At 60.8% G+C, this 57,671-nt stretch carries 47 protein-coding genes and 4 pseudogenes (1 of these 51 running past the window's edge); 27 read left to right on the forward strand and 24 right to left on the reverse strand.

Going from position 1 to position 57,671, the window contains the following annotated elements; genetic code table 11:
- Positions 1-221 precede the first annotated feature (221 nt).
- The 4 genes and pseudogenes from XH98_RS06375 to XH98_RS06390 all read right to left on the reverse strand — a co-directional run bounded on the left by XH98_RS06375 (position 222) and on the right by XH98_RS06390 (position 2,131).
- Complete coding sequence (locus XH98_RS06375; protein ID WP_271618116.1) at positions 222-446, reverse strand: hypothetical protein; 225 nt, start codon at positions 444-446, stop codon at positions 222-224.
- 109 nt (positions 447-555) lie between these two features.
- Complete coding sequence (locus XH98_RS06380; RefSeq protein WP_271618117.1) at positions 556-1,278, reverse strand: SOS response-associated peptidase; 723 nt, start codon at positions 1,276-1,278, stop codon at positions 556-558.
- A 19-nt stretch (positions 1,279-1,297) separates the two neighbouring features.
- Positions 1,298-1,714: pseudogene (locus tag XH98_RS06385) on the reverse strand (hypothetical protein); the annotation flags it as partial.
- A gap of 19 nt (positions 1,715-1,733) precedes the next feature.
- Positions 1,734-2,131: pseudogene (locus tag XH98_RS06390) on the reverse strand (hypothetical protein).
- An 85-nt stretch (positions 2,132-2,216) separates the two neighbouring features.
- Here XH98_RS06390 and XH98_RS06395 point away from each other — a divergent pair.
- The 3 genes from XH98_RS06395 to XH98_RS06405 all read left to right on the forward strand — a co-directional run bounded on the left by XH98_RS06395 (position 2,217) and on the right by XH98_RS06405 (position 4,232).
- Positions 2,217-2,540, forward strand: coding sequence for a type II toxin-antitoxin system RelE/ParE family toxin (locus XH98_RS06395; protein ID WP_442868552.1), 324 nt, complete (start codon positions 2,217-2,219; stop codon positions 2,538-2,540).
- Between the two features lies 1 nt (position 2,541).
- Positions 2,542-2,904 (forward strand): addiction module antidote protein, encoded by a 363-nt coding sequence (locus XH98_RS06400; RefSeq protein WP_271618118.1) that lies wholly within the window; start codon positions 2,542-2,544, stop codon positions 2,902-2,904.
- 503 nt (positions 2,905-3,407) lie between these two features.
- Positions 3,408-4,232, forward strand: coding sequence for a ribonuclease HII (locus tag XH98_RS06405; protein ID WP_271618119.1), 825 nt, complete (start codon positions 3,408-3,410; stop codon positions 4,230-4,232).
- Between the two features lie 6 nt (positions 4,233-4,238).
- Here XH98_RS06405 and ligD (XH98_RS06410) read toward each other — a convergent pair.
- Together ligD (XH98_RS06410) and XH98_RS06415 are read right to left on the reverse strand one after the other, a co-directional pair.
- Positions 4,239-5,186, reverse strand: a pseudogene (gene ligD, locus XH98_RS06410) (non-homologous end-joining DNA ligase).
- A 287-nt stretch (positions 5,187-5,473) separates the two neighbouring features.
- Positions 5,474-7,153 carry a DNA polymerase/3'-5' exonuclease PolX gene (locus XH98_RS06415; protein ID WP_271618120.1) on the reverse strand — a complete coding sequence of 560 codons (1,680 nt, stop codon included), beginning with the start codon at positions 7,151-7,153 and terminating at the stop codon, positions 5,474-5,476.
- A 515-nt stretch (positions 7,154-7,668) separates the two neighbouring features.
- Here XH98_RS06415 and ligD (XH98_RS06420) point away from each other — a divergent pair.
- The 5 genes from ligD (XH98_RS06420) to XH98_RS06440 all read left to right on the forward strand — a co-directional run bounded on the left by ligD (XH98_RS06420) (position 7,669) and on the right by XH98_RS06440 (position 9,492).
- On the forward strand, positions 7,669-8,559 hold the full coding sequence (ligD, locus tag XH98_RS06420) for a non-homologous end-joining DNA ligase (protein ID WP_271618121.1): 891 nt from the start codon (positions 7,669-7,671) through the stop codon (positions 8,557-8,559).
- Between the two features lie 115 nt (positions 8,560-8,674).
- Positions 8,675-8,866: a hypothetical protein gene (locus XH98_RS06425; RefSeq protein WP_271618122.1), complete on the forward strand. Its 192-nt coding sequence runs from the start codon at positions 8,675-8,677 to the stop codon at positions 8,864-8,866.
- On the forward strand, positions 8,866-9,033 hold the full coding sequence (locus XH98_RS06430; RefSeq protein WP_271618171.1) for a hypothetical protein: 168 nt from the start codon (positions 8,866-8,868) through the stop codon (positions 9,031-9,033). The genes XH98_RS06425 and XH98_RS06430 overlap by 1 nt, the downstream gene beginning before the upstream one ends.
- A complete protein-coding gene (locus XH98_RS06435; RefSeq protein WP_271618123.1) occupies positions 9,030-9,230 on the forward strand; it encodes a hypothetical protein in 201 nt (66 codons plus the stop codon). The genes XH98_RS06430 and XH98_RS06435 overlap by 4 nt, the downstream gene beginning before the upstream one ends.
- Positions 9,231-9,306: 76 nt before the next feature.
- Positions 9,307-9,492 carry a DUF3606 domain-containing protein gene (locus tag XH98_RS06440; RefSeq protein WP_271618124.1) on the forward strand — a complete coding sequence of 62 codons (186 nt, stop codon included), beginning with the start codon at positions 9,307-9,309 and terminating at the stop codon, positions 9,490-9,492.
- A 24-nt stretch (positions 9,493-9,516) separates the two neighbouring features.
- Here the strand turns inward: XH98_RS06440 and XH98_RS06445 are convergent.
- From XH98_RS06445 to XH98_RS06465, 5 genes and pseudogenes are all read right to left on the reverse strand, one after another.
- A pseudogene (locus XH98_RS06445) lies at positions 9,517-9,737 on the reverse strand (hypothetical protein); the annotation flags it as partial.
- 169 nt (positions 9,738-9,906) lie between these two features.
- Positions 9,907-10,914, reverse strand: coding sequence for an ABC transporter permease (locus XH98_RS06450; RefSeq protein ID WP_271618125.1), 1,008 nt, complete (start codon positions 10,912-10,914; stop codon positions 9,907-9,909).
- Positions 10,911-11,915 carry an ABC transporter permease gene (locus XH98_RS06455; RefSeq protein ID WP_271597908.1) on the reverse strand — a complete coding sequence of 335 codons (1,005 nt, stop codon included), beginning with the start codon at positions 11,913-11,915 and terminating at the stop codon, positions 10,911-10,913. The genes XH98_RS06450 and XH98_RS06455 overlap by 4 nt, the downstream gene beginning before the upstream one ends.
- Positions 11,908-13,392 (reverse strand): sugar ABC transporter ATP-binding protein, encoded by a 1,485-nt coding sequence (locus tag XH98_RS06460; RefSeq protein ID WP_271618126.1) that lies wholly within the window; start codon positions 13,390-13,392, stop codon positions 11,908-11,910. The genes XH98_RS06455 and XH98_RS06460 overlap by 8 nt, the downstream gene beginning before the upstream one ends.
- 107 nt (positions 13,393-13,499) lie before the next feature.
- Complete coding sequence (locus tag XH98_RS06465) at positions 13,500-14,501, reverse strand: autoinducer 2 ABC transporter substrate-binding protein (RefSeq protein WP_271597875.1); 1,002 nt, start codon at positions 14,499-14,501, stop codon at positions 13,500-13,502.
- A gap of 447 nt (positions 14,502-14,948) precedes the next feature.
- On the opposite strand from XH98_RS06465, the gene XH98_RS06470 reads away from it, so the two are divergent.
- Positions 14,949-15,974 carry an aldo/keto reductase gene (locus tag XH98_RS06470; RefSeq protein WP_271597874.1) on the forward strand — a complete coding sequence of 342 codons (1,026 nt, stop codon included), beginning with the start codon at positions 14,949-14,951 and terminating at the stop codon, positions 15,972-15,974.
- Between the two features lie 52 nt (positions 15,975-16,026).
- Here the strand turns inward: XH98_RS06470 and XH98_RS06475 are convergent, their stop codons facing one another.
- Genes XH98_RS06475 through XH98_RS06485 form a run of 3 tightly spaced genes read right to left on the reverse strand, consistent with a single transcriptional unit; the run spans position 16,027 to position 19,395 of the window.
- A complete protein-coding gene (locus XH98_RS06475; protein WP_442868553.1) occupies positions 16,027-16,899 on the reverse strand; it encodes an ABC transporter permease in 873 nt (290 codons plus the stop codon).
- On the reverse strand, positions 16,896-17,837 hold the full coding sequence (locus XH98_RS06480) for an ABC transporter permease (protein ID WP_271618127.1): 942 nt from the start codon (positions 17,835-17,837) through the stop codon (positions 16,896-16,898). Before XH98_RS06480 ends, XH98_RS06475 begins: the two co-directional genes overlap by 4 nt.
- Before the next feature lie 46 nt (positions 17,838-17,883).
- A complete protein-coding gene (locus XH98_RS06485; RefSeq protein WP_271618128.1) occupies positions 17,884-19,395 on the reverse strand; it encodes an ABC transporter substrate-binding protein in 1,512 nt (503 codons plus the stop codon).
- Between the two features lie 293 nt (positions 19,396-19,688).
- Here XH98_RS06485 and XH98_RS06490 point away from each other — a divergent pair, with 293 nt between their 5' ends.
- Genes XH98_RS06490 through XH98_RS06505 form a run of 4 tightly spaced genes read left to right on the forward strand, consistent with a single transcriptional unit; the run spans position 19,689 to position 25,386 of the window.
- A complete protein-coding gene (locus XH98_RS06490) occupies positions 19,689-20,831 on the forward strand; it encodes an ROK family transcriptional regulator (RefSeq protein ID WP_271618129.1) in 1,143 nt (380 codons plus the stop codon).
- Positions 20,832-20,868: 37 nt separating this feature from the next.
- Positions 20,869-22,464 carry a gamma-glutamyltransferase gene (ggt, locus tag XH98_RS06495; protein WP_271597870.1) on the forward strand — a complete coding sequence of 532 codons (1,596 nt, stop codon included), beginning with the start codon at positions 20,869-20,871 and terminating at the stop codon, positions 22,462-22,464.
- A 38-nt stretch (positions 22,465-22,502) separates the two neighbouring features.
- A complete protein-coding gene (locus tag XH98_RS06500) occupies positions 22,503-24,155 on the forward strand; it encodes an ABC transporter ATP-binding protein (RefSeq protein WP_271618130.1) in 1,653 nt (550 codons plus the stop codon).
- A 1-nt stretch (position 24,156) separates the two neighbouring features.
- On the forward strand, positions 24,157-25,386 hold the full coding sequence (locus XH98_RS06505) for a Gfo/Idh/MocA family protein (protein ID WP_271597868.1): 1,230 nt from the start codon (positions 24,157-24,159) through the stop codon (positions 25,384-25,386).
- Positions 25,387-26,280: 894 nt separating this feature from the next.
- Here XH98_RS06505 and XH98_RS06510 read toward each other — a convergent pair.
- The 5 genes from XH98_RS06510 to XH98_RS06530 form a co-directional block, all read right to left on the reverse strand.
- On the reverse strand, positions 26,281-27,243 hold the full coding sequence (locus XH98_RS06510; RefSeq protein ID WP_271618131.1) for a phosphotransferase enzyme family protein: 963 nt from the start codon (positions 27,241-27,243) through the stop codon (positions 26,281-26,283).
- Positions 27,244-28,098: 855 nt separating this feature from the next.
- The gene (locus tag XH98_RS06515) at positions 28,099-28,884 is read right to left on the reverse strand and encodes a hypothetical protein (RefSeq protein WP_271618132.1); all 786 of its coding nucleotides are present in this window, start codon (positions 28,882-28,884) and stop codon (positions 28,099-28,101) included.
- Positions 28,885-29,182: 298 nt separating this feature from the next.
- A complete protein-coding gene (locus XH98_RS06520) occupies positions 29,183-29,875 on the reverse strand; it encodes a DUF2865 domain-containing protein (RefSeq protein ID WP_442868554.1) in 693 nt (230 codons plus the stop codon).
- A 308-nt stretch (positions 29,876-30,183) separates the two neighbouring features.
- Positions 30,184-31,359 (reverse strand): dihydrodipicolinate synthase family protein, encoded by a 1,176-nt coding sequence (locus XH98_RS06525; protein WP_271618133.1) that lies wholly within the window; start codon positions 31,357-31,359, stop codon positions 30,184-30,186.
- Between the two features lie 157 nt (positions 31,360-31,516).
- Complete coding sequence (locus tag XH98_RS06530; protein WP_271618134.1) at positions 31,517-32,494, reverse strand: 3-ketoacyl-ACP reductase; 978 nt, start codon at positions 32,492-32,494, stop codon at positions 31,517-31,519.
- Here XH98_RS06530 and XH98_RS06535 point away from each other — a divergent pair.
- From XH98_RS06535 to XH98_RS06580, 10 genes are all read left to right on the forward strand, one after another.
- Positions 32,448-33,494, forward strand: coding sequence for a LacI family DNA-binding transcriptional regulator (locus tag XH98_RS06535; RefSeq protein WP_271597861.1), 1,047 nt, complete (start codon positions 32,448-32,450; stop codon positions 33,492-33,494). The two genes, XH98_RS06530 and XH98_RS06535, sit on opposite strands and share 47 nt — an antisense overlap.
- Positions 33,495-33,499: 5 nt before the next feature.
- On the forward strand, positions 33,500-34,495 hold the full coding sequence (locus tag XH98_RS06540) for a Gfo/Idh/MocA family protein (protein WP_271618169.1): 996 nt from the start codon (positions 33,500-33,502) through the stop codon (positions 34,493-34,495).
- Positions 34,496-34,502: 7 nt separating this feature from the next.
- Positions 34,503-36,092: an acyl CoA:acetate/3-ketoacid CoA transferase gene (locus XH98_RS06545; RefSeq protein WP_271618135.1), complete on the forward strand. Its 1,590-nt coding sequence runs from the start codon at positions 34,503-34,505 to the stop codon at positions 36,090-36,092.
- A complete protein-coding gene (locus XH98_RS06550; RefSeq protein ID WP_271597859.1) occupies positions 36,089-36,862 on the forward strand; it encodes an enoyl-CoA hydratase/isomerase family protein in 774 nt (257 codons plus the stop codon). The genes XH98_RS06545 and XH98_RS06550 overlap by 4 nt, the downstream gene beginning before the upstream one ends.
- 152 nt (positions 36,863-37,014) lie before the next feature.
- Positions 37,015-38,280: an ABC transporter substrate-binding protein gene (locus tag XH98_RS06555; RefSeq protein ID WP_271597858.1), complete on the forward strand. Its 1,266-nt coding sequence runs from the start codon at positions 37,015-37,017 to the stop codon at positions 38,278-38,280.
- A 147-nt stretch (positions 38,281-38,427) separates the two neighbouring features.
- Complete coding sequence (locus XH98_RS06560; protein WP_271597904.1) at positions 38,428-39,375, forward strand: carbohydrate ABC transporter permease; 948 nt, start codon at positions 38,428-38,430, stop codon at positions 39,373-39,375.
- Complete coding sequence (locus XH98_RS06565) at positions 39,372-40,319, forward strand: carbohydrate ABC transporter permease (protein WP_271618136.1); 948 nt, start codon at positions 39,372-39,374, stop codon at positions 40,317-40,319. The genes XH98_RS06560 and XH98_RS06565 overlap by 4 nt, the downstream gene beginning before the upstream one ends.
- Positions 40,320-40,323: 4 nt before the next feature.
- The gene (locus XH98_RS06570; RefSeq protein WP_271597856.1) at positions 40,324-41,436 is read left to right on the forward strand and encodes an ABC transporter ATP-binding protein; all 1,113 of its coding nucleotides are present in this window, start codon (positions 40,324-40,326) and stop codon (positions 41,434-41,436) included.
- 27 nt (positions 41,437-41,463) lie between these two features.
- Complete coding sequence (locus XH98_RS06575; protein WP_271618137.1) at positions 41,464-42,981, forward strand: GMC oxidoreductase; 1,518 nt, start codon at positions 41,464-41,466, stop codon at positions 42,979-42,981.
- Entirely contained in the window at positions 42,978-44,639 is a 1,662-nt protein-coding gene (locus XH98_RS06580; protein WP_271597854.1) for a GMC family oxidoreductase, read from the forward strand. The genes XH98_RS06575 and XH98_RS06580 overlap by 4 nt, the downstream gene beginning before the upstream one ends.
- Before the next feature lie 154 nt (positions 44,640-44,793).
- Here the strand turns inward: XH98_RS06580 and XH98_RS06585 are convergent, their stop codons facing one another.
- Together XH98_RS06585 and XH98_RS06590 are read right to left on the reverse strand one after the other, a co-directional pair.
- Positions 44,794-46,107 (reverse strand): adenylate/guanylate cyclase domain-containing protein, encoded by a 1,314-nt coding sequence (locus tag XH98_RS06585; RefSeq protein WP_271597853.1) that lies wholly within the window; start codon positions 46,105-46,107, stop codon positions 44,794-44,796.
- Between the two features lie 434 nt (positions 46,108-46,541).
- A complete protein-coding gene (locus XH98_RS06590; RefSeq protein WP_271618138.1) occupies positions 46,542-48,107 on the reverse strand; it encodes a winged helix-turn-helix domain-containing tetratricopeptide repeat protein in 1,566 nt (521 codons plus the stop codon).
- Positions 48,108-48,711: 604 nt separating this feature from the next.
- On the opposite strand from XH98_RS06590, the gene XH98_RS06595 reads away from it, so the two are divergent.
- Genes XH98_RS06595 through XH98_RS06605 form a run of 3 tightly spaced genes read left to right on the forward strand, consistent with a single transcriptional unit; the run spans position 48,712 to position 51,487 of the window.
- Entirely contained in the window at positions 48,712-48,942 is a 231-nt protein-coding gene (locus XH98_RS06595) for a hypothetical protein (protein ID WP_271618139.1), read from the forward strand.
- 11 nt (positions 48,943-48,953) lie between these two features.
- Complete coding sequence (locus XH98_RS06600) at positions 48,954-49,664, forward strand: ABC transporter substrate-binding protein (RefSeq protein WP_271618140.1); 711 nt, start codon at positions 48,954-48,956, stop codon at positions 49,662-49,664.
- Positions 49,661-51,487, forward strand: a complete 1,827-nt coding sequence (locus XH98_RS06605; protein WP_271618141.1) for an adenylate/guanylate cyclase domain-containing protein — start codon at positions 49,661-49,663, stop codon at positions 51,485-51,487. The genes XH98_RS06600 and XH98_RS06605 overlap by 4 nt, the downstream gene beginning before the upstream one ends.
- 770 nt (positions 51,488-52,257) lie before the next feature.
- Here XH98_RS06605 and XH98_RS06610 read toward each other — a convergent pair.
- The 3 genes from XH98_RS06610 to XH98_RS06620 are packed head-to-tail and all read right to left on the reverse strand — an operon-like array spanning position 52,258 to position 55,972.
- Positions 52,258-54,459, reverse strand: coding sequence for a xanthine dehydrogenase family protein molybdopterin-binding subunit (locus tag XH98_RS06610; protein ID WP_271618142.1), 2,202 nt, complete (start codon positions 54,457-54,459; stop codon positions 52,258-52,260).
- 8 nt (positions 54,460-54,467) lie between these two features.
- Complete coding sequence (locus XH98_RS06615; RefSeq protein ID WP_271597848.1) at positions 54,468-55,484, reverse strand: FAD binding domain-containing protein; 1,017 nt, start codon at positions 55,482-55,484, stop codon at positions 54,468-54,470.
- A complete protein-coding gene (locus XH98_RS06620; RefSeq protein WP_271597903.1) occupies positions 55,481-55,972 on the reverse strand; it encodes a (2Fe-2S)-binding protein in 492 nt (163 codons plus the stop codon). Before XH98_RS06620 ends, XH98_RS06615 begins: the two co-directional genes overlap by 4 nt.
- Before the next feature lie 497 nt (positions 55,973-56,469).
- On the opposite strand from XH98_RS06620, the gene XH98_RS06625 reads away from it, so the two are divergent.
- Positions 56,470-57,671, forward strand: the 5' portion of a protein-coding gene (locus XH98_RS06625; RefSeq protein WP_271597847.1) for a glutathione-independent formaldehyde dehydrogenase. It continues 28 nt past the right edge of the window; the window shows 1,202 of its 1,230 coding nt (coding positions 1-1,202); the start codon lies at positions 56,470-56,472; its stop codon lies off the right edge, out of view.

Genomic DNA, 57,671 nt, shown 5'->3' on the forward strand with positions numbered 1-57,671 from the left:
CGCCGCGGAGAGGATCACGCGCCACAATGGAAAGCCTAGCGTAGGCAGATCTCATCGGGGTTGCTCGCGGTGATGCGACTGGATGCGGCGAACAAGATAATCGAGGACTATGTGCTGTTGCCTCCCCCAATGCGGGCAGGGCGCTACGTCTGGCTCTCATCCGATTCCTCCACCGTCACCTTGGGACGCTTTACGCCGGAAAGGACGCGTGTTCGTAGCGATCAAAAGGAAGTTGGCCAGATCCATCCATGCCGCGCCAGCCAGCTCAGCGCCGCTGACCAAGCGAAGGAAGCCAAGCCGGCCCAAAACCAAGGGCTCCGGCGCGCGGTACCGACAGTGCGGAGGTAGAGAATTGCTCCGATGAAAGTGCCGTAATTCCTTCGGAAGTCGCCGTTCAGCTTCGCGATCTTGGAAAGTTCGGAGGAAGTCTCGACGTCTTTTGCCATCGGGCTGGCTCCTGCTAGGACCAGCGCCTTATGAACCACTGTTTTGCCCGACGGAGCAAGTGATTAATTCGTGTTATCAGAATATCGTCGCAATCGTAGGTGCTACTGGTCATGTCGCCGGCCCCGGGTCTTCCTTGACGCCGCGGGCCACGATTTTCAGCGCGCCGGTCGGCAGCGGGCGCTGTAGCTTTAGAGCCTTCTCCGCCGGCGCGGTCATCCAAGTCTCGACCTCGTGGGGCGTCGTCAAGATCACCGGCATCGCCTTCGGGTGGATGGCGAAGACCTCGGCGTTGGCCTCCGTCGTCAAGAATGCATAGAGATCGTTGGTCGTCTCGCCTTCCTTGACCTTCCGGACGGACGTCCAGTTAGTCCAGATGCCGGCGAAGCAGGCGAGTGGGCGGGTCTCGTCGAGCGCGAACCAGATGTCGCCGCCTTCGGCCTTGTTGAACTCGCTGAACGAGTTGAACGGCACCACGCAGCGCTGCTCCGGGCCCAGCCAGCGCGTCCAGTGCTTGCTCTTCACGTTGCGGATGTTGGTGGTGCCGCTGTCCGGCTCCATCCGGAGCAGCTCCTTGAAGTCGACCGTCTGGCCTTTCGCCTGGAGTTTCTCGGCGCGTTTTTTTGTTGCCTGGAGGAGGGCTTGGCTCGAGGACGGCATGCCCCACCGTGCGGTCGCGAGCTCGCGGCCATTAGCGCCATTGCGCACGATTGGCGCCTTGTAGTCGGGGAAGACGCCCGGCATTGGCGCGAGATTGCCGACGTAGCGGTTAACGACACGGAATAGCGCATTGATGGCAGCCTGGTTGGTGGTGATCGAATACAGATTGCACATCGTTAGGTCTCAGAGGGGAGCGGGGCCGGTGCGCGAGTTGCAGCAGCGTTGCGGAAGGGCGACAACCCGCCTTAGCACATTTGTTGCAGCGGAGCCTGCCGGCCAGGTCGTGCACAAAAGTTGTCGTAGGGGGCGGCAATTCAGCAAGATCAACATCCCGTCGGGTGTTGCAGCGGGAGCACTGGATCTCAATGCCGTTGATTGCCTGATCGACCGAGGGCGAGGGATCGATGGGCTCGCCGTTCGCCCACATGCGCTCATTCCAGCTTTCGCAGAGGAGGCGATCGGCTTGCTTGATCAATGCTTCGCCTTCAGCGCGAGCCGCTGCGGACTGCGCTGCCAGAATGGTGGTCATCGCGCGTGCTTTGCCGAGCTCCTTCCCTAAAGCCTTTCGGTCGCCACCGGAGAGCGGCGTCGGGTGATGCTTCGCAGTCAAACCGAACGCGAGCCATCAATCAGACAGGCTCGAAGGCCGGCCAGCAGCCGTCCTCCTCATACCGGCCAGTCCGATTTTGGCAGGTGTTGTTCAGCAGCCGCTGCCCGACCTCCTTCCAGATCGCGTGCTGTCCGGGCGGACGGCATCGGCCTTCTGAATCTCAACAATGCGCTCGCACCTGCGGCAGGAAACGCGCAGGACGTGCTGCGGGAACTCGGATAGCTGGAGCCCCGCGGCCCGTCCCACCGGTTCGGCGTCGGCCGGGAGATCGTCGAGGATGGAGCGCCAATATTCCTCCGGAATAGCGTCCTGCGGGCCAGGGGCGTTTTCCCTCGTGGGCCGGTTACCCATTGACCTAGCTAGCTTTTCCATTTGCTTCGGGGTGGGCATCCGCCAACTCGCAGGTCGCTCGCTCATCGCGCAATTAGAACATAAGTAGAACAAATGTCGAGTCCGACCAAGGAGGTCCGCTAAATTTGAGGGCGGAGATGTCGCCGGATTTGTGTTTCTCGTTCGATCCGAGTCTGCCTGTCGGAGCAGGGCAGACATTTCAAACGGCGATTTCCGCTGCCATCGGAGTCAATGCTGGTTCCAGCGGAGTCGATTGGCGATTACGCTTCCGTTAGGGTCCCTTGGCGCGGATGCTATGGGCGATGTGAAACCGGTTAGCGAAGCCGTCAGCGAGCTGCGGATCGACTACGGGCCAGGGTATCGCATTTACTTCATTCAGCAGGGCAATACCGCGGTGATCCTGCTTTGCGGCGGGGACAAGCGGACCCAGAACGAGGACATCAGGACCGCCAAGCGGATGGCGAAGGAGGTTTGATATGCCACTTAAGACAACCAAGTTCGACGTTCAGGGCTACCTGAAGACGCCGGATGAGCAGGTAGCCTATCTAGAGGCAGCGCTTGATAGCGATGATCCTTCGTTCATTGCAGTCGCTATCGGAGATCTAGCTAAGGCTCGGGGAGTTTCAAAATTCTCTCGCGAAACTGGATTGAGCCGCGAAGCAATCTACAAGACGTTTCGCGTGGGCGGCAATCCAACGCTCGATACGCTGAGCAAGGCGACGGTCGTTCTTGGCTACAAGCTAGCTCTTGTACCGAGAAGTCGGACCGTTGGCTCGTCGGCAAATAGCCGCCCGAGCGATAAGCGCGCTACTGGCGCCAAGGCAAAAAAGCTTGCTTGAGGCGCGGTCCCGACCTAGCGGGATGCGGCTGATGAGAGGAAGCCTTGATCCGGTCGTCAGCCTGGCCGCCAGGAAGCGCTCCAGTCATCTCCAGGAGCTTGCAGAGTCGGCGCGGGGCGCGACGGCAGGACCGCCTTGTGTACCCGCGGCCACCGCAGGTGCGATAGACTCCGATTGAAGCAGAAAGACTCAGATCGAACGGCAAACGACAGGATTGCCGTATCCGCTTATCCTATTGCTGATCTGCCGCAGCATGGGCCTGTTCCTCGGAAGTACCCCGGGGATCGAGGCTCCGCTCCTTCTAAAGGGAGACACCAATTGGTTCCCTCTGAGGTCGGTGGACGCGATGCCGGTGGCAGCGCAAAATCGGACCGCAACTGGGAGCCGGCCAGTTCCTTTCGAAAAGGCGCTACGTGGCCGAAGAGGCTGTCTAGCTACTTCAGACAATCGCCACAAAGATCGCTGACACGCTCTTTACCAGTCAGTCTTTCACGAAGGCCGTTATGTCTCAGTATTCACTCGATGTATTGCGTCAGCGCTATGTCGTCGAGAAAAGGCCGCTTGAGGCCAGCGTCGAGCAGATCTTGCGGGCCGACACCCGCGCCGGAGCGCGTGCCATCCTGGCTTCAATCGATAAACGCCGCTTCGAAAACAGGTCCGAAGGGCAGCGCCTCCGCAAGATGCTCCGCTTCGAGACCTCTCTCTGGGAAAGCGGCCAGTATGCCGTGGCAGGCGTGGACGAGGCCGGAATGAGCCCTCTCGCGGGTCCGGTCTCGGCTGGCGCCGTGATCCTGAAGCCCGGCACGCGAATAGTCGGGATCGACGATTCGAAAAAACTCGACGCTGCAGCTCGCGAAGAACTCGCGAAGGAGATCAAGGAAAAGGCAGAGAGTTGGTGTGTGGCATTCGTCGAGGTCGAGGAGATCGACGCGATCAATATCTATTGGGCGGGCATCCAAGCTATGAAGCGTGCGGTCCGGGGGCTCGGGTTGCCGCCGCAGCACTTGCTGATCGATGCGAAGCCGCTAAAGGAAATCGACATCCCTCAGCAGGCCATCATCAAAGGCGACGCCAAGTCCGCCAGCATCGCCGCCGCCTCCATCCTCGCGAAAGTCGAGCGCGACAAAATGATGCGGACGCTCGACGTGCGTCACCCCGGCTACGGATTCGCGGATCACAAGGGCTACCCGGTTCCGGCTCATTATGAGGCGCTCGCCCGGCTGGGTGCATGCGCAGCTCACCGCAGGTCTTTCGGCCCAGTACGCAAGGCTCTCGGGTTACCGCCCCTGCCGCCCTGGCCTTCGGCATCAGAGCGGGCCGCAGGCTGACTGGCATCATTTTCGCGACCAATTCTTTTCGCGAACGACGTCCTTCGCGTATTTGTCGGAGCGCAGGCCGAGATAGACTGGCTGGCGCAGCTCGCCCTTGCTGGTCCACTCCGCGAACTTCACTTCCGCGACCAACACAGGACCCACCCAGGTCGTGACCTGCTCATCCTTCACCTTGGCAGGGAACGGCGACTTTGCGGTTTTGAGCTTGATGAGCTTGCCGTGAAGCTCTTTGAGGACCTGGTGGCTGAATCCGGTGCCGACGTGGCCGATGTACCGCCATGCGTCCCCTTCGCGTACCGCCAGCACGAGCGCGCCGAAGAAGGGCCGGGTTCGCTTGGGCGCCGTGAACCCGGCGATCACGACCTCCTGCCGCTGCGCGGTCTTCACCTTCAGCCAGTCGGCGGTCCGGCGTCCGGACGCGTACGGGCTATCGGCGCGCTTGGCCATGATGCCTTCGAGGTGTCTCCGCTCGGCATCTGCGAAGAACTTCGTTCCCTTGCCTTTGCGATGGTTGCTGAACGCGATGAGCTTGTGGCGTGGCACGATGGCCTTGAGCCGCTTCTTGCGCTCGAGGAGCGGCAGCGCGCGCAGGTCCTCGCCGTCTGCGAACATGAGGTCAAATACACAGTACAAAAGCTTAGCCTCGTGGCGCAGGGCGTTTTGAAGCAGCTGGAAATGGGATACGCCGTCTTTGCCGATCGCGACGAGCTCGCCATCGATCACGGCGTCCTCCTAAACGCCCTCAAGGGCTTTCGCGACCTCGACATAGGAGTGGCTGATGATTTTCCCGTTGCGGCTGTAGAGCGCGACCCGACCACGCCGGATTTCCGCGACCATGCGGAAACCATCGAATTTGTCCTCGAAGACCCAATTGGGATCGTCGAACGGTGAATCGGTTAGCGTGGCCAGCATGGGCTGCAGGCGATTAGGCAGAGTTGATTTTCGGGCCATGGCCGTACGATGGACGAAAGGGTGGTAACGAGTAGAATGCGTCGTGAGTTCCGCCTGCCGGGAGAAGGCTTTTGGTTCGAGCGGATTGGCTAGACCAGCGATGCGATAGAATTGTCCGTCGTGCCACGCACTGGCGTATGGAAGTTTTCATGGCGGCGGGTCAGCAGGAGGCGAGCCTCGGCCGAGAAGGTGTCGGTGCGGAGGAATTTGTGTCCTACTACTGATTGCGCCGGAGCAGGCAACCGCAACCACACTTCGCTCGAGCGAAAGATCGTGCGCGTGCGACATCAGGCAGCGCGGGCGAGCGAGCGCCGCTTCTGGCGGAGGTAGCGCGTGATCTCGGGAAGAGTCATCGCGTTCAGGACCCGATCGGCGGGGACGCCGCCCTTGCGGGCCATTTCGACACCCCAGTGCATGTGGTCGAGCTCGGGGATCGAATGCGCATCTGGATTGATGCTCAGCATGCAGCCGAATTCGAGCGCCGCCTGGTGCCAGCGCCAATCAAGGTCGAGACGCCACGGATGCGCATTGATCTCGACGACGACGTCGTGCTTCGCGCAGGCCCGCAGCACCTTCTCGATATCGATTTCGTAGCCCGGCCGACGCTGCAGTTGTCGTCCTGTCATGTGGCCTATAATGCTGGTGCGGGGATGGGAGATCGCTCGAAGCAAGCGTTGCGTTTGCGCCTTTCGGTCCAGCCTGAAGCGGCCGTGGATGCTGGCGACGACGAAGTCCAAACATTCAAGCACCTCGTCGTCGTAGTCGAGCGAGCCGTCGCCTAGAATGTCGGACTCGATGCCCTTGAGGATCCGGAAATCCCTGCCGAAGCGCTTGTTCAACCGGTCGGCTTCCCGGTGCTGCTGCGCGATCTCCTCTACAGTGAGACCACCGGCATAGTGCGCGGACTTGGAATGGTCGGCGACCCCGAAGTATTCGAATCCGCGCTGGCGCGTCGCTTTCGCCATCGTCTCCAGGGTCTCTGTCCCATCGGAAGCATCGGTGTGGCAGTGCAGAATTCCGCGCAGGTCCTTGTCGGTGACGAGCTTCGGCAACTTACCTTTCCGGGCCAGCTCGACCTCGCCGCGGCCCTCTCGGAGCTCGGGATCGATGAAGGGCAGTCCGAGCGCGCGATAGATGTTGTCTTCGTCACCGGCCACCAGTGTGCGGCCCTTGCGCAGGCCGTCAGCGTCCAATCGCATGTCTTTCTCGGCGGCCAGGGCTTGGAGCTGCTCGATGTGAGCGGCGGAGCCGGTGGCGAAGAGAAGGGCGGCACCGAAATGCTTGCGGTCGGACACGCGGACTTGCAATCCTTCGGCCGATGGCATCGGCTTCTTGTCCGACTTCGCAGCCTCCGCGACGATTGCGAGATCGCTGACGAGTTCGCAGCCTCGACGGAAATCGCCTGCAATCGTCACGCGCTTAAGGTCAGGCCGAGCCTTCCGGATAGAGTCCTTTGCGTGCGCGAGCAGGGCGGCGGCACGGTGCAGGTGGAGGCGGCCTTCTCCGCTTTTTGCGATTGCGAGATTCTGCAGGATCTTGGTTTGCAGCGCAGCGCCGAGTCCTTTGGCCTTCTTGATGCGGTCCTCCTTGGCAGCCGCCTCCAATTCCGCGAGCGAGGTGATGCCAAGGTCCTGATAGAGCCGCAGCACTTTCTCCGGCCGCAGACCCGGCACGGCCAGCATCTCGAGCACGCCGGCTGGTATTTCCTTCCGCAGCTTTTCCAGGCTCGGGTGAGTACCCGTCTGGTGAAGCTTGGTGACAATGTCGGCGATCGCATCGCCGACGCCCGGGATCTCCGTCAGACGATCTTCGGCGATGAGCACGTCCAGAGAAACGACAAGAGCGGCCAGGCTGTCGGCGGCCCGAGAGTAGGCTTTCGCCCGGTAGGGATTGCCGCCTCGCAAGGCGGTGCGCTGCGCATACTCTCGCAGGAGGCTTGCTACGCCGCGAGCGTTCAGCGAAGGCATTCAGCGAGCCTCCCGGTCGGCGCTTTGCGGCGCTGCCGGAGCAAGGCGACCACCCGGGCTGTCAGTTGGCAGGCGATCGAGAGAGCTCTCGAGCTTCTGGGCTGCGCGAAAGTCCTCAAGGTGCTGGATGTTGGGTCCGTAGGCGGCCTCCTTCTTCAGGAGATTGTAGATCCGACCGGCTACTAGCTGAAGATGCTTCATCGTGCCCCGCGGCATCGATCTCGCTCTGCGGAGGGCCTGGACGGCGTAGGCGCGGAAGTAGTCGAATGCGTCTGACATGATGTCGGTAAACGCCGGCCTCCGCCGGGAGTTCGATGTGCTACGCTGTTCGGGTCCGCATTAGGAACCGGTGGGCCGCCGGAACTCCTCGCTGCCTGCGAAGTTGCGGGACTCGTTGAGGAAGGTAGGTAAACCGTCCGCCGTCGGTCCCGACCCGGCGGCGGGTTTTTTGTGAGTTGCGTAGCGTGGCCAAGCGTACGAAAGCGCCTCAAGCCGAAGAGCCGGAGGTCCCGATAATGCCGGCGTTCATCGCCCCTCAATTGGCGACCCTGAAGATGAAGGCACCTTCGGGTTCTCGCTGGATTCACGAAGTCAAATATGACGGCTACCGCATTCAACTGCGGATCGACGGTGACGATCACCGGGCCTATACCCGCAACGGCTACAATTGGACCAGCAAGTTCTCAAGAATTGCGGCCGCCTTCGATATCGAAGGTCAGGCCATCATCGACGGCGAGGTCGTCGTCATCCATGAGGGCCGCACCAATTTCTCCGAGCTGCAGGCAGACCTCGGAAGAGGCGATCAGGACCGCCTGATCTACTTCGCTTTCGATCTGTTGTGGCTGGACGGCAAAGATTTGCGCAAGGAGCCGCAGATCGAACGGAAGAGACTGCTCAAGGAGCTGATCGAGGAGCACCGGCTCGAGGATCCAATCTTCTTCAGCGAGCATCACGAAGGGGACGGGCAAGCCCTCTTCGTTGCCGCCGGGAAGCTGAACTATGAGGGCATCGTCTCCAAGCGCGTGGATGCGCCATACCGATCGGAGCGGGTCGAAGCCTGGCAGAAGATCAAGGTCGTCCAAAAGGACAAGTTTCCCGTGGTTGGCTTCATCAAGGATCCATCCGGCGTCGCCGCGTTGTATCTGGGCAAGAGGGAAGGCAAGGATCTTGTGTACATTGGGAAGGTCGGCACAGGGTGGAATCGAACCACCTCGGCGCAGATCCGCAAGGCGCTCGACACCGTGGTGAGCCCGAAGCAGAAGCTCACCAAGTCCATCAGAAAGCCGAAGGCCACGTGGGTCGAAACCACGTTCTACGCTGAGATAGAGTATCGCGACATCACCTCCGAAGGTCTGCTGCGGGCCAGCTCGTTTAAGGGCCTGAGCAAAGGAACGCGCCGTTCATAGGGGCGTTTTCCTGTGAATAGGATGAGTACCGGTCATCAGAGGCGCAGGGCATTCTGGCCCGGTATGTCGAGCCCGGTCCTAGGGATTGCAAGCAGACCAAAACCAGCTGCTGGACGTGCTCGATGACGAGCCCGTCGTTCAGGCCGTGAAGGGATTGAAAATGGAAAAGCCCACAGCGGAACAACTCGCCGAGCTCAAGAGGCTGAGCGCGATCGCACGGGTGCCGGATGAATCCGAGATCGTCACCTCGAAGGAGGAAGCCGAGATCCGGATCCGCGACCTCAAAGACAAGGCTCGGATGGAATGATGCCCGAGAAGCCGATCAACGGCGTGGAGCCTGGACGGTCCGAGGATGATATCCAGCGCGAAGAGATCGGACCTCGCGGTGTCCCTGGAAAGGAAAGCCCTGCGAAGATGACGCCACAGCGGGAGAAGAAAACGCCAAAGGACGTTGATCCCGGGCATACGGCATGAACTCCATGGACACATTCGATCCCGATACGCCGTGCCACGTTCACGACGGCCTCAACGACCAGATTATCGAATGGAGCCCTCAATGGGCTTCGATGTACCGCGAGCACGTGTCGAACTGGGATGAGGGTGTCATAGCCTGGGACGGGCTTTTGCTCGACGGATGGGCGCCCATCATTCATACGTCTTGCGGCCACTGAATGTGCGGGCGGAGCTGGGAACCCACGATTCCTTGCGGCGTTGCATCGTCATCATTAACCCCAAGAGGAGGAGCTGATGGCCGCAGCGAAGAAGCAGACCGCGCGTGGACGCAAGCAGGACCGTGACCGGGTAGCCAAGGGACAGGACTACGAAGTCCGGTATGAAGCGAAGAAGACCGGTCGCTCGGCGTCAGCCGTGAAGAAGGCCGTCAAGAAGGTCGGCAACAGCCGCAAGCGGGTTGAGAAGCGACTCGGCCGCTGAGAAAGAGACGGGTTGGCGTCGTGCCTAGCGCCGACCCTCCTCGTGAGCGGGACATTCTGGGCAGGTATCACCAATCGAGTCCAGCACGTCGCGAACCGCCGCCTCCGCGGCATCAGTGGAGATGTAGATGTCGACGGGCGATACCGAAGGCTCGCTCTTGCGCATGCGGATCGGCGCGGTGCTGCATCCAACCGTGCTCCTCACACGGCGCCGACTTCCTGGAGAACGTTGGTCGCCCAACCCGCAGCGTTGTCCGCCTTAGGCGAGGTACGAACCCTGAGTCATCGGCACATTAGGGATCGCATGTGCCTCGAGCGGCCACCCCTCCTCACTGGCCACTAGCAGCTTGAGACTTGTCTTGCCAATGTCGAGAACCGCTATGTTGGTCGAGACGACAGGGCCCATCATCGTTCGCTATCGCAGCACTTTACCGGCGAAATGAGGAACCGCCGCGACGACAATCAAAATACCCCCCCAGATCGCCAGCGTAAGGAATTGGCTGAGGTTCAGAAGGTTGAATGCCGAGGAGATCACCTGAAGGATGATCAGCGCGAGCATTAGCCCACCGACTTTGCCGAAGCCACCAAACGGATCGATCCCACCGAGGACGGCCGCGAGTATAGTGACCAGAAGATAGCTCTCGCCGTATGCTGCGTTGGCCGAGTTGAAGCGTGCCAACATGACCACCGCTGCCACGCCCGCGAGTAGGCTGGATAAGACATAGAGTCTGAGGAGGACGGCGCGGGTGTTGACGCCGGAGTAGCGAGTCGCCTTCTCGTTCGAGCCGATCATGTAGACCTTTGCCCCGAACGGAGTCGCGTTTAGCATGAGCGCGACGGGGAAGGCGCAGAGAGCAAGTATGATCAGAGCAAATGGTACCCCGAAAACCGTTCCATTTCCGATAAATACGACGGGCTCCGGAAATCCGGAGACGACGTTACCACGCGACAGGCCGATCGCGATGCCCTTGCAGAGCGTCATCGTGCCGAGCGTGGCCAGGATCGGCGAAACGCCGAGATACGCGATGACAAAACCATTGAGGAGGCCAACCAATGCGGCCACTGCAAATCCTGCGGCGATCGCCAGCACCTGAATGCCGGCCCAGGCAATACCCTGACTCCCAGGGATGTAGCGCGTCAGCAGGAAGGCAATCGTCAGTCCGGACAGATTGGCCGTTGCGATGATGGAAAGGTTGAGTCCTCCCGACAGCAAGGCCAGCATCATTGCAAGTGAAAGGATGCCGAGTTCCGGCATCTGGAAAGCCATGGATTGCAGCGTGTTGGCCGAGAAGAACCGGTCGCCAATCGTGATCGCGAACACCACCCAGAGCGCGAGTAATAGCAAGAGGAGGGTGCCGACCGTACCGCTACCAGCGAGGCCGACCATACGCCGGCGAAGTGAGAAGGTAGTCGCGTTGCTCATGCGCGCGCACTCCGGGTTCGCCGCTCTCGCTGCGACCAGGCGGTCGCTGAGACCGAGATAAGAATAACCAAACCGACGAAAAACGGTGACCAGTACGACGAAACGCCCAGCAAGATGATTCCATTTTGCAGCACTGCGAGCAGCGTCAGGCCCAAGAACGTGCCAAGCACGGTGCCGACGCCGCCCATCAAGCTGGCGCCGCCGAGCACCACGGCGGCGACGACATCGAGTTCCTTGCCTACCAGCACTGTCGGGGCAACGGACTGGGCGAGTTGTGCCTGGATCAGAGAGGCGATTCCTGCCATGACACCCATGTAGCAATAGACCAGCATGTTGAGGCCGAAAATGTGGAAGCCGAGCCGCTGCGCGGCATCGGCATTGCCTCCCATGGCATAGATCTGCCGGCCGATATTGGTTCGGTTTAGCAGGAGCCAGGTGACGAGAAACGCCAGCGCCAGCGCGAGGATCTGCAGGTTGACACCGTAGGAGCTATCCTTGCCCCATTCGAATTCGAACCAGAATATTCCGGCCGCGAACCAGTCGGGCAACGAATAGATATATTTGCCGCCGGTGAAGAAAATCAGAAGCCCGTAAAATATGTTCAGCGTTGCGATCGAAACAATGATCGATGGAATGCGAAGTTTCTGGATGAAGACCGCGTTGAGGGCGCCGAGCGCACCTCCAATCCCAATCGCGATAGCGAAGACGCTGATCCAGTTCCCTCCGTACGCATTGGCGAGCGAGAGGGTAACATATTGCGCGACCGAGGCGGTCGCGGTGAATGAGATGTCAATTCCGCCGGCGATCAGCACGACCAGCAGCCCCAGCGCCAGGATGCCGACGAATGCGTAGGAGGTCAGCAGATCAAAGAGATTTTGAAGGGTCAGGAATTGCGCATTCGCAAAGCCCAAGCCGGCGCAGAGCCCGAGGATTACCAATAGCAGCCAGAATTCGTGGCTGCGACGAAACCTGCCGAATGATGCAATGTGCGCTTTAGGCATTGACGGCCTGCCGAAGCGCATCCTCGGAAGTGGCTGCGGCAGCCACGTCCGTTGTCAAACGACCTTCCCGCATCACCAGAACGCGATGACTATGATAAAGGACCTCGGGAATTTCGTCCGATATCATCAGCACCGCTACGCCGTCGCGGGCTAACCGCCGGATGATTTCGTAAATTCCGTCCTTCGCGCTGATGTCGACGCCCACCGTGGGGCTATCGAGGATAAGCACTCGCGGGTTTGTTGCCATCCATTTGGCGAGCACGACCCGCTGCTGATTGCCTCCGGAGAGCGTCTTCACCGCGTTGGCCGGGTTGGAGACCTTGATCCCGAGTTCAGCGACCCAGCGAGCGACATGGGTCCGTCGCGCGCGTGCTGCAATCAGGCCGAATGCGCCAGCCAGACGTTCCAGTACCGTTAGCGTGATGTTCGCCGTGACGGACTGATTCGGGATGAGACCAAGGGCGAGCCTATCCTCGGATACATAGGCGATGCCTCGATCGATCGCCTCTGCATTTGTACGGAGCGCGACCGGACGGCCATCGAGCGCGATGGTGCCGCGATCGGGCGGTTTCATGCCAAACAGCGACAGTGCGAGTTCGGTGCGGCCTGAGCCGAGGAGACCGGTCAGACCCGCCACTTCCCCTGCGCGCAACTGCAAGCTGACATCCTCGTACTCACCTTCGCGTCCCAGGCCCTTAACTTCCAGGACGATCGGGCCGGCGGCAAGCTCAGGCGCCTGTACCTGATACTCGAATGACTTACCGGTCATCAGCTGGCTGAGTTTCCGCCCGTTAATTGTGTCTGCTGCAAAAGTACCGACTTTGGCGCCGTCCCGCAGTACGGTCACGCGTTCGGCGATTTCAAGTACCTCATCAAGACGGTGGCTGACGAAAACGACGCAAATGCCAGCACGCTTCAACTCGCTCACGAGCTTGATCAGGGTGTTCACCTCGTGGCGGGTCAACGACGCCGTCGGCTCGTCCATGATCAGGAGTTTGGCGTCCGCAGCCAGGGCTCGGCATATCGCTACCAGCTGGCGTCCGGCAATGCTGAGCTCTGCGACTTTTGCGTCCGGATCGAACTCAACGCCGATCTTTGCCATTGTCGCCTTCGCGGTAGCGCGAATTGAGACCCAGTCGACCGAATGAAGGCCGCCAAGATGATGCGCCATCGCAATATTCTCGGCGACGGTGAGGTTGGGAAACAGCGAAAGATCCTGGTAGATGACCTGAATGCCGCAATGCGTAGAGTAGACCGGGTTTAGATGGGGATATTCCTTCCCACAAATTGCAATTCGGCCGCCAGGCTCCGCTGCCTCGACGCCCGAAATAATCTTGATCAGAGTGGACTTGCCCGAGCCGTTTTCACCGACTAGGCAATGCACCTCGCCAGCCTCCAGAGTCAGATCGACGTTGCGGAGCGCGTGAACGCCGCCGAAACGTTTCGATATGCCGGACATTTCCAGAAAGGTCGACAAGATTCGCCTGCAAAGGACTTCGATCGTACGATCACCCGACAAGGACCGCATTCCCGGCCGGAAGGGCCGGGAATGCAGCGCGCGATGAGGAGGCTAAGTCGGTGTACCTAGAGTCCGCCGGCGATCAGCCCGTCGATGGTTTCTTTGTTGATCCGCATGATCTTGTCGACCTTGATCTGTTTTCCGGCGACGTCGACGGCTGCCTTGCCAAGGCCGGGTACCTCGACGCCATCCGTGATGGGCTTGCCATCGAGCACGAGTTTGGCCACCGCGACCATGGCGTAACCCGCATCCGTGGGATTCCAAAGGAAACCTTCGCGGATCGTATCATCCGCAATGAGCGACTTCGCCTGGCTCGGCAGCACGGTGCCGACTATAGCGATCTTCTTGGCGAGTCGTTGCTGACGCACGGCATTTCCGGCGCCGATCGGTCCATTCGAGCCAAAGCCGAGAATGCCACGCAGGTTCGGATAAGCCTTGATCACGTCGAGCGTCGTGCGTTGGCTCGTGTCGATCTCGTCGGCGCCGGGAAAGCGGTCAGCGACGAGCTTCATCTTCGGAAAATTCTTTTGTTGGTAGGCAATCGCTGCATCGGCCCATTTATTGTGAAGCGGCGTCGTAAGAGTTCCGACATAGACGACATAATCGCCTTCGCCGCCCATGTCCTTGGCGAGACGTTCCATCTGCACCTCGCCAAAGCGAACCGAGTCGATCAATTCCACATTCCAGTCGCGGCCTTCCTGCTCCGGGCCCTCATGCGTGATGACCTTGATTCCGGCGGCCTGAGCGCGTTTCAGCACCGGTTCGCAGACTTTCACGTCAAGCGGCACCAAGCCGATCACGTTGACCTTCTTGGCAATCAGATCCTCAAGGAGCTTTACTTGCTGTGCCGGATCGACATTCGCTGGGCCAACCATCGTGGCATTGATGCTGAAGTCCTTCGCGCCCTTCTGGATTCCCTTTTCAAGTGCATTGAACCAAGGAATTCCCGCAATCTTTACGACCGTGACCATTTCCTGTTGGGCTTGCGCAAAGGCAAAGCCCGGAAAACCGGCACCGGCCAATGCGGCCGTACCACCGATCAGCTTGAGAGTTTGGCGTCTGTCCATTGTTCCCTCCCAGGAAATTATCTGATTCCGCACCCTGGTCCTCGCCGGGGGGAAGCAGTCGAGCCTGTCTGTTATTGCTTGCCTGACAGAAAGTTCTGCCAGTCCAGCCGCAGGACCTTGAGGGAGATTAGAAACCAGCGCTCCAGAGCGTGTCAAGCAAGTGACATGTTCGCAGCCACCATCGCAGTGCGGTACCTGATCTTGCCTTCCAGACGCGTCTAAGTGCGGATCAGGCGTGGCCTAGAGGCATAATTCCTTATCTTTGTTGTAAGTCGCAGCTGCACAGTCGTTTACGACATTGTTTGCATAGCGATCGTGGCAGCTGAGCTTCTTTGCGCAGCGGGCTCGTCCTTCGCGTTGACACGTCGCGGCAAATACATAGGCTGCGCATTACCACTTACGAGACCAGCGCGTCATTGAGACCGCAGAGAAGGGCAGCAATCCATCATGGTTTCGCGATCGGCTTTACCGCGTCGCACCCTTGGCCGGACCGGACTTGAAGTTTCCATCCTCGGATTCGGAACCGCGCCATTGGGCGACCTCTTTCTTGAGCTCGACGACCAGACCGCGATTGCTGCAGCAAGCCGCGCCTTCGAGCTCGGCATCAATTTGCTCGATACTTCGCCCCACTATGGCAATGGCCTGTCGGAACATCGCTGTGGAACGGCGCTCCGGCGTGTGCAACGCAACGATGTGGTGCTTTGCACCAAGACCGGTCGGTGGATGGATCCGTTTCACCAGCCGGAGACAAGGTCCGGGTTTGTCGGCGGACAGCCGCACCGCGCCGTCGTCGACTATTCCTACGACGGCACCATGCGCTCGGTCGAGCAATCGCTGTTGCGGCTTGGCACCGACCGTATCGACCTGTTGCTGATCCATGATGTCGATGTGTGGACCCACGGTGAGAACGCGATTGAAGACCGCTTTCGCGAAGCGATGTCCGGGGCCTATCTGGCGCTCGACAAGCTTCGTTCCGAGGGCGTGGTCGCGGGCATCGGGATCGGTGTCAATGAAGCTGAAATGTGCGTGCGCTTTGCGAAAGCTGGGTCCTTCGATGTGATGCTGCTCGCCGGACGCTATTCGCTGCTGGAGCAGCCCGCACTCGAGGAGTTCATGCCGCTGGCGCTAAAGCAGGGCATCGCGGTGCTGCTTGGCGGAGTGTTTAATTCCGGTATTCTGGCGACGGGCGCCATCAAGGGCGCCAAGTACAATTATCAGGATGCGCCGCCGCATATCCTTTCGAAGGTCGTCGAAATCCAGCGTATCTGCACAGCTCATGGAGTACCGTTGGCGACGGCCGCTCTACATTTCGCCCTTGGTCATCCGGCTGTCGCTAGCGTTGTGCTCGGGGCGCATGATGCACAGGAGGTCGAGCGCAATGTAGCTGCGCTGACCGCCTCAGTGCCAACCGCACTCTGGGGCGATCTCAAGGCGGCGCGCTTGCTGGACGCAGAAGCGCCCGTTCCGGGATAGAGCGGGCGACCTGAGAGAGGCGGCTCCGGAACTCGCCTATATAAATTCGGATCTAGTGCCTGGGATTCAGCGCACTATTGAGGCCATCGCCGATCAGGTTGAAGCCGATGACGAGAGCGATGATTGCGAGACCGGGGAAGAGTGCCATCCACGGCGCCTCGCCGAGAAATTGCCGAGCCACATCGAGCATAGCGCCCCAGGAGGGAGCCGGAGGCAATTGACCAAGACCAAGAAAGGCGAGGCTCGCCTCCGCGAGGACTGCAATCGCCATAGTGAGAGTCGCTTGGACGATGGTCGGTGCAAGCACGTTCGGCAGCACTTGGTCGGTCAGGATCGCCAAATGACCAAGCCCTTGAGCGCGCGCTGCCGCAATGTAGTCCTCGGTACAGACAACCAGCGTCTCGGCACGTGCAACTCGGACGAAGACTGGAATCGCGGAAATGCCGATCGCGATCATTGCATTCTGGAGGCTGGGTCCCAGGAACGCGGCAAGCGCGATCGCGAGGACGAGAAACGGGCAGGCGAGGAGAGCATCCGCAATACGAGAGATCACCATGTCGGTGGCCCCACCGAAATAACCGGCAATAAGACCGAACGGCAGGCCGATCAGCACCGCAACGGTCACGGACACCAGGCCGGCCGCCAGCGACGCCTGAGTTCCGAAGATGACCCGAGACAGCACATCGCGGCCGAGATCATCTGTGCCAAACCAATGGGCTGCATTGGGTGCGGTACGAATCGCCATCCAGTCCGGCATGTTCGGATCATACGGCGAGATCCACGTCGCGAACACGGCCAGCACGACAAAGAACAAGATGATGGTGCCACCGATCACCGCGGACGGCTCGCGCAACAGGCGGCGAATTTCGGAGCGCCCGCCTGCACGCATCTGAGCGGGCGCCGGAGCGGCCTCGATCGTGCTCATGACCTCAGCCTCGGATTGAGCAGCCCATAGGCCACGTCGGCAACGAGGCTCATCAGCAGAAATATAGCCGCCGTACAGAGCACGACCGCCTGAACAACGGCATAATCGCGGCTGAACACGCCATCGACGACCATTTTGCCGAAGCCAGGGATTGAAAAGACCTGCTCGGTCAGCACCGCGCCCGCCAGTAGCTCGCCAAATTGCAACGTGCCCAGCGTCACCACCGGGATAAGTGCGTTCGGTAGAGCGTGGCGCAGCACTATGGTACGTTCGCCAACGCCCTTCGCGCGGGCGGTGCGGACATAGTCCTGCTTCATCGCCTCAATCATCGCGCCGCGGACATGGCGCATCATGATCGCAGCTGTGCCGGTCCCCAGCACCAAAGCAGGCATCAGCATGGAGATCAGGTTGCGGCCGATACTTTCAGTTGGTGGAACGAAGCCACCGGCCGGCAGCCAGCCGAGGTTCACTGAAAACAGAAGAATCAACATGATCCCCAGCCAGAAATGCGGAATGGAAAGTCCGGCAAGTCCGAAAAGACTTGCACCATAGTCGAGTGGCGTCCCACGCCCCAGGGCCGCGAGGATTCCGATCGGCAACCCGACAAGCAGCGCGACTAGCATCGATAGGCTCGCGAGCTCAATCGTCACCGGAAGTTTTTCTGCCAGCATGGTGCCGATCGGCAGCCTGGTGCGGACCGAGGTGCCGAAATCACCATGCACCACCGCCTTGAGCCAGATGCCGTATTGCACCGGAATCGGCTCATTGAAGCGATATTTCTGCCGAAGATACTCGATGACCTCGGGATTGCGCTCCTCGCCGGCGAGCGCCAGCGCCGGATCCCCGGGCAGCAGCTTCTGCAGACCGAACACCATCATCGACACCAGCAACAGGGTCGGGAGCAGGACGGCAAGACGGCGCAGAAGCAGGGTCTTCATTGCAACAGACGGGTCCTCACCTGAGGAGTGCGCGACACGTTGCGCCTCAATTCGCTGGTTTGACACCCACGAGGCGTAGCAGCCCGTCCGGCACCATAACGATGCCGCCGACGGATTTGCGAGCGGCAAAGAACCAGTTGGGGTGATAGAGCGGAATCGACGAGAGCGCGGTCAGGTAAGTATCGGTTGCTTTCGCGTAGAGGGCCTTGCGCTTGGCTTCGTCGGCCTCGCCGCGCGCCTGAGTCAGGATCGCATCGAGATCCTTGTTGCAATATTTGTTGACGTTCTGGGAACCTGCGCAACTGAAGAATGCAACCAGTGTGGGGTCCGGATCGGCACGGCCGCTCCAGTTGCCGATATAGGCTTCGAAATTGCCGTTCAGATACCGCTCGATGGCAGTGGTCGTTTCCATCGGCAGCAGCTTCACGTCGAAGCCGGCCTCGGCCGCCATTGACTGGATGATCTGTGCGACCCGGGCGTCGCCGGCCGAGTTTTCGTACGAAATTTCGACCGGAACACGAGTCATTCCCGCTGCTGCAATCAGCGCCTTGGCTTTGGCAACGTCGCGGGTCGGCGCCTTGTGAGCCGAATCGTAGAACGGAGACGACGGCGGAATCATCTGGTTATCCGCCAGGAACTCGCCGTTGAAGGCAACGCGATTGATGACATTGCGATCGATCGCGAGTTCAAACGCCTGCCGCAGCGTCGCGTTCTTGCCGAGTGGCGTATCGGCTTTCGCGCCTGCGCCGACATTGAACATCAAATGCGAGACCGCAAGTCCCTGGCCGGAATGGAGCGTGAGGTTGGGGTCATCACGCACGGTCTTGAGATCGGTTGGCGCTACGCGTTCCGCGAGCTCGAGATCGCCCGCTCGCACCCGCGACAATCTCACAGTCGAGTCGGGCACGTAGTAATAGACGACCTCGTCGTAGCCGACGGCCCCTGCGTTCCAGTAGCCAGGGTACTTCTTGAGCCGAATGAGGTCGCGCGACTTGCGCTCGACAAATTGAAACGGACCCGCACAGACCGGCGCAGCTGAGAATTCGCCGGCTTTCTCCGCGGCGGCCTTTGGCGATACCATCATGCCGGCACGATCGCTGAGATTGGCAAGCAGCGGCACGAAAGGTTCAGACAAGTTGAACTTGACCTTGTCCGCGGCGAGGGCTTCGACGCTCACGATCGGCGCGAGCTCGGCCTTGCGCTTCGAATCCGGCATCGTCTTCATGCGCTCGATATTGAATTTGACCGCCGCCGCATCAAAAGCGGTGCCGTCGTGGAACGTGACGTTCTTGCGCAGGGTAAAGGTTACCGACTTGCCGTCTGCTGCCCAATCCCAGGCCTCCGCCAACTGTGGCACGATCTTGAGATCGGGGGAGATATCGACAAGCTTGTCGCAGAGAGCCGCAAACACGAACCGGCCGGAATAAGTGCCGCTGAGTGCGGGGTCGAGCGCATCAGGATCGTCCTGAATGGCGACCCGCAGTGTTGCCGCACTGGCCGACACAAGGCCGGATCCGATCATCAGAATTGCCGCCAACGCTGTGCCGATCCGCTTCATGCGAATTCCTTTCATCCCCAGGGCTTGTCTGCCGAGGCTCCGCCGCCGAAGCACAAGACAAGCACGTCGAACCGAATTTGTAAACGATCAGAACAAATCGACTTATGGACTAGAAGATAGGCGTACGATAGTACCTTTATCCGGGAAAAATGCGTCAGACAGTGCCTCTTGACGGCTGACCTAAGTCGGCATTAGTTCGGACTGCTGACGAAATGGATTGAGCCTCTATGCCAGATGCCCCCTCGTTGCCTATCCCGCGACAGCAATCCGTGCGCCTCGTCGTCGAGCGCCTGTTGCGTGATCGAGCAGTCTCGCGCGCCGAGCTCGCTCGCAGCACGGGCCTGTCCAAGCAAACAATTTCCGAAGTCATGCGCGACCTCGAACGCGACGGCTGGGTCCGCGAGGACGGACAAATCCAGGGCAGCGTGGGCAGGAGTGCGGTCACCTACGCGTTGCGGCCGGACGCAGCTTTCGTGCTGGGCGTCGATCTGGGCGGCACGAAACTGCACGTTGCGCTTGCCGATTTGCAGGGGGAGATCGTCGCCGAGAGCATCGAGCCGACAACCGGCGACGGTGGTGCTGCCGTGGTCGCTCAGATCGGACGCATGCAGGAGGCTTTGCTTCTGCAAGCATCTGTACCAGTCCAACGTCTGCGCGGCGGCGTGATGGGAAGCCCTGGTATCATCGATCCGGCCTCGGGCAGCATCGTCATCGCGCCCAACATTCCCGGATTGGATAGTCTGGATGTGCGGGCCGCATTGCGCGAGCGACTCGGGATCGATATCGCGATCGAGAACGATGTCAATCTTGCCGCGATTGGGGAGCACTGGCGCGGCAACAGCCGCAAAGCACGCAGCTTCGCCTTCATCGCCCTCGGCACCGGTATCGGCATGGGCATCTTTTCGGACGGCTATCTCGTGCGCGGCGCGCGTGGCGCAGCCGGCGAGATCGCCTATTTGCCACTTGGCGGCGATCCCTACGATACGCGCGGTCTTCGCTTGGGGACGCTGGAAACCGCCGTCGGCAGCGCGGGGATTGTCGAGCGCTATCTCGGACTTGGTGGAATTTCTGGCAGCACGGTGCGTGATGTCTTTGATCGGCTGGATAGCGATGAGGCGGCAAGAATAGCAATCGACGAAGTCAGCCGGATCCTTGCGAGTGCGATTCTGGCCGTGCACAGCGTCCTCGATTCAGAGATCATCATCATGGGCGGCAGCATCGGCGCGCGCCCCGAACTGAAGCTGCGGGTCGACGAGTATCTCGGGCGATGCATGCGCCAGCCTGTTCGGATCGAGCGCAGCGCGCTCGGCAATCGCGCCACGCTGATCGGTGCGGTCGGTAGCGCGATCGATCTTGTGCATCGCTCCCTGTTCGGCATCGGCAGGGAGGCGGGCCCGCTGGCCCTTCCCGCCGTGGCGGCGGATGTTGCGGCATGAAAATCCACCGGGCTCACACCAACGATCGGAGAAGGGCATGAGCTGGGGACAGCGCGATTTCATGCTGCCAGGACGCTCCCTGGCGGTCGGCGACCGGGGCATGGTCGCAACCTCTCACCCCGCCGTCACGCTGGCTGCGGTCGAAATCCTTCGCAGCGGCGGCAACGCCGTCGACGCCGCGATTGCTGCCATCGCGCTTCAGGGTGTCATCGATCCGCACATGACCGGCGTCGGTGGCGACTGCTTTGCGATTTATGCTCCCGCTTCAGGCAATCCCGTCGCCATAAATGGCTCGGGTCGCGCGCCGGCGAAGGCAGAGCCGGGCTGGTTTCGGCGGTGCGGATTGACGTCGATCCCGGATGACTCGCCCCATGCCGTTACAATTCCGGGGGCGGTCGATGCCTGGTGCCGGCTCTCCGCTGATTATGGTTCAAAGGGCCTGGACGAAGTTTTGGCGCCTGCGATCAAGGCGGCCGAGAACGGGTTCGTGGTGACGCCGCGCGCCGCCCTGGACTGGGCGCGCTATGCCAATCGTATCGAGCGCCATGAGACCGGGATGGCGGTGTATCTGCCCGGTGGCGCTGCGCCCGTCGTCGGCGGCAAGCTCAGTCATCCGGCACTCGGCGCCACGTTGCGCCGGATCGCACGTGAGGGACGGACTGCGTTCTACGAAGGATCCGTTGCCGATGAAATCGTCTCGATCTTGAAGGCGCTGGGCGGCCTGATGGAGGCCGAGGATCTGGCGACCGCGAGATCGGACTACGTAACGCCGATCAGTGCCGACTACCGTGATCATCAAATCTGGCAATGTCCGCCGAACGGACAGGGCGTGGCAGCGCTGCTGATCGCGCGAATCCTTTCCGGCTTCGATATGGCCGATCTCGCGCTCGGTGAGGCAGATCGCATCCATCTCCTGGCCGAGGCGACCAAAGCGGCTTACCGGCAGCGCGATGCGCTCGTTGCGGATCCCTCATTCCGCCCCTTCGATATCGACGCATTGCTCTCGGAGGGATCAGTCGCGACATTGCGCTCTCGCATCAGGCGGGAGCGTGCGAGCGCGCCGATGGATTTCGACATGCCCGTTCATCGTGACACTGCCTATGTCGCGGTCGCCGATCGCAACGGCAACATGGTGTCTCTGATCAATTCGCTGTTCTTCGCTTTCGGAAGTGGCATCTACGCGCCCCGCTCGGGCGTGTTGCTTCAGAATCGGGGTTCGGGATTCTCACTCATTGACGGGCACCCCAACGTCATCGCGCCGGGAAAGCGTCCATTCCACACTATCATTCCGGGCCTGCTGGCCAGGCACGGCAAGCCAGTCATGGCCTTTGGCGTGATGGGTGGTCAGTATCAGGCGACAGGACATATGCAGATCCTGAGCGGCATGCTCGACCGCGGTTGGGACATTCAGCAGTCCTCGGATGCGCCGCGCAGCTTTGCATTCGACGGCGTGTTGACGCTCGAACCGACAATTTCCTCCCAGGTCGCTGATGATTTGACCGGTCGCGGCCATCGTGTGATCCGGGCCGACGAACCGCTGGGAGGTTTCCAGGCCGTGCATATCGATCTGTCACGGGGCGTCATGTTCGGAGCATCGGATCATCGCAAGGACGGCATCGCGCTGGCGGCGTGACTGGGTCGAGGGAGAAACGCGATGTTGGATCGGACAAAATGAACGACATCGTCGAACCGATCCTGTCCATTGAGCAGCTGACGCTGGCACTCCCTGCCGGCGCCGATCGCACCTTCGCTGTCGAAGACGTCTCGCTTGCTTTGCACGCGCGGGAGATCCTTTGCGTTGTCGGAGAATCCGGTTCCGGCAAATCGGTCTGCGCCTCTGCCGCGATGGGCCTGCTGCCGCACGCTATTCGTCCAGTTGCTGGAGCCATTCGGTTCGAAGGGCGCGATTTGCTGAGGCTGGCGCCGGCCGAATGGCGGACATTGCGCGGGCGGCGTATCGCAATGATCTTCCAGGAGCCGATGACGGCGCTCAATCCTGTGATCAGGATCGGCGGTCAAATCATGGAGTCGTTCGAGGCGCACGAGCAGCTGACGCCGCCCGAACGGCAGGAACGAGTCCGCGCGCTGCTTGAGGAAGTGGGCTTGCGTGACCCCGAGCGGATCATTCACAGCTATTCGCATCAGCTGTCGGGCGGCCAACGTCAGCGCGCCATGATCGCAATGGCACTGGCGCTCGAGCCATCGGTTCTGGTAGCAGACGAGCCGACCACGGCGCTTGACGTCACCACGCAAGCGCAAATTCTTCGGCTCATCCGCGACATCCAGCAGCGGCGCGGCATGGCGGTGCTTTTCATTACTCATGATTTCGGCGTCGTCGCCGACATCGCGGACCGCGTCGCGGTCATGGAAAAGGGCCGGGTTGTCGAACAGGGGCCGGTCGAAGATGTTCTCACGCGCCCACGCGATCCCTATACGCGCCGGCTTTTGGCCGCCGTGCCGGGTGGAGTTCCGCCACAGCGGACGCCAGTCAAGGACGAGCCGATTGCCTGTGCCACGATCGGACTTGCAAAGACTTATCGAGGCAGCGGATGGTTCGGAGCGCAGACCGACGTCGCAGCCGTCAAGGATGTCAGCTTCGAAATCCGGCGCGGCGAGACGCTCGGCCTAGTCGGAGAGTCGGGCTCCGGCAAGAGCACGATTGGGCGATTGGTGATGCGTCTCACCGACGCCGATGCAGGCGTGGTCCGCATCGGCGAACTTGATTTTTCCAAAGCGCACGGAGCGCGTCTGCGGGCCGCGCGAAAGCACATCCAAATGGTTTTCCAAGATCCCTTTGCCTCGCTCAACCCGCGCCGTCGCGTCGGACGAATCATCGCCGACGGTCCAATTGCGCATGGGGTTCCGCCGGCGCAGGCTTTCACTCGCGCCGAGGAGCTTTTGGCTCTCGTCGGCCTCGATCCGGGCGCCGCGCGACGTTTTCCGCACGAATTTTCCGGTGGTCAGCGCCAGCGGATCGGCATTGCGCGTGCGCTGGCGCTCGATCCTGAGGTCCTGGTCGCAGACGAACCAGTATCTGCGCTCGACGTATCGGTTCAGGCACAGGTGCTGGCCCTGCTCGAGACACTTAAAGAGAAGCTGCGGCTGGCGGTGCTGTTCATCACCCACGATCTCAACGTTGCGGCCCAGGTCTGCGACCGGATTGCCGTGATGCGCCTTGGCGAAATCGTGGAGATCAGGCCGACCGCAGATTTGCTCAATCGGCCGGAGCATCCTTATACGCAGGCATTGCTGGCCGCGGTGCCGGGGCGGCAACGCAAAGCCCCGGACCGACCTAAGCCCATACCATCATCGAAGGAGGTCTGATATGCAGAAGCTCACCGAACTTCCGATACTGCGTGTCGGGCTCATTGGCAGCGGCTTTATCGCCGCATTCCATCTGCAGTCCATGCTCGGCGTGCGCAATGTCAGCGTCGGCGGCGTGTACAGCCGCTCCGCGGAGCGGCGTGCGCGTATTGCCGACAAGGCGCGCAGTCTTGGCCTTGGACAGGCGCGTGTGTTCGACAGCATCGAAGCGATGGCCACTTCCGGAGAGGTCGATGCGCTCTGGCTGCTGACACCGAACGACACGCGTCTCGACATCATGCGTGAGATTCACCGGCTGACCAAGGCTGGAGCCCCATTGCGCGCCGTCGCATGTGAAAAGCCGTTGGCCCGCACGCTTGCGGAGGCGCGGGAAATGCGCAGGCTTGCCGAAGATGCAGGCCTGCTCCATGGCTATCTGGAGAACCAGATATTTTCGACTGCGGTGATTCGTGGCAAGGACATCATTTGGCGACGGGCCGTCCCTGGGAGCGGCCGCCCTTATCTTGCTCGCGCGGCGGAGGAGCATTCGGGACCGCACGAGCCGTGGTTCTGGCAGGGCGACAAGCAGGGTGGCGGAGTTCTTTCCGACATGATGTGTCATTCGGTCGAGGTCGCACGTTTCATGCTGACTGCGCCCGGTGCGAACCGCCAATCCCTGCGGCTGGTCAGCGCCAGCGCCACTACGGCCAACCTAAAATGGACACGGCCCCATTATGCCGCCGACCTCAAGAAACGAATGGGAATCGATTTTGCAAAGCGTCCCGTCGAGGATTTCGCGCGCGGCATCCTTACGATGGAAGATGCGGACGGACACCAATTGATGATCGAGGCGACGACCTCGTGGGCTTACGTTGGCGCCGGGCTGCGTATCCAGCTCGAGCTGCTCGGCCCCGAATATTCGATGGAGTTCTCATCGCTTTCAACCGGGCTCAAGGTCTTTCTTTCGCGCACGCTGACTGGGTCCGAAGGCGAGGATCTCGTCGAGAAGCAGAACGCCGAACAAGGCTTGATGCCCGTGGTCGAGGACGAAGCCGGTATCTATGGTTACACAGACGAAAACCGTCATATGGTCGAAGCATTCAGACTTGGTACGAGCCCTGCCGAGACTTTCGACGACGGAGTGGGAGTTATGGAAATGCTCATGGGACTCTATCGTTCGGCGGAGCTCGGACGGACGGTGCATTTCCCGGACTCCGAGCTCGAGCACTACGTGCCGCTCGTGGCTCGGTGAGCGCAGGGTACCATCAGAATCTTGATCTGACTCCTGCTGATTTCGCGTTCAAAATCGTCTGGCCGACCCTGATCGATCAGATGCCGCGTCTGTGGCGGATGGCGAAGCCCGGTCTGGACGATGTGAAGCGAGCCAATTTCGTCGGTCAGCTGATGGCAGCCCGAGTCCAAGGACGACCGTCGGCTGCTCGCCTGTTGATGCAGCACCACGGCAGCCGTTCGTCGTCCCACGCGCAATGGCTTTCGGAGGCGTGCCCGCATGGGTGCTGCCCAATCCTAGCGAACTCAATCGAGGCTTCAGCCTCGATGCGCTTCCCGGGCCGAGATCGAGTACCGCCCAATTCCGCACAATTCATCAACTCCGATTTGGTTAGGATCCGGAGCTCGGCGGGATGATTTCGATAGGCGACGGTCCATTGTCGAAGTCGAATGCAAAGGACAGCGTGTATCTCTTGAACGGCGCCGGATCATTGGCAAGCGCAGAACGTTCGAAGCCCCCGGATGATAACAACTTGATCGACGCCACGTTCTCCAGATGACAAAGGGTTCTGAAGCCCTAAGGATCCGCTCTGCCTTGCCGAGGCAATCAGGGCGTCAAGTATGGACCCACCAATACCCCGGCGGAATTTGCTTGGGGTGACCCCGTATTCAAGGTAGGAGTACCCGGTCGATCTTGAATCAAGATAGGCTCCATAACCAAGCGGCCCGGTTTGATCCTGAGCAATCAGAATGCATCCACGGCCCGCATTGTGGAACTCAAACTTCTTTGGCACCGCGAGGGCCAAGAGTTCGCCTTTCTGAGCATCATCGCCCATCCAGCGATTGAAGCTAGGGTCCGTTACAAGCTGGACTAGCCAAACAGCGTCGGAATCGGAGGCCCGGCGAATTTGGATCATTACCCAATTCTCAGTGTATCGTCGCGGGCGCGCTTCGTCGCTTCGATCGTTCTCGCAAACAGCACTTGTAGGGTTTCGGCTGAAAGATCGAATTCAGGTTTCAAGACACTCGCCGCATTGATGACTGTGCCAGTGGCAATTAGCCAGCGCGTCGCCAATCGAGCAGTTCGATCCTCCGAGCATAAACCGTACGAACCCGTGAAGTTCTTCCAAATATCTAGAACTCCTGGAGGGTTCAGAATATCCAGCCAAGTACCCATCTTGGCCAAGTCACCCCAATATGGCCCAACGCCGCAATCGTCCCAATCGAAGATATGGGCGCACTCCTGGTCGATGTGAACATTGCTGACCCGAAAGTCCCCGTGGCAGAGTCCTCGCCCCAGGATGACGTGGTCCGCGCCAGCGCGAAGCAGTTCGTCCAAGCATGCGGACAACTCGAAAGAGACTTCCCGCCCGTCGGCAGAATGGCCCGCAATCTGAGCAAGCGCAGCTGTTAGTTCGTTAGGGTCGTATAGCTGCCTACCTGGCGAGAGCGATGTCAAATGGGCCTGTCGATGCAGTTCCGCTAGTGCGCGTCCGGCAACTCGAAAATCGTGAGCTGTATATTCCATGGGTCTTCCAGGCGCGCACGGATAGAGTGCGAAAAGGCGGCGCCCTCCCATGCCGAAGTCCAACTCCAACGCGGTATTTCCGTCTCGGCTTCGAAGCGGCCGGATCACTCGAAGGAATGACGTTTCGACAATGGCGCCGAGGATCGAATGCTCCGCCAGGACATCTGCCTTGGAACGACCGCTCACTCGGTAGACACGTCCAAAGTATTTCATCCCGTCGCGCGCTTCGACGGCCAGTGTCCAGTTCACGCCGTTGACGACTGTCGTCAGCTCGCCAGTAATTCCGTAGTGCTCTTTGCAGAAGTCGCTCAGGTACGTTGTAGCTTTTGGATCTTCGTCGAGATTCATCATCGATACTCCGCGTGCATGGAGTTTTCCAGATAGGCCAGCGCGTCCGACTAGCAGAGTTGCCGTGCGAACCGTTCTGCCCATAAGACTCTCACCAAGGCGCTTGTCGCAGAAAACTCCCGCGTATCAGCCACTTCGTGCAGAAGAGCCATGACTGCCTCCTGAGAGACCAATCCAAAGTCAGCCAACGCACACGAATCTAGTTGTGATGAGAGTTGGGCGACTTGGTTCGCGATCGCCGCCGGCAAGATGAATTCGAAGGACTCCTTCTCATAGTTTCGCGGAAATAGCGCGAGGTGCGTACGACGGTGCAGATAAGAGCGAAGGATTTGCTTGTCAGATCGATATTCGTAGGGGAGCTCTGCCGAAAACCTGACCAACTTGGGATCGCTCAAAGGATTCACCGGCCAGAGCCCTCTGATCGCGAGCGGGCGTGCTTGGCAGAGATTGGCCAACAGAGTTGTTGCCGGAACCACACCCGCCGGCGCCACAAATAGGAAAGAAGAACGAGCAGCCTCAAGGCCACGCCTTGTCAATAGTCCCTCGGCTCGCTCGACCGCAGTATCAAAGGATTTTAGAAGGGGAAATCCCGTTTCTGTTTCTTCTCCAGAGTAGCATACACACAGTTCATCGCCACCTATTCCAGACCACACTGTATCGCAACCGGCGGCACGAAACGTATTCCAGAGTGACTCGAACGCTTCAAGGTAATGCTCTGAGAGGAGTGGCAAGCGACAGTTCGGGCCGAGATCTAAGTTGATCATTGGTACATGGTCCTGCATGTCGATCGTGTAATCGCAGCAGTTTAGAATAGCTAAAAGCCGGTTCCTTCTGCCACTTTGCGCGGGACTCCTCTCATCACCGAGTAGGATACCTCCACATGTTATCGAGCCAAAGCCCTGAGCTAATGGCCATCGCGACACAGGCAGAATCCATTCCTCCGCTCAATTCTACCGCATTTCTGCCGATACTCGATGCCCGCGAGAAGACCGCTTTGCTCAGGATGCGACTGAACTCGTCGGTTGCGTCAACGTCCTCTGGCAACGATTGCGGAGACGGCGGCAATCCATTCGACCCGTATTCAAACCGCGTTTCACTTCCGTCAACATAGAGTTTGGCGCCAGCAGTCAGGAGATTTACACCAAGGCAGGGCTGCCGCGCAGAATAGCACGCCTTCATAGTCAGATGATGGGCAAGCACTTCCGCATCAAGCAGGCGCGACTCATGCAAAAAATCAGCGAAATCCCAGGAGAGTGTAACAGAGCGCCAACGCTCCTTCACAGAGAAGTAGATCGGCAAACTTCCCAACTGGTCGGCCCGCACTCGCAATCGACCGCCACGGTAGGCAACTTCAAGCAAAACGAAGTCGAGGGGCCAGTTCAAGCACTCTTGATAAAGTTGCTGAAATCGATCAACAGGGACATCCGAAATCACGGTTATCGCAGAGCAGGCTTGGCCATTGCCATCGGTTTGGAAACGCTCTCGGACGACAAAGAACCATTGGCCAGCGCTCCGAACCAAAACGCTCTCAACGTTGCTATGTACAAATGGGTGGATGTAACTTTCCGAAATTGACACTGATTGACCAGCCACGGTCGGAATGTTGTCCGCGAGATCGCCAATCTTCAGTTCAGCTTTAAGCATTGATAACTCCGCCGCCCCTCACTCAAGGGGCAGCTTCCAAATCAGAAACCGAGTAGCGCGGCCTAGAAATAGCCCAACAGTTTGCTGTCGTTCGGTAGAAAAGTTTTGCCTCCCTTGACAGCTGGAGGCGGCGTCAACGGAAGGGGCAGGTCGCTGGCATCCGAACGACTCTCATTGGAGCCAACTTTCGGAACTCGGGCCGTTCGGGAGCACTCTTGACCTAACAGCGGAGGGGCAAAATGGGAGTGCGAGCAAATGTTTCCCTCTGCGAGGGGTGCCGCCAGATGCGGCGTGCGGGTCACCTCGGACGTTCCCCCTTATCTGCCACCATGTCGGATCGCGCCGGCGCGACTTTCATATCGTTCAACCGGGCGCGCACCTCCGGTGTCAGGCCCGGGAAAGATGCTACCGGCGTGAAGTCCGGGGTCTGGTCGTTGCCGACCCGTATGCCGGAATAGGCGACGAGTCCATCGGCGGTGGCGAGCACGTCCCCTGTGCGCAAGGAGCCGTCCATCGCGAGAGCGACTGACGCTAGGCCGCCGGGATCGTGGCCGTTGCAGGTACAATCGGCCCGCAGTGCCTTCCGATAGGCAAAGGCGTTTTCGCTATCGGCGTAGCGTTCACCGGTTGCGGCATAGGCGCTGTCGATGCTGGCCCCGACAAAAACCCTGGTCGGGCTTGCCGGACAGAAGGCTTGGCACATCTGCGCCGGTGAGGCTGCACCGCGCATCAGCGGAAAATACTTGCCGTCGCAACTGCGCACGCAGAAGGCAGGTCCCGCGCTTGCGACTGCCGGCCGAGGCGACGATGATTGCGGATTATTGTTGAAAAGATTGCCGAAGAACTGGTGCTGTTGCTTCTGGCTGCCGCCGAAAAAGAAATCAAGCAAGCCTTCGGCCAAACTCATTTCGGGCGTCAGTGCCACCGGGGCAACGATGGCGGCAACAAGAGCGCAGCGCAGCTTGCTCTGAAAGGACAATTCGACACGCAATCCTTGCTCCACCCGACGCTTGAGCACCAAAAGATGGATGAGAAACGCGCTCTAAACGGGGCGAAGAAGGGGAAAGAACTAGGCGAGTGGGTACGGCAAGCGCCACAATTTCGGTTGCGTTTCTTAAAATCTGCCGTCTCGATCTCGTGCTGCTCGCCGCGATCAACGTTCAAGGTTGTCGCCGAGGAGCCCGACGCATCGACGTCGCTTCCGCATTGTGGTGTGTACACTACATGTGCATCTGATCGCAGACAAGATGAGCGGGCCTCGCCGAATGCGAGGGACGGGCCGATCGCCAAGGTCCGACGTCATTTCATCCCGTGGAAGGTCAAGATCGTCCGCATGCGATCGGCCGCACGGTCCGGATCCGCAAGCAACCCGACCGAAGCGGCAAGCCGGAAGACACGACAAAGGTGCAGGATGGAGCGGGCTCCTTGCTGAGCTCCGAGCATCGTGAAGTGATCCTGGTGGCCGTTCAGATAGGCTAGGAACACGATGCCTGTCTTGTAGTATTGGGTCGGCGCCCGAAACAGCTCGCGCGAGAGCGTAACGGTTGGATCAATGATCTCACGGAAAGCCTTGGTGCCGGCCGCTCCATCCTCGTTTCTTAGCGCGAGCAGGGCAGCGGACGCGATCGGCGCGATCGCGTCGAAGATGCCCAGCAAGGCATGGCTGTACCCCTGATCGTCTCCAGCAATGAGCTCGGGATAATTGAAGTCATCGCCAGTATACATTTTGACCCCAGGAGGCAGTTGTCTGCGCATGGCAATCTCGTGCTCTGCGTTGAGAAGCGAGATCTTGATGCCCTCAACCTTCTTGACGTTGTCCGCGATTATTCCAAGGCAGACCTCCATTGCCGCGGCAACGTCGTGATGCCCCCAATAGCCGGCGAGCGCCGGATCGAACATGTCGCCGAGCCAGTGTAGGATCACGGGCTGGTCCGCTTCGGCGAGCATTCGCCTGTAGACTTCCACATAGTCGGCGGGCCCGCGTGCTGCGCGTACCAAGGCCCGGCTGGCCATGATGATCACGCGGCCGCCAACGCCCTGAACGAATGAAAGTTGATCCGAATAGGCCCTCAGCACCGCATTGAGATCCGCTCCTACAGGATCGATGTGATCCGTGCCGACGCCAGAGAAGACGATGGCCCCAGGTCGCCTCTTAGCGCTTTCGACCGTGTTGCGGATCAATATCTGTGCGGACGGCCAATCAAGGCCCATGCCGCGCTGTGCCGTGTCCATCGCCTCGGCAACGCCCAATCCGAGATCCCAGAGGTAATCTCGGAAGCGCTGGGTGGCTTCGAAATCGATGGCGATATCGCGCATCGGAGAGATGTCGGCCCACGGGTCGGAAACGACATGTCCCGCAGAGAGGGCGACGCGCCCCAGAGGCTGGCTCGGTTGGGCCGTTCGCCATGTTGCGGGCGCGGGCATCGCGAATTCTTCGAAGCGGCCATTATCACCTGGCAGTCGAATGACAGTCATTTTGCGCTACCTCCTTCGTCCAGATGTTCTGCAGCGGGCGAGCAGGGTCGTTCCGCCTTCCTGCACGACTGTTCCATCCTGCTTACTCGGAATGCGGGGGCGGCGAGATCCTCGAACCAATATTCACCGGCCGGGAGAGGGCGCCGGGGCTCGGCCATCACAGGCTCCTGAGTGCAAGGCCGCCATCGACGCGAACGACTTCGCCGGTCGAATAACCAAGCTGGCCGCTCGCCAACATGGCCGCTGCTCTTCCGATGTCGTCGGGCTCACCCCAGCGCTTGATCGGGGTCAGTCCTTCGGCGATGAGGCGATCATATTTTTCTCTCGCGACCGCAGTCATCTGGGTGCGTATAATTCCGGGCCGAATCTCGTACGATCCGATGCCATGCTCGGCGAGTCGGATCGCGAAGAGCTGGGCCATCATGGAAAGCCCCGTTTTGGAGATGCAGTACTCTCCGCGGTCGATCGACGCGAACTCCGCATTGATCGACGAGACGGTGATGATGCTGCGGAATGACGATGAATTCGCTTCGATCATTCGCCGTGCGATCTCCTGAGTTAGAAAGAACGGGCCACGCAGGTTGATATTCATGACGCGGTCATAGCTCTCCGGCGTCATCTTCAAGAGATCATCGCGGACGCTCACGGACACACCAGCATTGTTGACGAGGCAGTCGATACCGCCAAAGGCATTCCAGGCTTCATGCACGAATTGAGGGTGCTGCTCGATCCGAGAAATATCCAGCGCGACAGGCTTTGCTTCCCTGCCTGTTTCGCGGATGGCTGCCACCGTCTCGACGAGACCTTCCGAGCCGGGTAGGTCATTCGCAATGATAGTGAAGCCGGCTCTTGATAGCGCGAGCGCGATGGCGCGCCCAATACCGCGCCCTGCTCCCGTCACCAAAGCGCTAGGTCGTGGCTGATTGTCCATACCGGTTTCCTTCCACGCGCTCGATTTGGAACGTTCTATAATATAAAATTCGGAGATTCGAGGTTTGAATTCCGGATTCGCGGGTTTTATAGCCCTTGCGCCATGTCGAGAATAGGAGTATTGGAACGTTCCAAATTCCGGGAGGCTCGCGAAGGGCATGGCGCGTGTGGGGCGCAAGACTCGTGCGGTGACGATCCTCGACATTGCCAAGTCGGCGGGCGTGTCGAAGTCGACGGTCTCGCTTGTGCTCAAGAGAAGTCCTCTCGTCAAAGAGGAGACGCGTCAGCGCGTGGCAGGGGCGATGGACGCTCTCGGCTATGTCTACAACCGCGGTGCCGCGAGCTTGCGGCGCGCGAGGGCCGACATCGTTGGAATGGTCATTAATGACCTGTCGAACCCGTTTTTCGCAGAGCTTGCCATTGGCATCGAGCGCGCCCTGCAAAACTCCGGCTTTGTTCCGTTCATCGCCAATACCGCTGAAAGCGTCGTCCGGCAGGCTGAGGTGGTGCGCTCAATGCGGGAGCATGGCGCCGCCGGTCTGATCCTCTGTCCGGCGCTCGACACTGACGTGGCGGAAATCTCGCGGCTCGAGGTGCGTCTACCCATCGTGCTTGCGATCCGGCGGATCATCGGAACCCGGGCGTCGCTGGTGGTTTCCGACAATCTGGCCGGTGCAGCGCGAGCGACCGAGCATCTGATCGAGCTCGGCCATCGCGATATTGCTTTCGTCGGCGGCGTCGGCCGGATGGTCGTTTTCCAGGACCGCGTTGCCGGGTTTGCCGGCGCGATGGAGAAGGCGCGACTTGCCGTCGAGCCCGCGCGGACCATTGAGAGCATGCCAACGAAGGATGGCGGCTTCGACGCCATGAAGCGTTTGCTGTCGTTGGAGAGGCGACCAACAGCGGTGGTTTGCTTCAACGACGTCGTGGCCATCGGCGCGATGTTGGCGATCGCACGACAGGGGCTGACCGTCGGACGCGATGTTGCCGTCGTCGGTTTCGATGATACCACCGAGGCCCGTCATGTCTCTCCCGCTCTGACCACTGTGTCGGTCGATGCTGGCAGTCTCGGAGAGCGCGCCGCGCAGATGCTGCTGAGGCAGATCAACGAGGGCGAGCGTCGTCTCGAGAGTTATGTGGGCGAAGCGCGGTTGGTCGTTCGGGAGAGTTGTGGGGCGGATTTCAAACGGAGGATTGCATCTTGAGTGACCTGCGTTGGGGATTGATCGGTGCAAGTACAATCGCGCGCGAGTGGATGATCGAGGCCATCCGCGGAGCGGGCGGCGAGGTGGTGGCTGTGATGAGCAGCGATCCGGAGCGCGGGCAGCGATTTGCCAGCGAGAACGGGATCGCGACAGCAACAACCAGCCTCGACGCGTTGCTCGGAAGCGGTATCGATGCGGTCTACATCTCGACAACAAATGAGCATCATTGTTCGCAAACGCTGGCCGCGGCCGCGGCCGGCAAGCACGTGCTGTGCGAGAAGCCGCTCGCGTTGAGCTTGGCGGACGCAAGGCGAATGGTCGCGGCCTGCAAGGCGGCGGGCGTGCAGATGGGGACAAACCATCATCTGCGCAACGCGGCCACCCATCGCGCAATTCATGCCGCGATCAAGGCGGGCCACATCGGCAAGCCTCTGTTCGCCCGCGTGTTTCATGCGGTCTATCTTCCGCCGCACCTGCAGGGCTGGCGGATTGAGAGGCCGGGAGCGGGCGGCGGCGTCGTGCTCGACATTACCGTTCATGATGCCGATACCATGCGTTTCGTGCTCGACAACAATCCTGTCGCCGTGACGGCGATGACGTCGCGGGGTGGTTTGGGCCGGGCAGGACTCGAAGATGGCGTCATGGGGGTGGTGCGCTTCGAAAGCGGGCTGATTGCTCAGTTCCACGACGCCTTCACGACCAGATACGCGGTGACCGGCTTCGAGGTCCACGGCGAAGAGGGATCGCTGATCGGGACAGACTGCATGACCCAGCAGCCCAAAGGCGAAGTCCTGCTGCGCACCAAAGACGGCGAGAGGCAGCTCACGATCGCGCACGAGAATCTCTATCTGCGGGCGGTACGCCTGTTCGGCGACGCTGTTGCTGGTCGTGGCGCGCCGTCGGCTACGGGCGAGGATGGTATCAAGTCCTTGAGCGTCGCGTTGTCGACGCGCGAGGCTGCACGAACGGGACGCGAGACTTCCATCGATCTGACGATCTGAGGCGGATATGGCACGAACGAAGGTCTTGAGCGCTTCGGAGGCGGCCCGTCTAATCCCCGATGGCGCCGTGGTGACGGTCTCTTCGTCGTCAGGGCTGGGCTGCCCGGACGCGGTGCTCGCCGCGATCGGCGCAAGATTTGATGCCGAAGGCCGCCCGCGCAACCTGACGACGCTGCATCCGATCGCTGCCGGTGACATGTGGGGCGTCAAAGGCATCGATCACGTCGCAAAGCCTGGATGCCTCAGGAGGGTCCTGGCCGGCTCTTATCCGTCCGGCCCTTCCTCAGCGGCTCCCCCTGCGATCTGGGAGATGATCTCCGGGAACACCATTCCCGCCTACAACGTGCCGTCGGGAATCCTTTTCGACATGCATCGTGAAGCCGCAGCGAAGCGCCCGGGCGTGCTGACCAAGGTCGGCATGGACACCTTCGTCGACCCGACGCGCGAGGGCTGCGCGATGAACGCCAAGGCCGTCGCCGAGCCGATCGTCAGTCGTGTGAACTTCGCCGGCGAGGATTGGTTGTTCTTCCCGAGCATCGTTCCGCAGGTAGCCATCATTCGCGCCACCACTGCGGACGAGCGCGGCAACCTCTCCTATGAGCACGAGGGCGGCATTCTCGGGCCGCTCGATCAGGCGCTGAGCGTGCGCAACAATGGCGGCCTCGTGATCGCCCAGGTCAAGCGCCTCGCGGCTGCCGGCACCTTGCGTCCTCACGACGTCGTCGTGCCCGGGGTACTCGTCGACGTCATCGTCGTGGCCCCGGACCAACTGCAGACCACGAACACGCCCTATGAGCCCGCGATTTCCGGCGAGATATTTCGGCCGATCGCCTCGTTCGAGACGCCGAAATTCGACGTCGGCAAAGCCATCGCGCGCCGCGTCGCGATGGAGCTGCGCGACGGCGATGCGGTCAACATCGGGTTCGGCATTTCGGCCAACGTCCCGCGTATTCTGATCGAGGAAGGCCGGCACGGCGCGGTCACCTGGGTGATCGAGCAGGGCGCTATCGGCGGCATTCCGCTGCTCGATTTCCAGTTCGGCTGTGCGTCCAATGCCGAGGCCATCGTCCAGTCGCCACATCAATTCACTTATTTCCAGGGCGGCGGTTTCGACATGTCGCTGCTCTCGTTTCTGCAGATCGATCGCTCGGGTTCGGTCAACGTTTCGAAGCTCGGCCTCCGTCCCCATGTGACGGCCGGGGCTGGCGGCTTTGTCGACATCACGGCGCGAGCCAAGCGCATCGTGTTCTCGGGTTATTTCACCGCGGGCGCAGGGCTCGAGATCGCGGACGGCTCATTGCGGATTGCCAGGGAAGGCAAGGTCAGGAAGCTCGTCAACGAGGTCGAGCAAGTGTCCTTCTCGGGCAGGCGGGCGGTCGCGCAGGGGCAGGAGATTGTCTACGTCACCGAACGCTGCGTCCTGAGGCTCGAACCAGAGGGCGTCACCGTCGTCGAGATCGCGCCCGGTGTTGACTTGCAGCGCGATGTGCTTGCACAATCAGAGTTTGATCTGCGAGTTGACGGCAATCTGAAGTTGATGTCGGCCATGCTGTTCCATCCCGAACCGATTGGCCTTGAATTGCGGAGGGCAGCTTGAGCCCATTTGTCGAATTGACCTTCCAGGGATCGATCGCCCGCCTCGGCCTCAAGCGCCCCGACAAGCTCAATGCGCTTGATCGCGACATGGTCGAGGCGCTCGGCGAGGCGGCGCGGGCCATCGAGGCCTCGCGCGAGACCCGCGTGGCGATCCTGTTCGGCGAAGGCAAGGCGTTTTGCGCCGGCGGTGATATCGCGGCCTGGGGCGGCCTGCCGGCGCTCGACATGTGGCGCGATTGGACGCGCGCGGGTCATCGCGCGTTCGAGGCGCTGGCCCGCCTGCGCGTGCCGCTCATTGCAGCGCTCACCGGCCACGCCTTCGGCGGCGGACTGGAACTCGCCGCGGTGGCGGACGTGCGCATCGCCGAGCGCGGCATCAAGCTGGGGCTTCCGGAGACGGGACTGGGCATGGCGCCGGGCTGGTCGGGAACGCAGCGCCTGGTTCGCCGCTTCGGTGCCTCCGTCGTGCGGCGCATGGCGCTCACGGGTTGTCTGTTCACGGCCGAAGAAGGCTGCGAGCTCGGCCTGGTCGACGAAGTGACCGACGGTGGCCAGGCGCTGAAACGTGCCGAGAGTCTGGCGTCTGATGTTGCTGCGCGCGGCCCGCTCGCCGTGCAGATCGTCAAGGCCATGATCAATGCGGCCGAAGGGGAGGACAGGGACGCCCCTATCGAAGGGCTTGCCGGCGCGCTCACCGCCACCACCGATGATCTCGCCGAGGGCATTGCCGCCTTCAGGGGCAAGCGTGCCGCTCGTTTTGTTGGACACTAGGAAAGGAGCTTTGAAGGCGGGCCGCTTCTGGTGGGTTTCGGCGGCAACCGCAGACGACAACGATAAAGAGATTCAAGAGCCGAACAGGCCTCTCGAAACGGTGCCGGACCGCTTCCGGCAGGAAACGACCAAAAAAGGGAAGGGACACGCGTATGAAGTTCCGCGCATTTCTGATCTCGACGGCTTTGACTGCCGTCACCATCAGCTATGGGACGCTGGCGCACGCGGCGGACGTCAAGGAAGTGCAGATGCTGCATTGGTGGACGTCAGGCGGCGAGGCCGCCGCACTCGACGTCATCAAGCAGGCCGTGGCCAAGCAGGGATATGCCTGGAAGGACGTGCCGGTCGCCGGCGGCGGCGGTGGCGCCGCAATGACAACGCTGAAGGCCAACGTCGCCGCGGGCAATCCGCCGACCGCGTCGCAGATCCTCGGCTACTACGCACTCGAGTATGCCGAACAGGGCTCGCTCGCCGATATTTCGTCGCTTGCGGGCAAGGACGGCTGGGACAAGGTTGTGCCGGCTGCACTGCAGAAGTTTGCCAAGACCAACGGCAAATGGGGTGCCGTTCCGATCAACATTCATTCCGTCAACTGGATCTGGCTGAATAAGGCCGTGATGGAGAAGATCGGCGGTACGGAGCCGAAGAGCTTTGATGAGTTCGTTGCGCTGCTCGACAAGGCAAAGAAGGCAGGCGTCATTCCGCTCGCGCTCGGCGGCCAACCCTGGCAGGAGGCGACGATGTTCGATTCGATCGTCGCCTCGACCGGCGGCACCGATTTCTACAAGAAGGCTTTCGTAGACCTCGACGAAGGCGCGCTCAAGTCCGATACGATGAAGAAGGCGTTCGACAACCTGGCCAAGCTGCGAGACTACGTCGACCCGAACTACACCGGACGCGATTGGAATCTCGCTACCGCCATGGTGATCAAGGGCGACGCGCTCGTGCAGGTGATGGGCGACTGGGCTAAGGGTGAGTTCGCGGCAGCGCACAAAGAGGCGGGAAAGGACTACCTCTGCTACCGCTTCCCGGGCACCGACGGCTCCGTCTTCTACAACTCCGACATGTTCGCATTCTTCAAGGTCCCGGCGGATCGCCAGGCCGCGCAACTTGCGCTCGCGCAGGTGACGATGAATCCTGACGTCCAGTCGGCGTTCAATGTCATCAAGGGCTCCGTCCCGGCGAGAACGGACGTTTCCGACGCCGCTTTCGACATGTGTGGCAAGAAGGGTATCGCGGACGTCAAGGCGGCCAATGCAAAGGGAACGTTCTTCGGCTCGCTCGCTCAGAACTACGCCCAGCCGCCGGCCATCGCCACGGCTTACTACGATGTCGTGACGAAGTTCATGCATGGCGGGATCAAGACGTCGGACATCGCCGTGACTGAGCTCGTGAAGGCAATCAACGCCGCCAAATAATGGTTCGGCGACTCCTCTCCCGTCTGCGCTGCTCCGCGAACGGGAGAGAGGCCGTCGAAATCAAAGCAAGTCATCGTTGCGCCTGCGTCGCCGCCCAGGGCTCATCGCGGCGAGGGGCGTGGCTTTCGGAGGATCATCATGACCGCGATGACCGAGCGCGAAGCGACAACCGCGATGACCCGGCGGAAGCTCGGCCCGTCTCTGCGCGGACGGTTCCAGGACTGGTTGCCACGGCTTGTACTGGCGCCGTCATTCCTGCTCGTGCTGCTTTTCGTCTATGGCTTCAATCTCTGGACCCTGTTTCTGTCGTTCACGAGCTCGAAGGCGTTTCCGACTACCAACCTCATCGGCTTCACCAACTATTTGAGGCTGTGGAACTGGACCTTCGAGACCGACCCGCCATCGAACTGGTACACCGCGCTCGTCAACATGGGTCTGTTCGGCGGCCTCTACATCTTCTTCTGCCTGTTCCTCGGCCTGCTGTTGGCGATCCTGCTCGATCAGAAGATTCGCGGCGAAGGCATTTTGCGGCCGATCTATCTCTATCCGCTGGCGCTGTCGTTCATCGTCACCGGCACGGCCTGGAAGCTGTTCTTGGATCCGCGCATCGGGCTCGAGAACGCCTTGCACGACTGGGGATGGACCAGCTTCCATTTCGACTGGGTCGTCGATCCCAGGATGATGATCTATTGCGTCGCGATCGCTGGGATCTGGCAGAGCTCGGGCTTCGTCATGGCGATGTTTCTCGCCGGGCTTCGCGGCGTTGACGGCGAAATCCTCAAGGCTGCGCAGATCGACGGTGCATCGACCTACCAGACTTATCGCCGCATCGTCATTCCGATCATACGTCCCGTCTTCTTCTCGGCCCTCATCGTGCTAGCCCACATGGCGATCAAGTCGTACGACCTCGTGCTGTCGGTGACCGGCAAGAATCCCGGCGGGGCCGCGGAGCTACCGTCAACCTTCATGTACTCCTACACGTTCACCCGCAACCAGATGGCGATCGGATCGGCCAGCGCGGTGATCATGCTGATGACGATCGCGGCGATCATGGTTCCCTATATCTATTCGGAAACCAGGGAGCAGAACCGATGAGCGCCGCCGATCTGGTCACGTCAACGCCGTCGCGCCGCGGTCCCGGCCATTCGCGGACGACCCGCATCGTCATCTATGGTCTGCTGTTTCTGTTTGCGCTCGTCTATCTCGTGCCGCTTCTGGTCATGGTGATGACGTCACTCAAGCCGCTTGACGAGGTCACCGGCGGCAACATGTTCGCTCTCCCGCGGCACCTGACGTTCGCGCCCTGGTCGATGGCATGGGGCGAGGCACGCATCGGAGTGTCGGACACGCGCGGGATCAGCGGCTATTTCTTCAACTCGGTCAAAATGGTCGTTCCGGCCGTCCTGATCTCGACTCTGCTCGGTGCATTGAACGGCTACGTCCTCACCAAGTGGAGCTTTCCCGGCCACAAGCTTGTGTTCGGGATGATGCTCTTCGCCTGCTTCATCCCGTTCCAGTCGGTCATCATCCCGATGGCCGTGATCCTTGGCATGCTCGGCCGCATCGGAGTCAATCTCGCTGACTTGACCGGCTGGTCGTTCGGTCTCGGCAACGCGACCGTCAATCTGGTGATCGTGCACGTCATCTATGGGCTGGGATTCACCACCCTGTTCTTCCGCAACTATTACGCGGCGTTTCCGTCCGAGCTGGTCAAGGCCGCCATGATCGACGGGGCAAGCTTCTTCCAGATCTTCCGCCGGATCCTGCTGCCGAACTCCACGCCGATCATCATCGTCACCGTGATCTATCAGTTCACCAATATCTGGAACGACTTCCTGTTCGGCTCGACCTTTGCGGCCGGCGACACCGCGCCGATGACGGTCGCGCTGAACAATCTCGTCAACACCTCGACGGGGGTGGTCGAATACAACGTCAACATGGCGGCCGCGATCATCGCCGCGGCACCGACGCTGCTCGTCTATGTCATTGCCGGTCGATATTTTGTCCGCGGCCTGATGGCTGGCGCCGTAAAGGGATGAAGAGATGGCCACGCTTGAGATCAACTCGCTTCGCAAGCGCTTCGGGACGATAGAGGTTCTGAAGGGGATCGACATAACGCTCGAGAAGGGAGGCTTTCTGGTTCTGGTCGGCCCGTCCGGCTGCGGCAAGTCGACCCTGCTCAACACCATTGCGGGCCTGGAGGGGATCTCTTCGGGTGAGATCCGCATCGGCGGTGCTGTTGTCAACGACCTGCACCCGTCAAAACGGGACATCGCGATGGTGTTCCAGTCCTATGCGCTGTACCCGAACATGTCGGTGGCCGAGAACATCGGGTTCGGCATGGAGATGCGCGGTGTTCCTCGAGCGGAGCGCGACCAGGCGGTCGCTTCTGTCGCGAGGACGTTGCAGATCGAACATCTCCTATCGCGCCGACCGAGCCAGCTCTCCGGCGGACAGCGACAGCGGGTCGCGATGGGACGGGCGCTCGTCAGGCGGCCCAGTGTCTTCCTGTTCGACGAGCCGTTGTCGAACCTCGATGCCAAGCTGCGCGTCGACATGCGGGTCGAGATCAAGCGTCTGCATCAGACGACCGGCACGACGATCGTTTATGTCACGCACGATCAGATCGAGGCCATGACGCTGGCGACCAAGATCGCAGTGCTCAAGAATGGCGAACTGCAGCAAGTGGGAAGCCCCAGCGAAATCTATAATCGTCCCGCCAACATGTTCGTCGCGGACTTCATGGGGTCGCCGGCGATGAACCTGCTCGAAGGCGCGGTCATGCAAGCGGACGGCCAGCGGCGGATCGCGCTCGCGCGCAAGGATGGGTCATCGATCATGCTGCCCGTGCCCGCGAGTGCCGAGGCTGCCGGGCTCAAGGACGGTGCCAGGGTGATCTTCGGCATTCGCCCCGAGGCCGTGAACGATGACGAAAGCATGGACCGTAACGCCAAATCGGTTGTCAGGTTCGATGCCAACGTGGAAGTCATCGAGCCTGCCGGATCGGACACCTACGTCGTGGTCCGGGTCGCTGGCAAGGAGGTGACCGCCCGCATGCGTGCCGATGCTGACGTCCGGCTCGGACAGCCGCACACTTTCGCGTTCAATCTCGACAAGGCGGTGCTGTTCGACCCAACCACGACGCGCCGTATCTGACTGGCGAACGAGTGCTGCGAGACCTGCATGAAGACCACGGAGACAGCCGATGTCCTCGTCATCGGATCGGGAATGGGCGGTGCGACCTTTGCCGCAGGTCTGGCGCCGACGGGCGCAAAGATCGTGATCCTCGAGCGCGGCCAGCGTCTGCGCGACTGCGAGGCTGCGCGAGACGCGAGGGCGATCTTTCAGCGCGGGGTGTTCCGGCCGCAGGAGTCCTGGCTCGATGGGGCAGGGCAGGCCTTCAATCCCGGCAATTACTATTACGTCGGCGGCAATACTAAGCTCTACGGGGCGGTGCTGATCCGCTATCGCGCGGAAGACTTCGCTCCTATCGCGCACCGGGATGGAACGACGCCGGGCTGGCCGTTCAGCTATGGCGAGCTGGAGCCGTGGTATAGCCGCGCGGAGCAGCTCTATAACGTGCGCGGCGCGCTCGGGGATGATTCCTCCGAACCTTTTCACTCCGCGCCTTATCCGTTCGGCCCGGTGCCGGATGAGCCGGCGATCGCCGTGGTGCGACAGCGCCTGAAGAAGATCGGGCTCAACCCGTTTTCGTTGCCGCTCGGCATCGACATCGAGACATGGCTCAAACGCGCCAAGACTCCCTGGGATGCATTCCCCGACGCGGGACACGGCAAGATGGATGCGGAGTCCTGTGGCCTGGCTTGTGCTCTCGCCCACGACAATGTCGAGCTGCGCGAGGAGGCGCAGGTCGAGCGGCTCGTCGACGAGCCGGACGGCAAACGAATCGCCGGCGTCGAGGTCATCCAAGCCGGTGAGCGGAGGATGATCTGTGCTGGGATCATCGTGCTAGCGGCGGGCGCCGTCAATTCGGCCGCGCTGCTTCTGCGCTCGTCACAGGCCGGCATCGCGAACCGCTCCGATGCGGTCGGCCGTTATTTCATGAACCACAATTCCTCGGCCGTGCTGGCGATCGACCCGCGCGTCGTGAACGACTCGGTCTACCAGAAGACGATCGGCATCAACGATTACTATCTCGATGATGGGCGCGGCGGCCCGCCGCTCGGCAACGTCCAGTTGCTTGGACGTGTCACCGCGCCGATTCTGAAGGCCAATATGCCGTTCGCACCGGAACGGGCGCTTGGGTTGATGAGCCGGCATGCGGTCGACTGGTATGCGATGAGTGAAGACCTGCCGAGCGCCGAGAGCCGTGTGACGGTCGATGGTGCGAACATCCGGCTCGACTGGCAGCGTTCGAACTGGACGACCCATCTGGCGCTGGTGGCGACGTTGAAGGAACGGCTGCGTGCCGCGGGTTACCCGATCGTACTCTCAAAGGCGTTCGACCGGCGAACGCCCTCGCATCAATGTGGGACGGTGCGCATCGGTCTCGATCCCGCGACATCACCGCTCGATCCGTTCTGCCGCGCCTTTGATCACCCCAATCTGTTCGTTGTCGATGCGTCGTTCCTGCCGACTTCGGCGGCGGTGAACCCGTCATTGACGATCGCCGCCCAAGCGTTGCGCGTCGCAGATCACGTTGCGAGGACCGATCTTCGAACTCATAAGGACATGAGATGACGGTTTACGATTATATCATCGTCGGCGCCGGCTCCGCCGGCTGCGTTCTTGCCAACCGCCTGAGCGTCGATCCGTCGATCAGGGTGCTCCTGCTCGAGGCAGGCGGCAGCGACAATAATCCGCTGTTCAGCATGCCGGCGGGGTTTGCCAAGATGACCAAAGGCATCGCCTCCTGGGGATACTCGACGGTGCCCCAGCGCCACCTCGGCGGGCGGGTGCTGCGCTATACTCAGGCGAAGGTGCTCGGCGGCGGCTCCAGCATCAACGCGCAGGTCTACACCCGCGGAAATGCCCGCGACTATGATGGCTGGGCGGCGGATGGCGCGACGGGCTGGAGCTACGCGGACGTCCTGCCGTATTTCAAGCGTGCCGAAGACAACCAGCGTTTCGTCGACGCCTACCATGCGCGCGGTGGTCCGCTCGGCGTCTCGGTGCCCGTCAACCCGCTGCCGATCAGCGAAGCTTTTCTGCGAGCCGGGCAGGAATATGGAATGCCCTACAATCCCGATTTCAACGGTACCCGGCAGGAGGGTGTCGGGCACTATCAGGTGACGGTGCGAGATGCGCGGCGGTGCTCGACCGCCGCCGCCTACCTGAAGCCGATCCGTGGCCGACCGAATCTCACCGTTCTCACAGGCGCCTACAGCACGCGGATCGTGGTCGAGAATGGACGTGCAGTAGGAATCGAGTCGGTTCGTGGAGGGCAGGGGGAGATCGTTCGCGCCGAGCGGGAGGTCATCCTTGCGTCCGGCGCGATCGGATCGCCTCGTCTTCTGCTGCTATCGGGGATCGGTCCGGCCGACCATCTGAATGCAGTCGGCGTCAAGCCAATCCACGATTTGCCTGGTGTAGGGGAGGATCTTCAGGACCACCTCGACCTCTATGCTATTGCGGAGTGCAAGGGTGACTTTACCTACGACGGCTATGCGAAGCTGCACCGCACGATCTGGGCGGGACTGGAATATCTCCTGTTCAAGCGCGGACCGGTCGCGTCCACCCTGTTTGAGACCGGAGGCTTCTGGTACGCCGACCCGGCGGCGAGAGCGCTGGAATGGCCCGACGTGCAATTCCACCTCGGGCTCGGCTCGGGAATCGAGGCGGGCGTGGAGAAGCTCCGCAACGCCGGCGTCACGCTCAATTCGGCATTCCTGCGGCCCCGCTCGCGTGGCACCGTGCGGCTCGCAAGCGGCGATCCTACCGCGGTGCCCTTGATTGACCCGAACTACTGGTCTGATGCGCGTGATCGCTCGGCAGCGATCGAGGGGCTGAAGATGGCCCGTGAAATTCTCCGGCAACCCGCGCTCGAGCCATTCGTCATGGTCGAGCGGATGCCCGGTGTTGCCGCCACAAGCGAAGCTGCTCTCGCCGACTATGCGTATCGGACCTGCAAGACCGATCATCACCCTGTAGGCACGTGCCGGATGGGCACCGACCAGCTGGCGGTGGTCGATCCGTCGCTGAGACTTCGTGGGATCGATGGTCTGCGGATTTGCGACGCTTCCGTGATGCCGCGCGTCACGTCATCCAACACGAACGCGCCCACCATCATGATAGCGGAGAAGGCGGCCGATCTGATTCTCGGAAAGACGACGCTCTGCGCGCCACAGTCGGTGAACACGGAACGTAACGTGTTGAATATCCTAGAGAGTAAGAGCTGAGATCGTTGCACTACGACGCGAGACCGAGAAGCTGACGAAGCTGAAGGAGGAGATGGGCAAGCTTGAAACGAAAGCGCCCGACTGCTGGGCAAACAGGAGCTTCTGACCCACCTCAGACATCAAGTGGAGATGGTGTAGTGCTCGGAGGCAGCTCTTAACGTTCGGCTGCGAATATGCGCCACTCTCCCGGGATACCCTTGAGGGATCGGGTGCCACGGTCCTTGAAGCGCAACCCTGAACCGGCCACCAGATCCTTGACGGTGCTCGACACCAGAACCTCGCTTGCGCCGGCAAGTGCCGCAATCCGCGCTCCTATGTGGACAGCGATACCGCTGACGTCATTGCCGATCATTTCGCACTCGCCTGTGTGCAGCCCAGCACGAACCTCTATGCCGAGCGGCCTGATTTCCTCCGCAATGGCCGAGGCGCAGCGAACGCCGCGGGCCGGACCGTCAAAAGTAGCGAGAAAACCGTCTCCAGTTGTTTTCACTTCCTGGCCTCGAAACCGCTGGAGATTGCGCCGGATCGTTGCGTGATGATTGTGGAGAAGATCACGCCAGCGTTGATCCCCAAGTTCAGCGGCCTTCTCTGTTGAGCCCACGATATCGGTGAAGAGAACCGTCGCAAGGACACGGTCGACCGGGACTGACGTCCTTGAACCGGTCAAAAATTCCTCGATAGCATCAGAAATTTCGCCTGCGTTTTCTCCGACGTAGAAAATGTGGTCGCTACCCGAAAGCTCAAAAAGCCGGGCGCCGGGAATGTGGGCCGCCACGTCGCGCCCGCCCTCAACACTGACAGTTTTATCCCCAGTCCGATGGATCACGAGGGTTGGCACCCGAACCGCCGGTAGGATACCGCTGATTTCGATCTGGCTGTTCATGCTCATGAGAGCTTTTACGGCGGCTGGGCTGGCACCGAGCCGCTCGTTGCGCCCCCACCAGCGTTGGAAAGCCGCGTCATTCGCGCGAGAAGGCGCGAACTTCTGTACGCTGCCGCCTGTGCCCCATGCCTGCTCAACGTAACCGAAAAACGCCTCGAGCGCTTCGTTGGTTGGAAACCAGTAGGAAAACCGTGAAAAGCTGCCATAGAGCACCAGCGCGCGGCATCGGTCGGGGTAGGTTGCCGCAAATAAGACGGACAGCGGAGCGCCTTCAGAAATCCCAAGGAGTGCCGCCTGTTCCATGCCGGCGGCATCCATGACCGCTCGGAGATCGTCCATACGTTGGTCCAGGCCGGGAAGCTCCACGCCCCGATCTGACATGCCGGTCCCGCGCTTGTCGAAGGTTACTACTCGGGCATAGGTGCCCAAACGATTTAGAAAGCGAGCGAGATCGGGCTCTTCCCAATAGTTCTCTACATTCGATACAAACCCCGGAACCATAACTAGATTGATCGGACCACTGCCGAACGACTGGTAGGCGATGTGAACATCGCCGCTCTTGGCGTATTGCGTGACCGGCTGCATGGGCGTTCCTACAGGTTCACCGGGCCTTACCCGGCCGAATTCTGAAACCTGACCTGACGATGGAAAAACAGCAAGCCCCACAATGTCGTCTTCTGGCCCATCGCTTCCGCCAGGGGAGTGCAGCGATTTGTCCGGAGTCAAGGGTCCACCAGAAGTGCCCGGCCGTTGGTCAAAACGACGATTTTTCCGCCAGAGCAGTGGTGGACGTCCTTGGTCAGATCATATCGAAAGTCGCTGCGTCAGAAGGTACAGTCATCTCGCTTCGACTTGTCGAACACAGGGATATGTGGCGCGATGGCCTTCTCCTCGACCAGCCAGTTCAGCATCGGAGCAGCGCCATAAGCGACATCTCTGACTACCCGCTGAGCGCCCTTCGAGTGGTTGATGCTTCCCTGCGGCCTAGATGTCTGAGGCGCGTTGCATCTCGGTTTTATCTAGCCGGCGGTCACACCGGCCTCCTGCAGGCCCGCAACATAACGATCCAAAAAACACGGGTCCTTGCAAAAGAAGAGTTGCTGCTTTGCGGTATCGGTGCTGTAGCCCGGCTTGCTCTGAAGCAACCCGGCAGCAGCCTCCCTTGCCTGTGCCGTCTCTCCCAAGAGACCCAAGGACGCCGCCAGCGTAGCGAATGCCTGATAATTCACATTCCTCTGCCGGACTGCTCGGCGGGCGAACTCTGCCGCGATGTCGTACTCTCCCAGGGAGAAATGCGTCAAGGAGCGAACGTGGTGGAAACTCCAGAGATCACTGTCCCGAGGGCTGAGGATCGTTGCTCGATCGAGCAGGACTTCTGCTTCGATCTCACGGCCATGCCAGAGCAAGTTGAAGCCTTGAGCAAAATGCGCTTGCGCGAAGCTCGGGTTGAGCTCCAAGGCCAGATCGATCGCCGCGAGCGCTTCATCGTTCTGATGCGTAAGGCATAGGGCTCGCCCGAGTACGCAATGGCAGAAGCAATCCAGATCGTCGAGCACCACGGAAGCGCGCGCTTGATGAAGGGCCTTCTTCAATCGTGGCAACCGATCGCTGGGATTGTCCAGGAACGCCCGCTGAACGTTTACATAGGCCAACGCACCGTGAGCGCGTGCGAAGTTCTGATCCGCTTCTATTGCACGTTGAAAGTACGTCTCGGCCTCGTCAAAGCCCGGAGTGGTGAACCGCCATAGATTCCACAACCCGCGCTGATAGCAATCCCATGCATCCAGGCTGCTCGGCGCCTTGCGGGTAGCCAACTTCTGCTCAACCCTCGACAATTCGGGCTCGATCGTTGCCGAAATCTGCGTAGCCATTTCTTCCTGAATCTCGAAAATGGATGCCAGCTGGAGGTCGTAGGTTTCGGACCACAACTGCTCGCCATCGCAGGTTCGAACCAGTTCCGTGGCAATCCTGACGGCGTCGCGCGACCTCCGAACGCTGCCCAACACCAGGTATTTGACCGACAATTGCTGCCCCGCCTCGCGAGGATCGATCTGCCTGTTTTTGAATGCCACCGTCGAGTGACGTGAAATGACTGAAAGCCAGCGGTTGCGCGCCAGCAGTCGAATGATGTCTTCCACCAGTCCGTAACTGAAGTAATCGTTCTCAGGATCGCCCGAGATGTTTTCGAATGGCATCACGGCGATCGAGGCTCGCAGAGCGGCGTCCGCTCGGATGGACTCCGAAACGACATCGCCCAGTGCGCCGACTTCAGCAGAAGCTGAGACCTCCGCTGGAACGCTGGACGTCGAAACGGCAACAGGAGCAAGCGGAATCTCCTGATTTGTTATTTCCTGCACATCCCCAACGAAACGAAAGCCGCGCTTATGCAGCGTCTTTATGAAGAGCTGGTCGTTTCCAGTATCGCCCAACGCCCGGCGCGCGCCGTTAATGCGGCTACTGAGTGCTGCCTCCGAAATAACGCGACCATTCCAGATTTCATCTATGAGCTCATCCTTGCTCACAATCCGATCTCGGTTGCGCACCAGGTGAACGATCAAGTCGAACACTTGAGGTTCGATGTGCACGGACTCACCCGCGCGCCGAACCTCCTGCCGGCCGGGGTCAATCTCAAACTGCGAGAAGCGGTATCTCACCGTCACCTTGATTGCGCCTCTTGGTAGGACGGATCGGGAAACTGACGGCCGAAAAAATGAATAGTGGCGAGAGCAACCAGCCGTCCGCCAAAGCTGAAACAGCGTGCAGCTGCGCAGGCCGCTCCCGCAGTCTACAGATTGGCCTTTGGGCGTTCAACCGGCATGAGCGGCCCTTTTCCGCGGGATCGGACGCCCGTGAAGGCCTCCGGGCGCTGACGAGCACCCGCGTCGCTTTCGCGCATGCCCATCAATTCGCCGCGACGTATCAGGCGCAGCCAAGTAGAATATGGGCTTTAGCCCGGCTTTTTGTCCGGCTCACCAGCCGCGGACACCCGGATTACCCGGAATTTGGGCCCTATCCTGAGCCAGAGGTCGCCTTTGAAGCAGCGGCCACCGATCGCAGCCTGGGAGCGAGAGCGGCACACAGTGCTGCCAGATCAGAAAAACAAGGTTCTCTGAAGGTTCTCTCAATCTGGGTTGAAAGGCACCAAGTCTCGGCTGGGCCATACTCCAGTCCATGAGGCGAAGAGATTTCATGGCACTGCTTGCTGGAGCACTTGCGTGGCCCTTAGCTGCTCGGGCGCAAGAGGCTGCGCGCAAGCGCCGCATTCTGTGGCTCTCAACGGCCTCCAGTCCGGATCCGTTCCTGGATGGATTTATCGAAGGACTGCGGGCGCAAGGGTATGTCGAAGGCAAGAACGTGATCGTGCAATCCCGCTATTTCCCGGCGACCCGCAGGGTCTGCGGGCGATCGCATTCGAACTGAAGGCTGGCGACGTGGACCTCATCGTCTCGAGCGGACCTGCTACGCGCGCGATGATCGCCGTCAGGGATATTCCCGTGCTGTTTGCGCAGAGCGGCGATCCGGTGGCACTCGGCATCGTCAAGAGCCTGGCTCAGCCCGGCACCAATTTTACCGGCACCACCTTCCTGTCGCTGGCGCTTGCCGGCAAGCGCGTCGAACTGCTTAAGGATATCTTTCCGAAACTGCGTCGGCTCGCGGTGCTCTCAAACCGCGATCATCCAGGCGAGCCGTCCGAATGGAAGGCGACCCAGCAGGCTGCCTCGGCTTTGGGTATCGACGCGCTCTACATTCCATTTTCGGGTCAAGGGGAATTCGAAGCGGCGCTGAAGTCGGTGGCCGAGACCCCAGCAGATGCGCTGCTGGTCTTTCCAGAGCCCGTCACCATGGTCAACCGGGCGACCATTGCGCGATTCGCCGCGAAGCAGCGGCTGCCTTCGATGTTCGGCTGGAGCGAATACTGTGAGGCCGGAGGACTGCTCAGCTATGGTGCCAATCAGCGAGCGACCTATTTCCTGCTCGCCAAATACGCCGATCGAATTCTGCGCGGCGAGCGGCCAGCCGATTTACCCGTCGTGCAGCCCGAAAAATTCGAACTCGTCGTTAATCTGAAAACGGCAAGGCTGTTCGGCGAGGACCTGGATCTGTCGTCCATCCTCTTCCGTGCAAGCAGAGTGCTGGAATGAGCCTTTCGGAGCACAAGGCACTCCGTTCCCCGCCGCGCCGAGCCTACATGTGGTGGCTGGGGTTCCGCCGATCGCTCGGCTTCAAATATCTTGTGACGTTGTTCACAGCCGTCGTGCTGCCGCTGACCATGGGCGCAGCAGGCGAAGCATGGTTCGGCTACCGCGATCAGAGCCGGCATACCAGCGACGTTCTTCAGCTTCAGTCGCGCTCCGCCGCTGAACGGATCGATGCCTTCGCGGATGAGATCAGCGATCAACTCGGCTGGGCGGTGCAGTTCCCATGGAGTGATGGCAGTGAAGGCACACACAAGATGGATGCCCTTCGTCTGCTGCAACAAGTGCCTGCGATCCTCTCCCTGGTCCTGGTCGACCAGAACGGGATCGAACGCGTCTTCGTGTCCAGGACACGGCTGAACGTGGTCGGTCGTGGTAGCGATATGTCGAACGATGCCGCCGTCCTCGGAGCGCATGCAAACAGGGTCTGGTACGGTCCCGTTCGGTACGAGCAGGACTCCGAGCCATATATGCGGATTGCAGTGGCGCGAGAACTCGCCACAACCGGGGTCGCTGTGGCAGACATCAATCTGAAGCTGATCTGGGAAGTCATTGCCGCCATTCGGATCGGGAAGACAGGCTATGCTATTGTCGTTGATGATGCAGGCCGGCTGATTGCTCATCCCGAGATCAGCCTGGTTCTGCGCGGCACAGCAGGTTCGGAGGATTATCAGCGGCTGAAGCAGACACTCAGTGGGAGTGGCGCTGCCACGGTGAGAACTGTTGTCGCTGGCAAAGCCAGCATTGCCGCGGCAACCTCGGTTTCCAAGCTGGGCTGGACTGTCATCGCTCTGCAGCCCACCGGAGAGGCCTATGCAGCCCTCCGCGCGGGGCTGTGGCGCTCACTCGTTCTAATAAGCATCGGCACACTTATTGCCGTCGCGTTGTCCTATGTGCTCGCGATGCGCATGGCGAGCCCCATTCGCGAGTTGGAGGACGGAGCAAGGCGAATCGGGAGAGGACAGTTTGATCATCGCATCACTCTTTCCAGCGGTGATGAACTGGAGAAACTCGCCGCGCGCTTCAACGAAATGGCCGGTGAACTCGCGGCCTCGAAGCAGAAATCCGAGCGCATCAACCTCCTGAAGCGCTTCCTCGCACCCCAGGTCGCCGAACTCATCGAAACGCCCCAAGGACTGCGCGAAGGGAAGCAGCGTGAGGTGGTCGTGGTTTTCGCCGATTTGCGCGGCTTCACGGCGTTTTCGTCGCGCGCCGACCCCGAGGCCATTATCGCCGCGTTGCGGGAATATTATGAAGCCGTGGGCGTCGTGATCACCGCGCATGAGGCAACGCTCATCCAGTTTGCTGGCGACGGTGTCATGATCCTGCTGAACGCGCCGCTTGCCTGCACGGATCCTGCTCGCAAGGCGGTGCAGCTTGCCGTGGACTTGCAGGCTGCGGTCCAGCTTCTTGCAAGAGGTTGGTCCGCGAAGGGGTACGCCATGGGGTTCGGCGTGGGTATCGCGATGGGACCGGCCACTGTTGGAACGATCGGCTACGAAGGCCGGCTCGACTACACCGCGGTCGGGAGCACCGTCAACCTTGCCTCACGGCTTTGCGATCTGGCCCGCGACGAACAAATCCTTGTGGATTTCATCGTGGCAGAGCGCGTCGCTGGCAGCATATCGATGGATTTCCTGGGTGAGCGGGCCATCAAGGGATTCAACGGCTCTACCAGGATCTTCGCCGTGACGGCTGGCTTGCAGGGCCCCGGCAGCATTGGAGCATCCGGAAGAGGGGCCGCGGAGAGTGCCTTGCTACCGCTTTAACTTGCAATGGGAAAAACAGGACCTGCGAGACGACGCCTCGCGGGTGTTGCTGTCGATCAAGGCCTGGAGCGCTAACGAGACGTCGCTCGCGGGCCCTGGACCTTTAGTCCGGGCTTCGATCTATTTGATCGCATCGTCATGGGTAGCAATCCAGTCGAGCTTCCCGTCCAACGCCCCATTGAGTTTCGAAAATGGCGGTGAGCATCAAGACGCTGAGTGATAACTTGAGACTGCCTGCAACCCTGCTCGACTGATCGAGTCGTGTTGCTCACTTCTGCGATTGGCCCATCGGTGGCCGGCGGGATGCTCGTCTAGCGTCGGCTGTCGGGTGTAGACCGGAAGCCGACCGCGGCGGTCTGCACCGCCGATTGTGCCCCTTTCGCAAGTCGCAGCGTTGTCAACGATATTGGCGAGCCGTCGATAGCCAATATCCAGTAGTAACGATGGCGCCCGCGCGTCCTATGGTGACGTCAGCAGGGAGCGTCGAAACCGAAGCCTATTTATTCCTGCATACCACGGCACCGACTGAAGCAGCTGAGGCTCGCAGCAGAGCGTTGCCGCTTAAGTTAGCGGAAATCTGGCGCGCAAGTCTCATAGCGCGCGAGCCGCTAGGCTCAACGGGTGCACTGGATATAATCTGAAAGCTGGCATCGGGACCCATGCGCCTGCGATCCAGGGCGCCGACATGTTCGCCGATTTTACGCCAATGGGCCCGGAAGATTCGGGAGGAGTGATGCCGCAGGCGAAGGTCCGAAATCGACGATACAACCTCAGCTGAGGAGCTTGTCCAACGTGATCGGAAAGCGCCGCACGCGTCTGCCGGTTGCATGATAAACCGCGTTTGCAATTGCCGCGGGGACGCCGACGATCCCGATCTCGCCCAAGCCCTTGACGCCGAGCTTGTTAATGTGCTCGTCCTGCTCGTCCACGAAGATCACGTCGATGTCGTGGATGTCGGCATTCACCGGGATATGATACTCGGCGATGTTGGCGTTCATGATCCGCCCGAAGCGGTGATCCATCACCGCTTCTTCGTGCAGGGCCATTCCTATACCCCAGACCACGCTGCCCATCACCTGGCTGCGGCCGGTCTTCGTGTTAAGGATACGACCGGCGGCGACGGCGTTCACCACCCGCGTGACGCGGATGACGCCGAGCTCCTCGTCGATCTTCACCTCTGCGAAAACCGCGGAATGGGTGTTTCGCGCGTGTGACTTGTCCTCGGCGAAATGGTTGAGCTTTTCCATCTCGATCCGCTCCAGTGAGCCGGATCGCATCGCGTCGGCGATGGAGACCGACCGGCTCTTGTCACTTCCCAGAGCGATCATGCCCTCGCTGAGGATCACATCGGCAGGGTCCGTGCCTGCGAGCGGGGAGCCGGCCATCGCGACGGCAAGACGTGCGAGCTCCTGGCGAATGTCCTCGGCCGCTGCCAGAACCGCATGGGCGCTCGATGCGGCCATCCAGGATCCGCCCTCAACGGGAGCTTGCGGCAGGCTCGAGTCGGCGAGCTTCACCGTGATGTTGTCCATCGGAAGCCCTAGCGCATCTGCCGCCACTTGCGCCACGATGGTGTACGTGCCGGTGCCGATGTCGGAGGCCGCGGAGGACACTTCCGCATGACCGTTTGCAGTCAGCACGATGCGGGCGGCGACCGGCATCTGCAGGGCTTCCCAGATCCCCGTTGCCATGCCCCAGCCGACTAGTTCCTTGCCATCGCGCATTGACCGTGGCGCAGGATTGCGATTGCTCCAGCCAAAGGCCGCGGCAGCCTGGCGGTAGCATGCGCGCAACTGCTTGCTGGTGTAGGGCAGGTCCTCGCTCTGGTCGCGATCGGAGTAGCACTTCAGGCGCAGTTCGACCGGGTCCAGCTTGAGGGCGTTAGCGAGCTCGTCCATGGCGCATTCTAACGCCCATACGCCGGAGGCCGCGCCGGGTGCGCGCATGTCACAGGGCGTGGCGACGTCGAGACGGACGAGCTGGTGGGAATAGCGGCTGTTCGCACTCTTGTAGAGCTGCTCCGCCCAGCCGGTGTCATTGCGCGAAAACTCCTCGTAGCGCGAGGTAACAGCAATGGCCTCGTGCACGACCGCATCGAGCGTGCCGTCGGGCTTTGCCCCCAATCCGACATGCTCAATCGTCTCCGGCCGGTAGCCGAGCCCATACATTTGGTGCCGGGTTAGCACGATGCGAACGGACCGCTTCAGCTCAAGTGCGGCGAGAGTGGCCAGCACCACCTGGTATTGCGGACGGAGGCCGGAGCCGAAGGCCCCGCCGACATAGGGGGAGATCACTCGGATCTCGTCGGGCTTCTTGCCGAAGACGCTGCAGAGGAATTTCTGGACGTTCTGAACGCCTTGGGTTTTGTCGTAGACGGTAAGTCTGTCAATCTCCCATACGGCCGTCGTCGCATAGAGCTCCATCGGGTTGTGATGCTCAGTCGGGACCAGATAATCCGCCTCGTGGCGAATCGCCGCGCCGGCAAGCGCTGCCGCGGCATCGCCCCGAGGCTCGTGGGGCTTCTGTACCTCGGTCGCGCTGCCACGTTCGGCTTCGAGATCGGTCGCAAACGGCTCTTCCTGATAGGCGACATCCAGCAGCGTTGCGGCGAATTTGGCGGTTTCCCAGTCCTCGGCTACGACCAGCGCGATCGGCTGGTCGTTGAACTTGATGCTGTCGTCATAGAGCGGCCGGAACGGCGAGCCTTTTTCCGGCGCCACCTCGTCTTTCCAGGCCTCGTCCTTGTCGGCCAGCGGGTGCCGGTGCGCATGCGTGAGCACGTCGACGACGCCCTTCACCTTCAGCGCCCCGCTGGCATCGAGGCGCGTAATGCGCCCGCGTGGGATAGTGGCCGTCACGACAAAGCCGTGTAATAGCCCGTCGGCTGCGAATTCGCCGGCATATTTGGCGGCGCCTGTGACCTTCGCCCGGCCGTCAACCCGGGATGTTGCCGTTCCGACGTAGCCGTTCATCGATAACCTCACGCGATCTTCTTGTGCGCCTGCGATTGCGGGCTGGCGTTTGCAGCCTGCGTGAGCGTGCGCATGACGGCGCGGCGCGCCAGTTCGACCTTGAAGCCGTTATGGGCGTAAGTCCTGGCTCCTTGCAGCAGGAGATCGGCGGCGCGGGCAAAATGATCCGTCGTTGCCGGTTGTCCCTGCAACGCGGCTTCGGCCTCGACGCTGCACCAGGGCTTGTGGGCCACGCCGCCCAGAGCCAGCCGTGCCTTGCGGATGGCGTGGCCATCGAATTCAAGTGCGGCGGCCACGGAGACGATCGCGAAAGCGTAGGAGGCCCGGTCGCGGATCTTGAGATAGCTGTAATTGCCGGCAAAGCCGCGCGGCGGCAGCTCGATCGCGGTGATGATCTCGCTGCGCTCAAGGTTAGTGTCGACGTGGGGCGTATCGCCGGGGAGTCGATGGAACTCGCGCATGCCCATCGTGCGCTCGCCGGATGGGCCCGCAATGTGGACGATCGCATCCAATGCGGCGAGCGCCACGCTCATGTCGGACGGATTGGTCGCAATGCAGAAGGCGCTGGTGCCGAGGATCGCGTGATTGCGATTGAGGCCGTCGACCGCCGAGCAGCCGCTCCCCGGAGTTCGCTTGTTGCAGGGTGTCGCGGTGTCGTAGAAATAGGCGCAGCGGGTTCGCTGCATCAGATTGCCGCCGACAGAGGCCATGTTGCGCAATTGTGCCGAAGCGCCTGCCAGGATCGCGCTGGCGAGCAGCGGATAGCGCTCCTCGATCAGCGGGTGATAGGCAAGATCGGAGTTCGGGACCAGCGCGCCGATGCGCAGGCCTCCGTCACCTGTTTCCTCGATCTGGCGGAGCGGCAGACGGGAGATGTCGATAAGCCGGGTGGGCTTTTCGACGCTCTCCTTCATAAGATCGATCAGGTTGGTGCCGCCTGCGATGAGTTTTGCGCCGGAATGGGCGGCGAGCAGGCCGATGGCTTCAGTGACGTCGCTCGCGCACGAATACTGGAAGTTGATCATTGCCAGCTCATAGTCTGCTGGATGGCGGCGACGATGTTGGGGTAGGCGCCACACCGGCAGAGATTGCCGCTCATCAACTCTCGGATTTCGTAGGCATCCTTGGCCCGGCCTTCGGACAGGAGACCGGCGGCTGAACAAAGTTGTCCCGGCGTGCAATAGCCGCACTGGAAAGCGTCGTGGTCGATGAAAGCCTGTTGCAGTGGATGCAGGGCGCCGTCCTGAGCCAGTCCTTCTACCGTGGTGATCTCGGCGCCATCTTTCATGACGGCGAGTGTCAGACAGGAGTTGATGCGCCGGCCTTCGACTAGCACGGTGCACGCGCCGCATTGTCCATGATCGCAACCCTTCTTGGTCCCGGTCAGCCCGAGGTGGTCGCGCAAGGCATCAAGCAGCGTGGTCCAAGGCACGAGATCAAGGGTGCGCTTGGTGCCGTTGACGATGAAACTGAGCCGAATGCGATCGGGAATCTGATTCGTGGAATCCGTCATGTCGGTTTCCCTTGTGCGTGCGGCCAACGAAGCACGCTCCGCGCGCCGGACGATAGCGCCCAACGGGCCACCGTAGGCTTGGTTCCATCGGCGCGCGCCGGACTCGCAACAGTTCAAAGGAAATCTCCGGAACAGCAGCCCGGGGGCTGACCTTACTCGGTTTTCATCAACCGTGACCCGGCCATGGAGCCGTTTCTCGCGATCGCTCTTCCTTTGTTCCAACGAATGACCGAGCCCGAACCATCGGCTTTCCCGCTCTCACGGCGTGTCGCCCAGCCTGAGCGCAGTCGAAGACGAACTGCGTGCGCCACACCGGATAGCCAAATGCCCGCGTCGCCATGGGCAAGCGGCCCAGTCGCCCTCTCTTACCATGGAGATCGGAACTCAAACGACAGCCCGCAAGATTGACGTTTGCCAAGGCGCCGTTCGTGTGGGGCACCCATCTTCGTGACCAAGAGTCGCGCCACTGTTTTAAGCGATCATCTGAGGAGCGAGCCATGGCCGCAACCAACCGCGCAGTAACTTTTCTGGGGCCTTACAAACTAGAGGTCCAGGACAGAGGATATCCGAAGCTTGCGGACCCCAAAGGGAAGAAGATTGAACACGCTGTTATTTTAAAGCTGATCACAACGAATATCTGCGGCAGCGACTTGCACATCTATCATGGCCGCTTCGCTGCACCCTCAGGAATGCAACTAGGTCATGAGAATACGGGCGAAGTCGTCGAGGTGGGCTCGCATGTTGAGCGCATCAAAGTTGGTGATATCGTCTCTGTGCCTTTCAACGTTGCCTGTGGCACGTGCCGGAACTGCAAGGAACGTCATACTGATGTCTGTCTCAACGCCAATGAAGAGCTCGGATTTTGCGGAGCGTACGGCTTCAATCTGGGCGGATGGCAGGGCGGTCAAGCCGAATACATGATGGTGCCCTGGGCGGACTTCCAGCTCTTGAAATTTCCCGACAAGGAGCAGGCGATCGAGAAGATCAGGGATCTCACTCTGCTATCGGACATCCTGCCAACCGGATATCACGGTTGTGTCGAGGCGCGCGTCGGCACCGGTTCAACCGTCTACATTGCCGGCGCCGGCCCGGTCGGACGTTGCGCAGCAGCCAGCGCGCACCTGCTCGGAGCCTCCTGCATTATCGTAGGCGACCACAACAAGGCGCGGCGCGATCTCGTCAAGAACGCCGGGTACGAGGTCGTTGATCCCTCGAGCTCCACGCCCATTCCGGATCAAATCGAGAAGATCCTCGGCAACGGCTCGCGTTGGGTCGACGCCGCTGTAGATTGTGTCGGACTGGAATGTCACGGTTATGGACCGGACGGCAGCGGGAAGAACGAGGAGGAGGCTGTCCTCAACACCTTGATGGAGGTGATCAAGCCCGCGGGCGCCATGGGCATTCCAGGCGTCTATACCAATCTCGATCCAGGCGCACCGAACGAACTCAACAAGAAGGGATTCATGGCCTTGGGTTTTCCCGCGGCTTGGGTCAAATCGCCATCCTTCACCGCAGGTCAGTGCCCGGTCATGCATTACAATCGCGAGCTGATGATGGCCATTCTTTGGGACCGGCTGCCCTATCTCACAGGACTTCTGAACACCGAGGTCATACCGCTCGAAAGAGCGGTGGAAGCTTATCAGAGCTTCCATGACGGATCGGCCAAGAAATACGTGATCGATCCACACAATACGACCAA

Source organism: Bradyrhizobium sp. CCBAU 51745 (genome assembly GCF_028128715.1).
GTDB classification, from domain to species: Bacteria; Pseudomonadota; Alphaproteobacteria; order Rhizobiales; family Xanthobacteraceae; genus Bradyrhizobium; species Bradyrhizobium manausense.

Coding starts and splice junctions, on each gene's coding strand:
- XH98_RS06560 (WP_271597904.1), top strand. CDS start 38,428: ATGACCGAGCGCGAAGCGACAACCGCGATGACCCGGCGGAAGCTCGGC.
- XH98_RS06570 (WP_271597856.1), top strand. CDS start 40,324: ATGGCCACGCTTGAGATCAACTCGCTTCGCAAGCGCTTCGGGACGATA.
- XH98_RS06435 (WP_271618123.1), top strand. CDS start 9,030: ATGAACTCCATGGACACATTCGATCCCGATACGCCGTGCCACGTTCAC.
- XH98_RS06525 (WP_271618133.1), bottom strand. CDS start 31,359: ATGACTGTCATTCGACTGCCAGGTGATAATGGCCGCTTCGAAGAATTC.
- ligD (WP_271618121.1), top strand. CDS start 7,669: ATGCCGGCGTTCATCGCCCCTCAATTGGCGACCCTGAAGATGAAGGCA.
- XH98_RS06595 (WP_271618139.1), top strand. CDS start 48,712: ATGGCACTGCTTGCTGGAGCACTTGCGTGGCCCTTAGCTGCTCGGGCG.
- XH98_RS06455 (WP_271597908.1), bottom strand. CDS start 11,915: ATGCCTAAAGCGCACATTGCATCATTCGGCAGGTTTCGTCGCAGCCAC.
- XH98_RS06605 (WP_271618141.1), top strand. CDS start 49,661: ATGAGCCTTTCGGAGCACAAGGCACTCCGTTCCCCGCCGCGCCGAGCC.
- XH98_RS06505 (WP_271597868.1), top strand. CDS start 24,157: ATGCAGAAGCTCACCGAACTTCCGATACTGCGTGTCGGGCTCATTGGC.
- XH98_RS06615 (WP_271597848.1), bottom strand. CDS start 55,484: ATGATCAACTTCCAGTATTCGTGCGCGAGCGACGTCACTGAAGCCATC.
- XH98_RS06530 (WP_271618134.1), bottom strand. CDS start 32,494: ATGTCGAGGATCGTCACCGCACGAGTCTTGCGCCCCACACGCGCCATG.
- XH98_RS06465 (WP_271597875.1), bottom strand. CDS start 14,501: ATGGACAGACGCCAAACTCTCAAGCTGATCGGTGGTACGGCCGCATTG.
- XH98_RS06580 (WP_271597854.1), top strand. CDS start 42,978: ATGACGGTTTACGATTATATCATCGTCGGCGCCGGCTCCGCCGGCTGC.
- XH98_RS06555 (WP_271597858.1), top strand. CDS start 37,015: ATGAAGTTCCGCGCATTTCTGATCTCGACGGCTTTGACTGCCGTCACC.
- XH98_RS06400 (WP_271618118.1), top strand. CDS start 2,542: ATGCCACTTAAGACAACCAAGTTCGACGTTCAGGGCTACCTGAAGACG.
- XH98_RS06450 (WP_271618125.1), bottom strand. CDS start 10,914: ATGAGCAACGCGACTACCTTCTCACTTCGCCGGCGTATGGTCGGCCTC.
- XH98_RS06480 (WP_271618127.1), bottom strand. CDS start 17,837: ATGAAGACCCTGCTTCTGCGCCGTCTTGCCGTCCTGCTCCCGACCCTG.
- XH98_RS06575 (WP_271618137.1), top strand. CDS start 41,464: ATGAAGACCACGGAGACAGCCGATGTCCTCGTCATCGGATCGGGAATG.
- XH98_RS06510 (WP_271618131.1), bottom strand. CDS start 27,243: ATGATGAATCTCGACGAAGATCCAAAAGCTACAACGTACCTGAGCGAC.
- XH98_RS06470 (WP_271597874.1), top strand. CDS start 14,949: ATGGTTTCGCGATCGGCTTTACCGCGTCGCACCCTTGGCCGGACCGGA.
- XH98_RS06475 (WP_442868553.1), bottom strand. CDS start 16,899: ATGAGCACGATCGAGGCCGCTCCGGCGCCCGCTCAGATGCGTGCAGGC.
- XH98_RS06620 (WP_271597903.1), bottom strand. CDS start 55,972: ATGACGGATTCCACGAATCAGATTCCCGATCGCATTCGGCTCAGTTTC.
- XH98_RS06515 (WP_271618132.1), bottom strand. CDS start 28,884: ATGCTTAAAGCTGAACTGAAGATTGGCGATCTCGCGGACAACATTCCG.
- XH98_RS06440 (WP_271618124.1), top strand. CDS start 9,307: ATGGCCGCAGCGAAGAAGCAGACCGCGCGTGGACGCAAGCAGGACCGT.
- XH98_RS06535 (WP_271597861.1), top strand. CDS start 32,448: ATGGCGCGTGTGGGGCGCAAGACTCGTGCGGTGACGATCCTCGACATT.
- ggt (WP_271597870.1), top strand. CDS start 20,869: ATGAGCTGGGGACAGCGCGATTTCATGCTGCCAGGACGCTCCCTGGCG.
- XH98_RS06545 (WP_271618135.1), top strand. CDS start 34,503: ATGGCACGAACGAAGGTCTTGAGCGCTTCGGAGGCGGCCCGTCTAATC.
- XH98_RS06610 (WP_271618142.1), bottom strand. CDS start 54,459: ATGAACGGCTACGTCGGAACGGCAACATCCCGGGTTGACGGCCGGGCG.
- XH98_RS06485 (WP_271618128.1), bottom strand. CDS start 19,395: ATGAAGCGGATCGGCACAGCGTTGGCGGCAATTCTGATGATCGGATCC.
- XH98_RS06375 (WP_271618116.1), bottom strand. CDS start 446: ATGGCAAAAGACGTCGAGACTTCCTCCGAACTTTCCAAGATCGCGAAG.
- XH98_RS06405 (WP_271618119.1), top strand. CDS start 3,408: ATGTCTCAGTATTCACTCGATGTATTGCGTCAGCGCTATGTCGTCGAG.
- XH98_RS06415 (WP_271618120.1), bottom strand. CDS start 7,153: ATGCCTTCGCTGAACGCTCGCGGCGTAGCAAGCCTCCTGCGAGAGTAT.
- XH98_RS06430 (WP_271618171.1), top strand. CDS start 8,866: ATGCCCGAGAAGCCGATCAACGGCGTGGAGCCTGGACGGTCCGAGGAT.
- XH98_RS06500 (WP_271618130.1), top strand. CDS start 22,503: ATGAACGACATCGTCGAACCGATCCTGTCCATTGAGCAGCTGACGCTG.
- XH98_RS06585 (WP_271597853.1), bottom strand. CDS start 46,107: ATGCAGCCGGTCACGCAATACGCCAAGAGCGGCGATGTTCACATCGCC.
- XH98_RS06380 (WP_271618117.1), bottom strand. CDS start 1,278: ATGTGCAATCTGTATTCGATCACCACCAACCAGGCTGCCATCAATGCG.
- XH98_RS06565 (WP_271618136.1), top strand. CDS start 39,372: ATGAGCGCCGCCGATCTGGTCACGTCAACGCCGTCGCGCCGCGGTCCC.